The organism is Sporosarcina sp. YIM B06819, from assembly GCF_033485175.1.
GTDB lineage: Bacteria > Bacillota > Bacilli > Bacillales_A > Planococcaceae > Sporosarcina.
Map to the genome: position 1 here is coordinate 57,672 of NZ_JAWLIQ010000012.1, position 57,671 is coordinate 115,342.

General features: G+C 40.8%; 54 protein-coding genes and 1 riboswitch (2 of these 55 cut by a window edge). Of the genes, 16 read left to right on the top strand and 38 right to left on the bottom strand.

Going from position 1 to position 57,671, the window contains the following annotated elements:
• From R2B72_RS09740 to R2B72_RS09755, 4 genes are all read right to left on the bottom strand, one after another.
• Positions 1 to 1,332, bottom strand: partial view of a bifunctional diguanylate cyclase/phosphodiesterase gene (locus R2B72_RS09740; RefSeq protein WP_318616382.1) — the 5' portion only. Its footprint begins 417 nt before the window's first position; only the first 1,332 of its 1,749 coding nucleotides appear in the window; its start codon is at positions 1,330 to 1,332; the stop codon falls past the left edge of the window.
• Positions 1,333 to 1,538: 206 nt separating this feature from the next.
• Entirely contained in the window at positions 1,539 to 3,227 is a 1,689-nt protein-coding gene (locus R2B72_RS09745; protein WP_318616306.1) for a methyl-accepting chemotaxis protein, read from the bottom strand.
• A 199-nt stretch (positions 3,228 to 3,426) separates the two neighbouring features.
• The gene (locus tag R2B72_RS09750; RefSeq protein WP_318616307.1) at positions 3,427 to 4,122 is read right to left on the bottom strand and encodes a GNAT family N-acetyltransferase; all 696 of its coding nucleotides are present in this window, start codon (positions 4,120 to 4,122) and stop codon (positions 3,427 to 3,429) included.
• Positions 4,119 to 5,231 (bottom strand): dipeptide epimerase, encoded by a 1,113-nt coding sequence (locus R2B72_RS09755; RefSeq protein WP_318616308.1) that lies wholly within the window; start codon positions 5,229 to 5,231, stop codon positions 4,119 to 4,121. The genes R2B72_RS09750 and R2B72_RS09755 overlap by 4 nt, the downstream gene beginning before the upstream one ends.
• A gap of 84 nt (positions 5,232 to 5,315) precedes the next feature.
• Between R2B72_RS09755 and R2B72_RS09760 the strand changes: the two genes are divergently transcribed.
• Positions 5,316 to 6,566 carry an HTH domain-containing protein gene (locus R2B72_RS09760; RefSeq protein WP_318616309.1) on the top strand — a complete coding sequence of 417 codons (1,251 nt, stop codon included), beginning with the start codon at positions 5,316 to 5,318 and terminating at the stop codon, positions 6,564 to 6,566.
• Positions 6,567 to 6,881: 315 nt separating this feature from the next.
• Here R2B72_RS09760 and nhaC read toward each other — a convergent pair whose 3' ends face one another.
• From nhaC to R2B72_RS09795, 7 genes are all read right to left on the bottom strand, one after another.
• Complete coding sequence (gene nhaC, locus R2B72_RS09765; RefSeq protein ID WP_412177822.1) at positions 6,882 to 8,288, bottom strand: Na+/H+ antiporter NhaC; 1,407 nt, start codon at positions 8,286 to 8,288, stop codon at positions 6,882 to 6,884.
• Positions 8,289 to 8,553: 265 nt separating this feature from the next.
• A complete protein-coding gene (locus tag R2B72_RS09770) occupies positions 8,554 to 10,236 on the bottom strand; it encodes a HAMP domain-containing methyl-accepting chemotaxis protein (RefSeq protein WP_318616311.1) in 1,683 nt (560 codons plus the stop codon).
• Positions 10,237 to 10,475: 239 nt separating this feature from the next.
• Positions 10,476 to 11,033 carry a hypothetical protein gene (locus R2B72_RS09775; protein ID WP_318616312.1) on the bottom strand — a complete coding sequence of 186 codons (558 nt, stop codon included), beginning with the start codon at positions 11,031 to 11,033 and terminating at the stop codon, positions 10,476 to 10,478.
• Between the two features lie 35 nt (positions 11,034 to 11,068).
• Positions 11,069 to 12,556: a cbb3-type cytochrome c oxidase subunit I gene (locus tag R2B72_RS09780; protein ID WP_318616314.1), complete on the bottom strand. Its 1,488-nt coding sequence runs from the start codon at positions 12,554 to 12,556 to the stop codon at positions 11,069 to 11,071.
• Positions 12,557 to 12,574: 18 nt separating this feature from the next.
• Entirely contained in the window at positions 12,575 to 13,096 is a 522-nt protein-coding gene (locus R2B72_RS09785; RefSeq protein ID WP_318616316.1) for a cytochrome C oxidase subunit II, read from the bottom strand.
• 309 nt (positions 13,097 to 13,405) lie between these two features.
• A complete protein-coding gene (locus R2B72_RS09790; protein WP_318616318.1) occupies positions 13,406 to 15,283 on the bottom strand; it encodes an SLC13 family permease in 1,878 nt (625 codons plus the stop codon).
• A gap of 194 nt (positions 15,284 to 15,477) precedes the next feature.
• A complete protein-coding gene (locus R2B72_RS09795; protein WP_318616319.1) occupies positions 15,478 to 16,023 on the bottom strand; it encodes a DUF420 domain-containing protein in 546 nt (181 codons plus the stop codon).
• Between the two features lie 2 nt (positions 16,024 to 16,025).
• On the opposite strand from R2B72_RS09795, the gene R2B72_RS18640 reads away from it, so the two are divergent.
• Positions 16,026 to 16,328 (top strand): DUF488 family protein, encoded by a 303-nt coding sequence (locus R2B72_RS18640; RefSeq protein WP_412177820.1) that lies wholly within the window; start codon positions 16,026 to 16,028, stop codon positions 16,326 to 16,328.
• A gap of 118 nt (positions 16,329 to 16,446) precedes the next feature.
• Positions 16,447 to 17,178 (top strand): polysaccharide deacetylase family protein, encoded by a 732-nt coding sequence (locus tag R2B72_RS09800; protein ID WP_318616320.1) that lies wholly within the window; start codon positions 16,447 to 16,449, stop codon positions 17,176 to 17,178.
• A 48-nt stretch (positions 17,179 to 17,226) separates the two neighbouring features.
• Here R2B72_RS09800 and R2B72_RS09805 read toward each other — a convergent pair whose 3' ends face one another.
• A complete protein-coding gene (locus R2B72_RS09805; protein WP_318616321.1) occupies positions 17,227 to 18,183 on the bottom strand; it encodes a COX15/CtaA family protein in 957 nt (318 codons plus the stop codon).
• A gap of 217 nt (positions 18,184 to 18,400) precedes the next feature.
• Here R2B72_RS09805 and R2B72_RS09810 point away from each other — a divergent pair, with 217 nt between their 5' ends.
• Entirely contained in the window at positions 18,401 to 18,844 is a 444-nt protein-coding gene (locus tag R2B72_RS09810) for a YusW family protein (protein ID WP_318616322.1), read from the top strand.
• A gap of 337 nt (positions 18,845 to 19,181) precedes the next feature.
• The gene (locus R2B72_RS09815; protein ID WP_318616323.1) at positions 19,182 to 19,985 is read left to right on the top strand and encodes a formate/nitrite transporter family protein; all 804 of its coding nucleotides are present in this window, start codon (positions 19,182 to 19,184) and stop codon (positions 19,983 to 19,985) included.
• A 212-nt stretch (positions 19,986 to 20,197) separates the two neighbouring features.
• On the opposite strand, the gene R2B72_RS09820 is transcribed toward R2B72_RS09815, so the two are convergent.
• Positions 20,198 to 21,616, bottom strand: coding sequence for an NAD-dependent succinate-semialdehyde dehydrogenase (locus R2B72_RS09820; protein ID WP_318616324.1), 1,419 nt, complete (start codon positions 21,614 to 21,616; stop codon positions 20,198 to 20,200).
• A gap of 116 nt (positions 21,617 to 21,732) precedes the next feature.
• Between R2B72_RS09820 and R2B72_RS09825 the strand changes: the two genes are divergently transcribed.
• Both R2B72_RS09825 and R2B72_RS09830 read left to right on the top strand, forming a co-directional pair.
• On the top strand, positions 21,733 to 22,848 hold the full coding sequence (locus tag R2B72_RS09825) for an MBL fold metallo-hydrolase (RefSeq protein ID WP_318616325.1): 1,116 nt from the start codon (positions 21,733 to 21,735) through the stop codon (positions 22,846 to 22,848).
• A 3-nt stretch (positions 22,849 to 22,851) separates the two neighbouring features.
• Positions 22,852 to 23,115 carry a DUF3006 family protein gene (locus tag R2B72_RS09830; protein ID WP_318616327.1) on the top strand — a complete coding sequence of 88 codons (264 nt, stop codon included), beginning with the start codon at positions 22,852 to 22,854 and terminating at the stop codon, positions 23,113 to 23,115.
• A 378-nt stretch (positions 23,116 to 23,493) separates the two neighbouring features.
• On the opposite strand, the gene R2B72_RS09835 is transcribed toward R2B72_RS09830, so the two are convergent.
• Genes R2B72_RS09835 through R2B72_RS09850 form a run of 4 tightly spaced genes read right to left on the bottom strand, consistent with a single transcriptional unit; the run spans position 23,494 to position 28,692 of the window.
• Positions 23,494 to 24,642, bottom strand: a complete 1,149-nt coding sequence (locus R2B72_RS09835) for a mannitol-1-phosphate 5-dehydrogenase (protein ID WP_318616328.1) — start codon at positions 24,640 to 24,642, stop codon at positions 23,494 to 23,496.
• A gap of 2 nt (positions 24,643 to 24,644) precedes the next feature.
• On the bottom strand, positions 24,645 to 25,082 hold the full coding sequence (locus R2B72_RS09840) for a PTS sugar transporter subunit IIA (protein WP_318616330.1): 438 nt from the start codon (positions 25,080 to 25,082) through the stop codon (positions 24,645 to 24,647).
• Between the two features lie 16 nt (positions 25,083 to 25,098).
• Entirely contained in the window at positions 25,099 to 27,225 is a 2,127-nt protein-coding gene (locus tag R2B72_RS09845) for a BglG family transcription antiterminator (protein WP_318616331.1), read from the bottom strand.
• Positions 27,226 to 27,273: 48 nt separating this feature from the next.
• A complete protein-coding gene (locus R2B72_RS09850) occupies positions 27,274 to 28,692 on the bottom strand; it encodes a PTS mannitol transporter subunit IICBA (RefSeq protein ID WP_318616332.1) in 1,419 nt (472 codons plus the stop codon).
• A gap of 471 nt (positions 28,693 to 29,163) precedes the next feature.
• A riboswitch (cobalamin riboswitch) is annotated at positions 29,164 to 29,304 on the top strand.
• 179 nt (positions 29,305 to 29,483) lie between these two features.
• On the opposite strand from R2B72_RS09850, the gene metE reads away from it, so the two are divergent.
• Positions 29,484 to 31,778, top strand: a complete 2,295-nt coding sequence (metE, locus tag R2B72_RS09855) for a 5-methyltetrahydropteroyltriglutamate--homocysteine S-methyltransferase (protein WP_318616333.1) — start codon at positions 29,484 to 29,486, stop codon at positions 31,776 to 31,778.
• Between the two features lie 198 nt (positions 31,779 to 31,976).
• Here the strand turns inward: metE and R2B72_RS09860 are convergent, their stop codons facing one another.
• Together R2B72_RS09860 and R2B72_RS09865 are read right to left on the bottom strand one after the other, a co-directional pair.
• Positions 31,977 to 33,422: a DEAD/DEAH box helicase gene (locus R2B72_RS09860; RefSeq protein WP_318616334.1), complete on the bottom strand. Its 1,446-nt coding sequence runs from the start codon at positions 33,420 to 33,422 to the stop codon at positions 31,977 to 31,979.
• Positions 33,423 to 33,539: 117 nt separating this feature from the next.
• Positions 33,540 to 33,710, bottom strand: a complete 171-nt coding sequence (locus tag R2B72_RS09865; protein ID WP_318616335.1) for a hypothetical protein — start codon at positions 33,708 to 33,710, stop codon at positions 33,540 to 33,542.
• Positions 33,711 to 33,950: 240 nt separating this feature from the next.
• Here R2B72_RS09865 and pssA point away from each other — a divergent pair, with 240 nt between their 5' ends.
• From pssA to R2B72_RS09880, 3 genes are all read left to right on the top strand, one after another.
• Entirely contained in the window at positions 33,951 to 34,490 is a 540-nt protein-coding gene (gene pssA, locus R2B72_RS09870) for a CDP-diacylglycerol--serine O-phosphatidyltransferase (protein WP_318616336.1), read from the top strand.
• Positions 34,491 to 34,503: 13 nt separating this feature from the next.
• Complete coding sequence (locus R2B72_RS09875; protein WP_318616337.1) at positions 34,504 to 35,283, top strand: phosphatidylserine decarboxylase; 780 nt, start codon at positions 34,504 to 34,506, stop codon at positions 35,281 to 35,283.
• 461 nt (positions 35,284 to 35,744) lie between these two features.
• Positions 35,745 to 36,770 (top strand): multicopper oxidase domain-containing protein, encoded by a 1,026-nt coding sequence (locus tag R2B72_RS09880; RefSeq protein WP_318616338.1) that lies wholly within the window; start codon positions 35,745 to 35,747, stop codon positions 36,768 to 36,770.
• A 313-nt stretch (positions 36,771 to 37,083) separates the two neighbouring features.
• Here R2B72_RS09880 and R2B72_RS09885 read toward each other — a convergent pair whose 3' ends face one another.
• On the bottom strand, positions 37,084 to 37,401 hold the full coding sequence (locus R2B72_RS09885) for a spore coat protein (RefSeq protein WP_318616339.1): 318 nt from the start codon (positions 37,399 to 37,401) through the stop codon (positions 37,084 to 37,086).
• Entirely contained in the window at positions 37,398 to 37,997 is a 600-nt protein-coding gene (locus R2B72_RS09890; protein ID WP_318616340.1) for a hypothetical protein, read from the bottom strand. The genes R2B72_RS09885 and R2B72_RS09890 overlap by 4 nt, the downstream gene beginning before the upstream one ends.
• Before the next feature lie 198 nt (positions 37,998 to 38,195).
• Between R2B72_RS09890 and R2B72_RS09895 the strand changes: the two genes are divergently transcribed.
• Positions 38,196 to 38,705, top strand: a complete 510-nt coding sequence (locus R2B72_RS09895) for a ferritin (protein WP_318616341.1) — start codon at positions 38,196 to 38,198, stop codon at positions 38,703 to 38,705.
• Positions 38,706 to 38,744: 39 nt separating this feature from the next.
• Here the strand turns inward: R2B72_RS09895 and R2B72_RS09900 are convergent, their stop codons facing one another.
• From R2B72_RS09900 to argC, 12 genes are all read right to left on the bottom strand, one after another.
• Positions 38,745 to 39,272 (bottom strand): 5' nucleotidase, NT5C type, encoded by a 528-nt coding sequence (locus R2B72_RS09900; RefSeq protein WP_318616342.1) that lies wholly within the window; start codon positions 39,270 to 39,272, stop codon positions 38,745 to 38,747.
• 64 nt (positions 39,273 to 39,336) lie between these two features.
• Positions 39,337 to 39,834 (bottom strand): GNAT family N-acetyltransferase, encoded by a 498-nt coding sequence (locus R2B72_RS09905; RefSeq protein WP_318616343.1) that lies wholly within the window; start codon positions 39,832 to 39,834, stop codon positions 39,337 to 39,339.
• A gap of 76 nt (positions 39,835 to 39,910) precedes the next feature.
• Positions 39,911 to 40,537 (bottom strand): class I SAM-dependent methyltransferase, encoded by a 627-nt coding sequence (locus R2B72_RS09910; RefSeq protein WP_318616344.1) that lies wholly within the window; start codon positions 40,535 to 40,537, stop codon positions 39,911 to 39,913.
• Positions 40,538 to 40,695: 158 nt separating this feature from the next.
• Entirely contained in the window at positions 40,696 to 41,622 is a 927-nt protein-coding gene (locus R2B72_RS09915) for an aldo/keto reductase (protein ID WP_318616345.1), read from the bottom strand.
• Positions 41,623 to 41,891: 269 nt separating this feature from the next.
• Positions 41,892 to 42,020: a hypothetical protein gene (locus R2B72_RS09920; RefSeq protein ID WP_318616346.1), complete on the bottom strand. Its 129-nt coding sequence runs from the start codon at positions 42,018 to 42,020 to the stop codon at positions 41,892 to 41,894.
• On the bottom strand, positions 42,013 to 42,324 hold the full coding sequence (locus R2B72_RS09925) for a hypothetical protein (RefSeq protein WP_318616347.1): 312 nt from the start codon (positions 42,322 to 42,324) through the stop codon (positions 42,013 to 42,015). The genes R2B72_RS09920 and R2B72_RS09925 overlap by 8 nt, the downstream gene beginning before the upstream one ends.
• Positions 42,325 to 42,431: 107 nt before the next feature.
• Positions 42,432 to 43,472 (bottom strand): C40 family peptidase, encoded by a 1,041-nt coding sequence (locus R2B72_RS09930; protein ID WP_318616348.1) that lies wholly within the window; start codon positions 43,470 to 43,472, stop codon positions 42,432 to 42,434.
• A 215-nt stretch (positions 43,473 to 43,687) separates the two neighbouring features.
• Positions 43,688 to 44,623: a stalk domain-containing protein gene (locus tag R2B72_RS09935; RefSeq protein WP_318616349.1), complete on the bottom strand. Its 936-nt coding sequence runs from the start codon at positions 44,621 to 44,623 to the stop codon at positions 43,688 to 43,690.
• Positions 44,624 to 44,837: 214 nt separating this feature from the next.
• On the bottom strand, positions 44,838 to 45,989 hold the full coding sequence (locus R2B72_RS09940; RefSeq protein WP_318616350.1) for an acetylornithine transaminase: 1,152 nt from the start codon (positions 45,987 to 45,989) through the stop codon (positions 44,838 to 44,840).
• Complete coding sequence (gene argB / locus R2B72_RS09945) at positions 45,986 to 46,765, bottom strand: acetylglutamate kinase (protein WP_318616351.1); 780 nt, start codon at positions 46,763 to 46,765, stop codon at positions 45,986 to 45,988. Before argB ends, R2B72_RS09940 begins: the two co-directional genes overlap by 4 nt.
• Positions 46,728 to 47,954 carry a bifunctional ornithine acetyltransferase/N-acetylglutamate synthase gene (gene argJ, locus R2B72_RS09950; RefSeq protein ID WP_318616352.1) on the bottom strand — a complete coding sequence of 409 codons (1,227 nt, stop codon included), beginning with the start codon at positions 47,952 to 47,954 and terminating at the stop codon, positions 46,728 to 46,730. Before argJ ends, argB begins: the two co-directional genes overlap by 38 nt.
• A 22-nt stretch (positions 47,955 to 47,976) precedes the next feature.
• The gene (argC, locus tag R2B72_RS09955; protein ID WP_318616353.1) at positions 47,977 to 49,011 is read right to left on the bottom strand and encodes an N-acetyl-gamma-glutamyl-phosphate reductase; all 1,035 of its coding nucleotides are present in this window, start codon (positions 49,009 to 49,011) and stop codon (positions 47,977 to 47,979) included.
• Positions 49,012 to 49,229: 218 nt separating this feature from the next.
• Here argC and fabI point away from each other — a divergent pair, with 218 nt between their 5' ends.
• A complete protein-coding gene (fabI, locus tag R2B72_RS09960) occupies positions 49,230 to 50,006 on the top strand; it encodes an enoyl-ACP reductase FabI (protein ID WP_318616354.1) in 777 nt (258 codons plus the stop codon).
• A 124-nt stretch (positions 50,007 to 50,130) separates the two neighbouring features.
• On the opposite strand, the gene argH is transcribed toward fabI, so the two are convergent.
• A complete protein-coding gene (gene argH, locus R2B72_RS09965) occupies positions 50,131 to 51,459 on the bottom strand; it encodes an argininosuccinate lyase (protein WP_318616355.1) in 1,329 nt (442 codons plus the stop codon).
• Positions 51,460 to 52,974 carry a Na+/H+ antiporter NhaC family protein gene (locus R2B72_RS09970; RefSeq protein ID WP_318616356.1) on the bottom strand — a complete coding sequence of 505 codons (1,515 nt, stop codon included), beginning with the start codon at positions 52,972 to 52,974 and terminating at the stop codon, positions 51,460 to 51,462.
• A gap of 373 nt (positions 52,975 to 53,347) precedes the next feature.
• On the opposite strand from R2B72_RS09970, the gene R2B72_RS09975 reads away from it, so the two are divergent.
• The gene (locus R2B72_RS09975) at positions 53,348 to 54,244 is read left to right on the top strand and encodes a cation diffusion facilitator family transporter (RefSeq protein ID WP_318616357.1); all 897 of its coding nucleotides are present in this window, start codon (positions 53,348 to 53,350) and stop codon (positions 54,242 to 54,244) included.
• A gap of 42 nt (positions 54,245 to 54,286) precedes the next feature.
• On the opposite strand, the gene R2B72_RS09980 is transcribed toward R2B72_RS09975, so the two are convergent.
• From R2B72_RS09980 to ytaF, 3 genes are all read right to left on the bottom strand, one after another.
• A complete protein-coding gene (locus tag R2B72_RS09980) occupies positions 54,287 to 55,261 on the bottom strand; it encodes an LCP family protein (protein WP_318616358.1) in 975 nt (324 codons plus the stop codon).
• Positions 55,262 to 55,291: 30 nt separating this feature from the next.
• Positions 55,292 to 55,912, bottom strand: coding sequence for a DUF1232 domain-containing protein (locus tag R2B72_RS09985; RefSeq protein ID WP_318616359.1), 621 nt, complete (start codon positions 55,910 to 55,912; stop codon positions 55,292 to 55,294).
• A gap of 81 nt (positions 55,913 to 55,993) precedes the next feature.
• Entirely contained in the window at positions 55,994 to 56,611 is a 618-nt protein-coding gene (gene ytaF / locus R2B72_RS09990) for a sporulation membrane protein YtaF (RefSeq protein ID WP_318616360.1), read from the bottom strand.
• A 295-nt stretch (positions 56,612 to 56,906) separates the two neighbouring features.
• Here ytaF and R2B72_RS09995 point away from each other — a divergent pair, with 295 nt between their 5' ends.
• Positions 56,907 to 57,488, top strand: coding sequence for a branched-chain amino acid aminotransferase (locus R2B72_RS09995; RefSeq protein WP_318616361.1), 582 nt, complete (start codon positions 56,907 to 56,909; stop codon positions 57,486 to 57,488).
• 14 nt (positions 57,489 to 57,502) lie between these two features.
• Positions 57,503 to 57,671: the 5' portion of an RNA methyltransferase gene (locus tag R2B72_RS10000; RefSeq protein ID WP_318616362.1), read on the top strand. Its footprint extends 773 nt past the window's final position; only the first 169 of its 942 coding nucleotides appear in the window; its start codon is at positions 57,503 to 57,505; its stop codon lies off the right edge, out of view.

Sequence of the window (57,671 nt, forward strand, 5' to 3'; positions counted from 1 at the left end):
GTCCAAATCCAAGTAGAGGACACCATATCCCTCTTCCGTCTCCAAGCAATCTTGCAACTGCTGCTCTATCAATATATTTCCAGGTAATTCTGTCAGTGGATTCATATGCTTCGCAAAATTAACTTCAATTTCCATCGTCTTCTCCAATAATTCCTTCACCGTAACAATTCCAAAATACTCGCCATTTTCCGTCACTGTAATAAAATCATATAGTTGCTTCGGATCTCTCATCATCGCTAGTTTTGCCACCTTATGAATCGGTGTGTTACTATCAACTTGTAAAAAGTCCTCTTCCATAATTTCTGTTATTGAATTTTTACTATACAAGCTATAACCGAAGGGGCCGCTAATTTTCACATGCAATTGGTTACGAGTAATGACACCTACTACACGATTTTGCTCAATGATGCAAAATCCAGGTACCGATTGATCTTGATTCATCAATGCTTTTACTTCGTCAATTAACATATTGCCATCAAGTGTTTGTAAAGCAGAGGACATTTTCTTGACAAATTTTTCTGTGATTCGGTTGAACAATTGTCTTTGTTTACGCCTATTCTCATCAACTATCAATGCAATGACCCCTTCTCTTATCGGTAATAGGTTTGAATTCGGCTTTTGAATATAGTAGCCCTGTCCAAAACGAACACCTAATTCAATAAGCTTTGCTAATTCCTCTTTTGTTTCAATCCCTTCAGCAATAATATGGATTTGAGAATGCGCGGCAAATTCACATAAACTCTTTACTAACGACTGCTTTGTTCTATCAAAATCAATATTTCGAATTAACTGCATATCCAACTTCATAAAATGGGGATGAATATCCGTTAAAATATTCAAACCAGAATACCCCGACCCCACATCATCAATCGCGATCTGATACAACTGTTCTTTATAATGACTGACGGTTTGCTTAAAATGCGTTAAATTTGTAATTGCTTCTTTCTCTGTAATTTCAAAAACAATTTTTTCGGCATCCATATTAAACCGACTTAAATAGTCCTTTGTAAACCCTTGTCTAAATTTTGAGTCACTCATAATATTAGGATTAACGTTTAAAAAAAGCTTTTCTTTTATGCGAAGCCTATGGGCACATTCTAATGCCTTTGTGCGACAAAGAGACTCCAATTCCCATAGCTGATTATTTTCCATTGCGTATGTAAATAACTTTTCAGGATTTTGTAAAGGGGTTTTTTCTGGCCCTCGACTTAACGCCTCATATCCAAGCACTGTCCCATTCTCCAAGGAAAGAATCGGTTGAAAAACCGTCTGAATATCCTTATTTCTAAGAATGCTATAAAGCAATGTTTGCAAATGATTCTCTTTTAACATAATCAAAAAGGTTCTCTCCATTCGATAGTTCATTACACTCATTTTATAGGATAAATGCAAGGGCTATGTGAAGAATAGGTAATGTTTGTGTAAATAATTTGTAAATAGCCGTGTCTATTTTATCTAATTAACAAGATATGCATAATAAAAAGACATCCGCTTGTCCCTAATTTCAGGGCCTAAGGATGTCTTTTTTCACTTCAGTATTAAACTCTAAATCGTCCCATATCACTTTGTAGCTTCTCCGAAAGTTGTGCAAGCAATTGTGCACTAGACGAAATTTCCTGATTTGCAGCCAACTGTTGCTCTGTTGCTGCACTTGTTGATTGAGCGGCTTCTGATGATTCGACAGCTAGTTCCTGTACTTTTACAGATCCAGCAGACACTGCATCGGTCATTGTTCGAATCTGCTCAATTGCAGCAGAAACGGTCGTTACTTTGTCACTAACATCACCGGCCGCCTGTTCAATGCGATTGAAGACATCGCGTGTTCTCTCTGTGACAACAAGCCCTTCTTCTACACGTTGACTGCCATCTTCTGTACTCGTAACCGCCTGTGCAACGCTCCCAATCATCGTATCAATCATATTACCGATTTCTCCAGCCGAACGTTTTGACTGTTCCGCAAGATTTCGCACTTCCTCCGCTACGACCGCAAAGCCTTTTCCATGCTCACCAGCACGTGCTGCTTCGATTGCTGCATTAAGTGCCAACAAGTTTGTCTGTTCAGCAATATCCGTAATCAGAGACGTAACTTTCCGGATTTCCTCCGAATAATTCGCCATACCACTCATAATGCCTGCTGACTGCCCAATTGCAGAGCTAATCACCGCCATTTGACCATTAACATCCTCCATAAGTGAAGCGCCCTCTTTGACAAGTCGCGAGACATCCTCTGATGACAGAAGCATTGCTTCATTATCCTTCGTAATCTGATTAATGCCCGTAACTACTTCTCCAATAGCTAAATTCGTCTCACCGACAATTGCTGCTTGAGACTCACTTCCTAACAAGTTCCTCTCCGTTGTCTCTGCAACCATTTCAGATGCCGCAAGACTTTCCTCAGAGCTTGCCGACAATTGTTCAGCCTGGGCTGCCAGTTGGAGTGCAGAATCATTTGCATTCAAAATAATCCCGCGAAGGTCTTTCGCCATGCCATTAAAAGCAGTTGCCATAGCACCAATTTCATCTTTATTGCGAATCACAACCGGTTCAATCACAAAATTCCCCTCTGCAATCTCTGCAAGTGCTGTTGTTATTTTTCCAACCGGACGTGCAATACTACGACTGATGAACGTCGCAACAGCAATACTTAAAATAAGCGCTAGAGCCATCAACCCAAACGTAAACATTTTGGTTTTTGTTATCAATTCAGCAATCCCTGCACTTACTAAATTCGTTTGTTCGGTTTGATAGTCAATCAAGTTGGTTATACTTTTCTCAATTTGCGCTTGAAAAATTGATGCATCAGATGCAATATTTAACGCCTTTTCATCATTGGCACTATTAAATTCACTAATTGCCAAGTCTGTAATTTCCACAAAACTTTCCCGCGCTCCTTTTAACTCCTCAAGCATTTCACTTTCAGTAGTAGAGCTAGCCATTTGTTCTAGTATTCCAAATTGATTACTAAATCCATCGTTCAATTTTTCTAGATTTTTTTGATATGAAATTTCTTTAAATAATAATAGCCCTCGAACATCATTTGAAATTCTATACTGTGATGATGCCATTTTTTCTAGTAGTACCATCTTTGTAATTTGATTATCTATCATTAACCGATACTCTTGATTCGTTTTAGTTTGCGCCCAAAAACCCGACAAGCCCACAATTACCATTGTGAGAAGTACACATACAAATCCAATCCATATTTTTTTACCCACTGACAGCTTCATTATTTTACCTCCTAGATACTAAACCTATTTATCAGTATAGCTTATATTCATAGCCTATCATAGTTGTATTTTCTTAAAAAACAGCAACTCATAAATAGGTATTACTATCCACTATGTCAAAGCCACCACACTTCAACTGAATGTCTTGATAATTAAAGAATCCTATTCCACATATTTTTACGTGGAATAGGATTCTTATTCATTCTATAATATTTTTTTCAAAACGAACAACCCACTGGTCATCTACTTGTGCAATGGCTGTCCCTCGCCAACCACTTTGAAGATAGTGTTGTTGCCGTGCTGTGTCTGCCATTAAGACCTCACAACTTACAGTGTTTTCCCCTTGTAAGGTCTGTGTTAAATCTTTCAATAGAATATATCTCAGCAAGTTGCCATATTTCACCTTGAGTGCAACAATCTCCATGCCATGTGCAAATTTATCCTTCAAACTAGCGATATTAAACGGAGCAACAGTTGTGCACACATAGCGAAACTTCTCGGTATCGATCTCTCGCATGATTATGTTTCCTAACAAGACTTGCATATTATTTCCCCGGAAATCAGGATCGACATTTGATATCTCCGAATAAATGACGGTAGATAACTCATTCGTAGGTACGCATGCATCGATTCCTAAGTGGCCTTCCTCATCGATTTCTGGCTCTAGCATAGCTCGAAAAGCAATCAGCTGCTCTTCACAGTAAGCCCCAATCATCATGCCTTTACCATTCAAAATATAAAGAAATTCTTCCTCCGTCAATGGTTGTAAAAAGGCATCTGTCATCATCGTATTAAGAACTTTTTGTTGAAGTGCTATGATATCCCCAAGATTGTCCACCGCTAATCGTACTACCGAAACTTCTTTACCATTTTTCAATACATGTCGTTGATTCATCCGCTGACCTTCTCTGAAAACACCGTTAGCTCTTGTAACACCTGCTCATCAATGTCAATCCCTAATCCAGGTTTATCCGTTAAGCGAATAAATGGTACATCATAGTGCAAATTACCGACGTCTTTACTGAATTTCAATGGCCCCGTCAATTCAACACTTGTAATCACTTTTTTCGAAAATGACACATGGAATCCTGCTGCCGAACCGATAGACGACTCAACCATCGAACCCACTTGACATTCAATGCCAGCCATCTCTGCCATATGCGCAAGCTTCATAGCTGGGTAGATACCGCCGCACTTCATCAATTTAATATTCACTTTATCAGCTGCTCGTTTAGCAATGATTTCTCGCATATCACGCACACCGCGTAAGCCTTCATCAATCATCATTGGTGTCGATGATTTAGATTTCACTTCTACCATGCCATCGATATCATCCGCCATCACAGGCTGCTCTAACCAGTCCAGCGAGCAATGTTCGAGCTTTTGAAGCCCCTGTAAGGTGTTAGCACTATTTTTCCAACCTTGATTGACATCTACACGAATAGCAATGTCCTCACCAACACGCGCTCTAACTGCTTCAATCCGTTTGACGTCCTCTGCAACTTGCGTACCGACTTTCATTTTCAATGAACGATAGCCAGCAGCTACTCGTTCTTCCGCCTCATTCGCCATCTTTTCCGGAGAGCCAATGCTGAGCACATGTGTAATCGGGAATTCTTCGTGATATCTTCCACCAAGCAGATCATAAACCGGAACACCAAGTGCTTTACCCACTACATCATAACAGGCAATATCAATTGCTGCTTTGGCAGTCGGAACACCATAAATTTCTGAATCCATTAAGGCATGAATACGTTCCATATTCTTTGGATTTTCTCCAATAAGCTTAGGCGCTAATGTATTTTTCAACACCGCAAACGTCCCCGCCCAGCTCTCACCCGTCACATGATCATCCGCGACGCTTTCCCCGTAACCGACATGACCTGTATCCGTCGTTATTTTAACAATAATGGAAGGCATATAATCATAAGTTGCATAGCTGATAACGAACGGTTCGTATAGTGGTAGGTGGATTGCGTAAATCTCAATTTCAGTAATTTTCATTGTCTTCAATCCTTTCAATTGGCAAATGCTTTTATTCATTGTATCATTGTCGTTAAATAGTCGCTATTAAGGAGACTCTACATTATGAAAGTTAAAATTGCCATCATCGGCTCACATGATTTTTGTCATCGAACTGAACAATTGGTTACATATCAACAGGATATCGAACTTCATTGGTATCGTTATGATGAGCCTAAAGCGGCACCCGTTTTACTACAAACGCTTAAACCGTGCGATGCGATTCTGTTCTCTGGCTCACTTCCCTACTCTTATGCAAAGGAGTCACTTTTAGATTCTGCTATTCCAGTCCTTTATCTAAAACAAGATGAAACGGCTATTGCGATTACTTTACTTCATCTATCTGCAAAAGAACAAGTAGACTTGAATCGCATTTCTATCGATGTGCGTGAGAAATCACTCATTGACAACGTCTTAAAAGATTTGAACCAAGTCCTAGAGTTGCCATTCGTTCATGCACTCGATGACACTGACACGATTCAAGATATCGTCACCTATCATCAGCAACATGCAACTCAAGGAGAGACCGATATGGCGATTACAAGTGTCCATGCTGTATACGAGCAACTTCAGCAACTGCAAATTCCTGCCTATAAAATGATTGACCCTGAAAGCTCTATTTTGCGCTCAATAGAAACCGCAAAGCAGCAAGCCATTTTACAAAAAAGTAACGCCGCTCAAATCGCCGTTGGTCTCATCAAGGAGAAATCCCACAACAAAGATTTTAAAACAACCGTCGAAAAAATGGCAACCCTTATGAAAGCACAGTGGAATGAACAGCACGATGAATTTGCATTATACACAACGATGGGCAATATCGAGTTTTCATTAAGAAACAATGAGTTTTTGTCACTGTTCCAAACATTCGCCACTGAAGCTAAATTAGCATTTGGCTGCGGCGAAACAATTGTTGACGCCACTGAAAATGCACGCTTTGCACTTAATCTCATTCATGAAAGCGATGCCCAATCATTTTATATGCTAGACGCAAACAAAAAACTGCATGGCCCATTTCCACAATCGAACACCGTCATTGCGATGAAAATAAATGAACCGGTGCTGGTAGAAATGGCCGACAAAACAAAGCTAAGTCCCACAAACATTTCAAAATTACTACAATTTAGCCAATCTCGCCATTCCAAACAATTTACAGCAACTGACTTGGCACTGCATCTAAATGTCACAAGAAGAACTGCTGAACGTACACTCAAGAAATTAGTGGAATTCAATTACATGACAATCGTCGGTGAAGAAATGACCTATCGACAAGGTCGACCACGGGCTCTATACGAGTTTAACTTCCCTACTATTCATTAATAGAAAGGGGAACTGTCAACAATGTGGTGTATCTTAAAGTGAAGTAAAGTGCTACGCCAACTTGATGAGTCGAAGATCCCGAAATGACAATAACTTTGTCCAATTGATCGATAACTTTGCAAAACTGATCGATAACCTACGACAATTGATCGATAAAGACTTCGAATTGATCGATAACCTCCGGCAATTGATCGATAACTTTGCGGCGGTGCTTGTCGAGGGGTAGAAAATAGTCTTTGGATGATCTATAAAGCTGGGGCTGACCAAAAAGTTAGTGAAAACCGACTTTTTGGACAGCCCCAGCTTGTTTCAAGATTAGCCTGCGCTTAACTCTTCATTTCCCGACTCTTCTTTAGCCAGTTCCATTTTCTCCTGCTCCGATAATTTAACAATTGAAAATCCTGTAATCGCATACAAAATCGATATAATTGGAACTGCTAAATTCAAGATGGCATATGGTCCATATTCAACTACACTAACGCCCAGCGTCCCTAAGATGAACACACCGCAAGTATTCCACGGGATGAAAACAGACGTAAGAGTTCCCCCATCTTCTAAGGCACGTGATAAATTCTTCGAATGTAAGCCCATATCTTTATAAGCCTTACTAAACATCCGCGATGGTACAACAATTGAAATATACTGCTCTGAACAAGATGCATTTGTCATGAAACAAGCTGCAATCGTTGACGCAACCAATGACCCCGTCGACTTAACTACTTTTAGCAACTGATTCATAATGGCCTTCAGCATTCCCGAAAACTCCAAAATCCCGCCAAAAGTCATCGCAACAATTGTCATGGAGACTGTATACATCATAGAGTCCAATCCGCCACCATTAAACAGTGCATCTACCATCTCATTACCTGTTGCAATCGTAAATCCACTTTGCAACGCCTCGATTCCCCCGACTAACGAACCACCTTGAATAAAGATTTGCGATAGAAATCCAAGAATAATCCCCACAATTAGGGCAGGGATTGCTGGTACTTTTAAAGCAACCATCATGATAACAGCGATTGGTACAAGTAATAGCCACGGTGTAATGAGAAAGCTTTCCTGTAAGACTTTCGCTGTTTGCGCAATTTCCACAGCTTCAATTTGGTTTGTTGCAAATTTATTTCCTAAATAGCCATATGCCACAAGTGCAATCGTTAACCCTGGAATTGTCGTGTATAACATATGCTTTATATGATCAAATAAATCTGTCCCCGTCAATCCTGCTGCCAAGTTCGTTGTATCTGAAAGCGGTGACATTTTATCTCCGAAGTAAGCGCCAGAAATAATCGCTCCCGCAATCATCCCTGCTGGAATACCCATACTCAAACCAATACCCATTCCTGCAACACCAATCGTTCCCATTGTCGACCATGAACTACCAATCGCTAACGAAACGATTGCACAAATGATACAAATCGTTACGAGGAACCAAGCTGGCGTTATGATTTGCAACCCATAGTAAATCATCGTTGCAACAATTCCGCCGCCCATCCAGGCACCAATCGTCAAGCCGACTAAAATAATAATGACAACAGCTGGAAGTGCTAATCGAATTCCTTTGTACATCATTTCCTCAATATCTTTCCACGTATAACCGACTCTCCAAGCGACTAAAGCAGCAGTCGATGTCCCGATAATCAATGGAATGTGTGGACCTTGCTCTAATTTTACAACTGTGAAAATCATGACGAAAATCATGACAGCTAACGGCAACAAAGCCATTAAAAAACTAATTTTTTTCTCTTGTTGTTGCTCCATCTATATCCCCCCGAATCTGAATGTTTTAAAGATTAGTAAATGTCGTTATATAGTCGTTATTAGCATAATATACGTTAGCACATTCAAAGTCAATATCATTTCAGGTTTTTCTGTAAGCGTTTTCAGCTTTTCTGTTCACTACAGACATTCTCAACATAAAAAACGTCTACATATTCTAGCTCCATTACAAAGCTTAGATTTGTAGACGTTTTTTAGTCGTTTGAGTTAGTTACAGCTTAAATTGCTGAATAGATCTCTGCAAGTCTTCCGCAAGATACGCAAGTGATTCACTAGCTGCTGAAATCTCCTCCATCGTTGCTAATTGCTCCTCTGAGGCAGCACTGTTTTCCTGCGATGCCAATACACTTGACTCAGCAACTTCTTGTACATTGTCGACGGAACTAGAAATAGCCTGGCTAATGCCCGAAACTATCTCAACTGAACGATTCACTTCAGTTGCGTTTCCCGTCACTTGTCCAACCATCATCTCAATTTCACCAAAAATTTGGCTGACTTCCTCTGTCTTGACGAGTCCATCCTGTACACGCTCTGTCCCTTGTTGCATAGAAGCTGTGACATGTTGGATTTCAAGTTGAATATCATTGACCATGCTAAAAATCTTCTCTGCTGAAATACGTGACTCTTCTGCTAGTTTCCGAACTTCATCCGCTACAACTGCAAAGCCTTTACCAGATTCTCCTGCACGTGCTGCCTCAATAGCAGCGTTCAATGCTAGTAAGTTCGTTTGGTCCGCAATATTTGTAATCATATGCACAATATTGCTAATTTCTTTTGATTTCCCATCTAAGTTTTGCACTGAATCTGCCGTTAATTTCACTGCATCGGCAATGGAAAGCATTTGGCTATTGACTGACATAACCGCCGTTGCCCCTACTTGTGTTTTGTCAAATGCTCCTTGTGATTGAACATTCATCTGCTCACTACTTTTAGCAATATGCTGCATGTTTGTCATCATTTTTTCAATAGCGACAGATATTTCATTGACACTGCGAAGCTGATCATCTGCTCCGTCCGCCGATTGCTGTGAAAGGTTCGCTACTGATTCAGCGGCATCCATACTTTGTTGAGCACTGGCGGATAATTCCTCCGAGCTAGCTGACACTTGTTCACCTGAATTCTGCACACTGTCCACAACCTCTCGAAGCGTCTTATGCATATTATTTAAGCCTACTGTAAGCGTTGTAATTTCATCACGCCCAGCGTTGACCAAGGATTCACTACGTAAATCACCATCTTCAAATTCCCTCATACGATCAACCACAATTGTTAATCGACGAATAATCCATTTGCTGAAAAGATAAGCAATGAGTACTGCGATAATAATGCTCACTACAATCAAAACACCACTCCAAAAAAGAGTTCTGGCATACACTTGCTGATTTTCTATTTTGATAGCCTCTGTCAATTGTTCGTTCAAATTGACTAATTCTTCAAAATGACGCATTGACTCTTCAAACATGCCTCTTCCTTCTTTAATGCCTTGACCTGCATCTTTCCATTGTCCGTTTTTCATCAGTTGGATATTTTTGTTCACTCGTGCGTCAAATAATAACCAATTATCCTTAAATCCATTAAAAGCATCTTTTTCTTTTCTATCCATTTCAGTTGCTTCAAATTTCTGAATCAACATTTTCATTTCTTCTAGATTATTTGCTACGCCCTCTAAGGTCTTTGTATCCTCAAATGCAAGACTTGTTACCATCTGAACTCGCGTATTTTCAGCATACTTAGCCATTTTAATCAAATATGTAGAGGGAATGATTCCATTAACGTACATCGTTTCACTGTTTTCATTTAATTGATTGGCTTGAAATAAATTGAACATGCTTAGTGCAACAAATACGAAAATTACAATACCAAATGCCAGTAACATTTTCCCGAACAACTTCATTTGAAATCCACTCCATCTCATTGTTATCCTAACCTAACCCTGTCCTACTCAATAGGTCTAATTACCATTAATTATATCCGCATATCTCATAATAAAAAAGACCCACCTGTGACCATTCATTGAACTCTAAATAATTCTACCGCTGATTAGCTATCTATTATTTCTACCCTATTAGATTTACTAGTAAACAAAAATATTCCTCCCCTACGCTTGAACTGCGCATGGAAGGAATACATTTGTTAACCTATTTCTTCTGAATGATCCATAAAGGTAAGTTGTACGATGTGAATAATCATACCCACAGTGATGAATAAAAAACCCCATCCTAGTATTTTTTGCTCTAACTCCAAGTAGTTATTACACAGTTGAATCGGTGAATCTACGTACAACCAGCCCATTAAGCCAAACATGGATATATAATTTAAGAAGACAAAACTTTTCCCTAGCATTTGTAGTTTCTCCCAGCTATGTCGTAAAGCTAGCCCCGCCAAAGGGAGGCCAACGAATTTAAACAGCTCAATATACCAAATGGTTAGTGCTTCATCCATCGCCCTTGGAAGCATCCAATACATGGTCATAAAGACGACAATTAAAATACCGGGTATGCCGTTACCATTCCATTTTTCAAAAAAAGAAGGATATCTTTCTAGTAGACACTTCCCCATTAGCCAACCCGCCACCATCAGTAAAGGGATTTGAACAAGCATATGCAAAATCATAATCGATTCCACTAGGGCAATAATGGGGGGAACCCATAACAGTATATACAAAACAATGCCTACGATTGTTTGTTTCATAACTATACGGCCCCCTCATCTCTTTACTCTTGCACTTAGATCACTTTTACTTGCTTTGTCTCACTGCTAATCGATTTTTTATTTCTCCCGAAAATATAGCGGACGAAATGAAGGACAAATATAGTAATGCCGATGACTACAAATATGCCCGAAATTGCTCCGACTTGAGCTGGCCCCATCCATTCGGGTATATGTGTGGCAAAACGGCGCGGCGTACTAATGGCACCCGAAACAAGGAACGATACACAAACGCCAAACATCGACAACGCATAGAGGACGAATGCAAACTTATCCAAGCCATTAGTTTTCAATTGACTATCATTTTTCGCTAGGAAATACATAAAGCCAAACATCATCGCAATGACACCGAGTCCCATATACATATGAAAGTGCCCAGGCACCCATTTTGTATTATGCATGACGTGATTGACGACAATCGCTGAGTCAACAAGTGCCGGAACGACACCAGCCGTCCAACCAAACATCGATAAAAAGATTAACGATGAGCCCATATCCCATTTGATACCTGATTTATACACAATCATCAATGCTCCATAAGCCGTAATAATTAATACAGGCAAACCATTTGCGTATGACAAAATTTGTCCGAGAATTAATATCCATTTTGGCATGGCACTATCCATAAGAAGATGGTGAGGATAGACAATCATTGTAAATAACGTTGACATTGTCCAGGCAATTAAAAATGGTTTATTGGCCTTCCAAGGTCGACCCGTATAGCGTGCCAAAATTTCATAGACAGCAATAACAGCCATATAAATCGTAGCGTTTGCGAAAATATGTCCAAATGCGTACGTTAAGTTTTTAGCCAGTAGCGGGTTAAATGTAAATGCAGGATTGATAACACTAATCATATTGACGATCAGCACAGTCGCGCCGGCAGTCAGCGCTGAAATATTAACGATTGTTACCATTGTACTCGCCACAACCGTTGCAGGCGGTGCATCTTTTTCAGCCTTTTTCCCGGCAATGACATCCCAACCAAGCCCTTTGCCAAGGCTTCCGTACTTTTTAATAATTGCTCGACCTGTATCAATATAAAGTAACAGGAAGCCAACGCCTAAAATAAGCATACCCCCTAGGTAAAGCAAAGCACCTGTCGTACCCCAAGCGCCCGCCGACAGTGCTGGAAGCGGATACAAAAATGTCCATGCGCTCGCATATTCAAATGAGAATATCCCGATAATCGTCATGACAACACCTGTTAAAAATAAAATAAGATTTAGATTGAAAACCTTCTTCGATAACTCTACATAATGACTAAGGAAATACCACATTATTGCTGACGCCGCAAGCGCTGCTGAACCAATCATCGCCGTACCATGTATTGTTAAAAATTGATAAAAGCCTGCTGCTGATAATTCTATAAGTCCACCTTGTGCAGCCAACATCAAGACTCCAAAAATCATTCCCACAATGACGACAGCACCTGAAATAATCATTTGCGTCACAACTTTATCGTCCCTTGATTTTAACGGCATATATTTATGAGTTGTAGCCATTCCCCATACACTCCCTTTCTACTTCACTATAATTTGATCCATCATGATATGGTGCGCCAATCCACAATACTCTAGGCAAAGAACTTTATAAGTGCCAGGCTTATCAAATGTAATATAGACGACATTGGTATATTCCGGCATCGCTTGCGTTTGAGCTATTAAATTCATCTCTTCATCATAAATGCCAAAGCCATGCGTCACATCTGCGGTCGTCACATGAAATTCAATAGACTGACCTACATCAAACTCTCTTTCACTAATCGTCCAACCAAATTGGAAAGCCTCAACATCGACAATAACCGGCTCATTGCCTTCACTGTACACAGGCTGATTGAAAGGCAACTCCCTTAACGTATAAATCATAGCGGCTATCATTAAAATTACAACAAACGTCCCGTACACTTTACGGATTTTATACCACTTTTTCACGATTGGCTCATAGTCATGTTTTTGTGTTGATTTGACTGCGACAAAACTGAAAACAAATGCAATTACCAAGATAAACAGCAAACTCACTACCCATGCCACTGTTTGGACCATTGTAAAATCCTCCTTCACGTTTTCACATAAAAAAACACATTCTATTATCAACGGCTACTTCAGCCCGGATACTTCTAGTTAACGATTTTTCACATAGTCACACTGTGATATAAATCACTTATATACCCGTAATTACCTTGCAATTGTGGATAATCGGTGAACGAATTTTCGTTTAAATTGAAAATAACGAACAAAATCAAGAGATATTTATTGACAATAAACCGATTATACTTTCAAAGAAAAACAACAAAAAAACCTATGATACGACGCCACTCTTAGCGAATGAGTAGCATCATACATAGGCAACTTTTATAACGGAAATATAATCGGAATCGCAATCATCATAACGATAAACATGACAATTTGCAATGGAACTCCAACTTTAACGAAGTCAAAAAACTTATAGCCGCCCGCCGTCATGACAAGCGCATTGGTCGGAGATGCAACAGGCGTGGCAAATGCCATACTGGACGCAACCGCCACGGCGATTAAGAACGTATAAGGACTAGCATCCAAGCTAATCGCCGCATTCATGGCAATCGGCGCAAACAACACAGCCGTTGCTGTATTACTAATGAATTGCCCGAACACCATCGTGATAAAATAAATTCCTGCTAGTACGCCAATTGCCCCAAATCCACCAAGCATGGTAATAATACCTTCTGACAGCATGACCATACCACCCGTTTTTTCCAATGCTGACGCCATGGGTAGCATTGCCGCAATGAGCACAATACTTTCCCAGTTAATTTTACTGTACGCATCATCCATATTGCGCACACAGCCCGTAACAATCATCAATATAGCCCCGATTAATACCGAAATAACAGCTGGGAATACTTCAAAAATCATCAATAACACCATTAACAGCATAATGCCCCCAGCAATTGGCGCTTTACCATTTGCCGCTGCCATACTCGCATGTTCTTTCGGCTGTCCAACAACGACAACATCTCTCGTTTCTCTTGCCAGCAATTCAATTTCATCCCACGAACCTTGCACTAACAACGCATCACCAAAACGCAAACGTTCCTTCGACATTTCTTTTAACACATATTCTCCACGACGATTAATGCCTAAAATATTCAAGTTGTATTTCTCCCGGAAACTAATACCCCGAACGGTTTCACCCATTAAACTAGAATGAGGCGTCAATAGTACTTCTGCGATGCCTAGCTGTTTAGATACGAGTTCATCAGCTTCTGATGCCTCTTGCTCAATCGCTAGTGAAAAATCTGCCACGAATTTCTCAATATTGTTTAATGAACCTTGAATTTGCAAAATATCCTTTGCTTGAATAATGCTCGTCGGACCCGCCATTTCCTGATACGTCATCGGCAACAAATTAATGCCTTCGGTCGATTTCCGTTCAATGGTCAAAATACATAATTGGTAAGCTCCTGGAATTTTTAATTGCGACAGCCGCTCGCCTATCATCACCGAATCCTCTGGCACGCTCACGCGGAATAAATGACCGCCTAATTGGTAGTCAGAAGCCAGCTGTTTTGGTGACAGCTGATGCTCGTCTTTCGAATTATTTCTGCGTTTTTCATTGGGCAATAAAATATTGCGAACGGCATACAAGTAAATGATACCGACAACAACACCGATAATCCCAATCGGCGTAATCTCAAAAAAGCCTAACTTTTCATAGCCAGAGTCCACCAATTTCTGACTAATAATTAAGTTCGGTGGGGACGCAATTAACGTTAGCAAGCCTGAAAAACTCGCCATATACGACAGTGGGATTAAAAACTTCGATGGACTGCTTTTCATACTAATCGCTACGCTGACGACAATCGGCAGCATCAACGCAACTGTGCCCGTATTGCTCATGAAAGCTCCGACAGCCGCTACAATAACGAGTAACAAAATGAATAATTTCTTCTCGCTATCCCCCGACGACCGTAGCAAGACATTACCCGCCATCTGGGCTAATCCCGTCCGTAAAATACCAGCTCCCACGATAAATAAACCCGCAATCATAATGACCACAGAGTTGGAGAAGCCGACAAGTGCTTCTGTCGCATCTAAAATGCCTGTTAGTACGAATGCCAATAATGCCAGCACCGCCACAAGATCAGCGCGAACCCGATTGCTCATGAATAAAATAATGCTAATTCCTAAAATGATAAATGTAATAATAAGATGCAATGAACTCGAATCCTTTCTATTTGTGACCGGCATGGCCCTTATTATGTTCGACTTATATAGTAATTGTATACCAGCACGAATAAAAGTAGCGCTGGTAACAGCAATTTTCTGTGAACTTATGCAGGATGTATTGTCTACTAAGAGAACATGATTTAATCTCACACAGCTTTTATAAAACCTGTTTCAATGAAAAAAAACCTTCCAAATGGAAGGCTTTTGTCTTTCAATCAATAATAAGGTGAAATCAAAATATACACCAACACACCCGTAAAACTAACATACAGCCAAATCGGCATCGTCCAGCGCGCGATTTTCTTATGACGCGCATTTTCCCGATTCCAAGCACGCGCTACACTTGTCAGCGCAAGTGGCACGATTGCTGCCGCCAAAACGATATGCGTGATGAGGATAAAGTAATAAAATCCTGCCATCAAGCCTTCTCCCCCATAAGGTGTAGAAGGAGCTAAATAATGATACGTGACATACGTGAGCAAGAACAAAAATGTCGTTGAAAATGCTGCGTAAATGAAGCGCTGATGCACGGTGACATTACGCTTCAAAATCGCAACGAGCGCACACACTAAAAATATGAATGTGAAACTGTTCAAAATCGCGTTCGTCAACGGTAAAATTGTTAGATCAAATGCGTCAAAATTCTTTTCTCCCCGCATTCCTGATAACGCACCAATTGCACCGATTAAAATAACGGATAGAGCAATAATAAATGGCTTATAGTTGCGTTTTTTAAACGGCTTGCTAAAACTAGTATTCATACATGATTCACTCCAATAGGATTTTAAATGGTTGCTTAGAAAAGTCTACCACACCATCACCTATAAAAACGTTTCCAGCGTGGAAGTTCATTAATCTGTCAAGAAAAGATAACTTATGTATTGTACATGAAAAACAAGTCGATTATCTACATGAACTTCGTACAGATACTATCAAAACTAACAAAATAGCAAAATTACGCCGATTATCTAACACAATGACCGTAACACTCGTATTCGCCGCCAAAGATCCCGTTTATAATCATGCGGTTATTTTGAAAGAAGAGTTAGGATTTAGATTTAAATAAACAACCGTCATGGGCCATAATTTCAAAAAAAAATTCGGTATAATCCTTTGGTGTTGACTAATACTATCGTGGAGAACACAGTCTTCTGTCAGCACAGCAAGGTTTGGAGGAGTCGTATGTGAAGTATTTGGGCTTGAAAATCGGTGTCATCCTTATTTTGTTTTTCTCAATCGCTTATGTTACTTTGGCAACAGAAAAAGGAAGGCCTTATTATGAGAAAAAAGGATATGTCCTCTGGGAAATCAAAACTGAAGAGAAAGTAATAGCTCTTACATTTGATGACGGACCAGACCAAACCTACACAACTCAGATTTTGGACTTACTTGCCAAATACGATGCGAAAGCAACCTTTTTTGTTATTGGTGAACGAGCAGAAAAATACCCAGATCTTATCTACAAACTAGACAGTGAAGGCCATGAAATTGCTAACCATACGTATACACATCCTCATTCAATCACGCCCGAAAAACTTGAGAAAGAATTAAAAAAGACCAATGAAGTCATCCATGATATAACAGGTACTTATCCGTTGCTGTATCGGCCTGTTGGGGGAAATTATAATGATAATATCATTAATACCGCTGTTAAAAATGGCTACAAGGTAATCATGTGGTCATGGCATCAAGATACCGAAGATTGGAAAAGGCCGGGTGTAAATAGGATTGTAACCAAAGTGATGTCAGGTGCTGCCCCCGGGAATATTGTATTGTTTCATGATGCAGGTGGCGATCGTTCTCAAACCGTACAAGCACTTGAGAAGATTCTGCCGGAACTACAAAAGCAAGGCTATTCATTTGTAACGGTATCAGAGTTGTTAGATAGGACTAGTGTCGAAGTAATTAAAAAATAATATACTGGGTTCCACCATGATTCAACATCATAGTAGAACCCAGCCCCCTCATCGCTGCCCCGAATAGCTACCAGACTTGCCATTTTTCATCGGCAGCTGCTTTATTACAAAAGGAACAATTCGCCCCTTCTCTTTGGCCAATGTAGCCATAAAGATATTAGCCTCTGCTACAATCGCAAACAATAGCGTCCCCACAACGACATGCAGCATCGCCCAAACGATATCAATCGCTGTCACAATCGTTAAAATACCCAAGACAATTTGAACCGCAATTGTCACTGAAATAAAGCTAAATCGTTTCTGAAATGAAGCGCCCCATCCTTTTGCAAAAGACCAATACGTCAGCAATAAGCTGTATACGGCCAAAATAACACCCAACATTCGATGTATCGTTTGAATCTGTTCAGGACCCGTGCTCGGCATGACCGAATCACCACATGTCGCCCAGCCACAACTCGTGCCGATAAAATCATGCTTCACATAAGCACCTACAAAAAGAATAAGGAGGACTAAACCTAGTAACACCTTGATGTGCCGAGTTATTTTCTTCTGTTGCTGATTGCTAAGCGCAATACGATGGCGTCCAGGCTTCGTCGATCGTCGACAAATCACTAATACACAAGCAAGGAACAGCATCGCTATAATTAAATGCCCCGCGATAATAAATGTCGGGAGATGATACCAAACAATAATCGCCCCAAGCACCACTTGAAGAGCAAGCAAAGCTACCATCCAATAGGCTGCCCTACGAACGGTATGTTCCATCTTCGCGCGCACAACCTTAACAAATAGAATAATAGTTAGAATTCCAAGAACAGCCCCGATGACCCGATGTGCAAACTCAATCAACGTATCCCCTTGCAAATTTGGAATCACTTTCCCATTACATAAAGGCCATTCCGGTCCGCAGCCCATCCCTGATTGTGACGACGCCACATATCCCCCGAACACGATTAAACCAAAAGTGATAACTGCTGTTAACAACGCCAAGCGCTTAATCGACAAATTCAGTCCCCCTTTTTACTATATTTTTTTAAATGACATCCCGCTTTCAATATTGCCAATAATCCCTCAAATTATAAGCAATAAATATGAAGTTTTTAAGTAGTTTGCCAATTAATTTCCTGAATAAAAAGGCCACCTGTATCTGTTCTTCTTATGTGTATAACTTTCCTCGCCATCGGTTAGGTTACTAGCAAGTTCCGGTGAAAGGATGAGCGACTTGAAAACAAAATGGAGCGTACTAATCATCGTCCTACTAGCTTGCCAATTCATCATCATTGCTTGTAGTGATAAAAATATCGTCAAGGACAAACCCGATGATGATGAAAAACAATCCCTTGGCGAACAGTATGGCTTTACTTCATTTGATGTAGCGATTGACACGAAGGATAAGAAACAAGCCGTCATTGCGAACTATGAGGAAAAACCCGATAAGACAGAGGCCATGTACGAGAATAAAATGGAGGATGCTTACTTGCACGGTAATCAAGCGATGGATAAACTCGATAAAATTTTCCAAGAGATGGATTTGGATCCTGAAGCAGATGACGAGGATTTGATCAAGCAAACGGCGGAAGCATTCGGGATAATGGATTATAAAACGTTGAAACTAACAGTGACATTTAAAGGCCATGATGCGAAAAAGTTGATGATGTCAAAGTAAAGGAGTTTGAACGAGAGGAAGCATCGAAGGAGGATGCTTCTTTTTTTGATGAATAAACTTCACATCGTTTTATCTGTTCAATAATTTGTAATATTTAGGGATAGCGTAATTAAAAAATTGCGCTATAATTTAATTTCGTGGAATCCAACTTGAATCACCTCTTTTTTTCATCATTCATGTGAAATTCTTCACAAACATTTCATATTTTCTTCACACTTCACAAAAAACACCATGATTTTACTTAGATTAGGAGAGATGTGGCGCCCATTTGTACCTGTTCACCAAAGTCAGTCCCTAAAAACATGTAGAAAGATAAAAAGAGCCGGAGGAAATTGACATGAAAGAAACAATCGCGACGATTAGTAATATGGCCGTTTCTAAAATTAATTTATTGAACTCTAGTAAAGCTAGATACTTCACTGTGACAATGATGGCGGGATTTTTCGTAGGATTAGGTGTTGTGCTGATTTATACGATTGGTGGGATGCTAGGGCCATCGGGTTTTGCAGGTACAAAGCTTGTCATGGGGATGGCATTCGGCGTTGCGCTTAGCCTCGTCCTTATGGCTGGAGCCGACCTTTTCACGAGTAATAATATGATTATGACCATCGGGACCTTAATGAAAAAAACAACTGGATACGATACTTTCAAAGTGTGGACCTATAGTTATTTCGGAAACTTTGTCGGCTCCATTGTCGTTGCAGCGTTATTTTTCTATTCCGGCCTGGCCTCCGGCGCGACAGCCGATTTCATCACAACAGCAGCTAGTGGCAAGATGAATACGCCATTCATGGAGTTGTTTGTCCGCGGGATTCTGTGTAATATTCTTGTCTGTTTAGCTGCCTGGTGTTCCATCAAATTAAAAGATGAAACAGCTAAACTAATTATGATTTTCTGGTGCTTATTTGCCTTCATCACTTCTGGTTTTGAGCACAGCATCGCCAACATGACATTGCTATCTATTTCACTCATGGTTCCCCACCCTGAAACTGTTTCGATGGTAGGATTGGCAGCAAACTTAGTACCCGTCACTATCGGCAATATCATTGGGGGTGCATTATTCATCGGGGCAGCTTATTGGTATGGCGATTCGAGCAAAAGCCCCGTGGAACAAAAACATAGGGCTTCGGCAAAAGTGTGACAGGTCAGAATTTCATTAAATTTATAAGCCAAAAGCCCCGAAATGACGATAACTCTGTCCAATTGGTCGATAACTCTTAACAAATGATCGATAACCTTTGGCAATTGATTGATAACTTCCTGCAATTGATCGATAAGTTTCCAATGATGCTAAATAAAATAAGAGCAGTCCAAAAAGTTAGTGAACGCTAACTTCTCGGACTGCCCTTTGATTCATAACCCTAGTGAAATATATTTCACTTCTATATATTCATCTATCCCATGATGACCGCCCTCGCGACCAAGACCACTTTGTTTAAAGCCGCCAAACGGAGCTTGTGGTGTCGATGGCAGTCCGTCATTCAAACCAATAATGCCGTATTCAAGCTTCTCAGTTATTCGGATGCCCCGCGTAATATTTTCTGTGAAAACATAAGCTGCCAGTCCATAAATCGAATCATTAGCCCGTTGAATGACCTCCACTTCCGTCGAAAATGTACTAATGGGCAATACAGGACCGAATGTCTCCTCTCGCATACAAACCATATCATCTGTGACGTTTGTCAAAATCGTTGGTTCAAAGAACAAGCCACCTCTCCCAGTGCCGCCAAGTTCAAGGGTTGCGCCTTTTTCTTGTGCATCATCGACATGTTGTTGTACTTTTTCAACCGCGGAGGCATCAATGAGCGGACCAATATCCACGCCTTCATCTAATCCATTACCGACCTTCAACTGCTTCGCTGCTTCAACAAGCTTGTTAGTAAACAGTTCCGCAATTGATTCCTGCACATAAACACGGTTGATACAGACACAAGTTTGACCTGCATTGCGGAATTTCGCCGCCAGTACACCCGCTACCGCCTTATCCATATCGCAATCTGCCATAATAATGGCCGGCGCATGTCCACCTAGTTCCAGTGATACTTTTTTCACTGTTTCCGCCGCACCTTGCATTAAAGTCTTACCGACTTCCGTCGATCCTGTAAATGTTAGTTTGCGGACACGCTTATCTCGTAACCAAGCCTCCCCAATTGTTTTGGAATCCCCCGTCACAATATTAACGACGCCATCTGGAATACCCGCCTGTTTCGCTAATTGGACTAATTTAATGGCTGTGAGTGGTGTTTGCCCCGCCGGCTTAATGACAACCGTACAACCTGCTGCCAAGGCTGGCCCAACTTTCCGTGTAATCATCGCCGCCGGAAAATTCCACGGCGTAATGACTGCAGCTACTCCTACGGGCTGTTTATGCACAAAAAGGCGCTTATTACGCTGTGTAGCAGGTATAATCTCACCGTAAATCCGCTTGCCTTCTTCCGCATACCAAGACATAAACCCATTCGCATAATTGATTTCACCACGCGCTTCTAAAAGCGGCTTCCCTTGCTCTTGCGTCATCGTCGTCGCCAAATCTTCCGTCTGCTGCTTAATCAAATCATACCAATCGCGAATCAATTCACTACGCTCATAAGCCGATAAACCTGACCACTCTCCAAACGCCGCATAAGCAGCATCAACAGCTAATATTGCTTCCTCACTACTTCCATTAGGGACAGTTGCAAATATTTCTCCTGTTGCAGGATTACTCACTTCTATGACGGGTAGGTCATGGCCAACTTCTTTGCCGTTAATGATCATGTGATAGGCTTTCATATTTATTCACTCCCATTATCCGATTATCTGTTAATTCTATCATAATTATTGATGGAACATACTATCCCCTCTTCTGTTACAATAAAAGAAATACAACATGACTTAGGAGGACTATTATGGGTAAAAACATAGTCGCCTATCTTACGCTAGTAATTGGTTTGCTTATTTTTTCTGGTTGTTCAAATGACATCATTGAACCCGTATTCAATTTAGACAACGGCGATTCAAATGAAGTCTCACAACCAAATGGTACGATGAAAGTCCATTACATAGACGTTGGACAGGCGGACGCAACTTTACTTCAGCTCATTGATCAAAATGAAACCATCAATCTACTCATTGATACAGGAGATTGGAACGCATCCGATGTGGTCACTTACCTTCATTCACAACAGATCAAAGACATTGACATCATTGCCGTAACACATCCTCATGCCGACCATATTGGTCAGTTAGATAAAATTATTGAGGAATTTCCCGTTACAGAGGTGTGGATGAATGGCGAAACTGCGACTTCTCAAGCGTTTGCGAAGTCACTAGAAGCGATTGAAAAGCACGATGTGGATTATTATGAACCTGAAGTTGGCGAAGTCTTTGACATCGGACCGCTTGAAATAACAATTCTTCATCCCGATTCTTTATCAGCCAATACAAATAATAATTCACTCGCGATGCGGTTACAATATGGGGAAGTCTCGTTCCTCTTCACGGGGGATGCTGAACAGCAAGCCGAAAACGCGATCCTCAGTAGCGGTGCAAACATCAAAGCAAAAATTTTGCATCTCGGACACCACGGCTCTAATACGTCAAACACACCTGAATTCGTCCAAGCCGTCAACCCAGAAATTGCGATTTACTCCGCTGGTGTCGATAACTCGTATGGACATCCTGATGTTGAAATCATCAATCAAATGACTTCAAATAATATCCCGCTTTACGGCACAGACACACACGGCACGATTATTGTTGAAACCGATGGCAAAACCTATACCGTTATGACTAATAAACAAGGAACACTTCCCCGCCCACCAGCGGGACAAGCTTGTCTGGATATCAACACGGTCAGTGAAACAGAACTCCAAGAAATCACACATATTGGGCCTGCTCTTGCAAATGCATTAATCAAACTACGACCTTATCGTTCCGTCGACGAGCTTACCAACATTAAAGGCATTGGACCCGCACGTTTGCATGATATTAAATCGCAGGGGCTTGCCTGCGTAGGAGGTTAACAGATGTATTCAGGTTATCTCGATCGCTTTACAGATACGAATAATGCACTTATTGTCGTTGATGCATTGCAACAGCAATTCCACGTTGCGGCTGCTTTACTGCCAGTAGACAGCACAGTGGGCACTTGGTTTACGATGGATATTCAAGAGGAAAATATTATTGCCTTGCAAATAGATGTGGACAAAACGCAGGCGATTGCGCGAGAAGTAGAAGAACGGATGCAGCGATTGAAATCGAGAAAATCTAGTCGGTTTAAACGTCAATGAAAGACGTCTGCACAAACTAAACAACGATTTCCAAGAAGTTCACAACGTTTCCTGCGCACTAGGCAACATTAACGCGAAACTTAGCAACGTTTCACTAAAACTAAACAACGTCTGCACAACTAAACAACGATTCCCATGAAGTTCACAACGTTTCCTGCGAACTAGACAACATTAACGCGAAACCTAACAACGTTTCACCAAAACTTAACAACGTTTGCACAACTAAACAACGATTCCCATGAAGTTCACAACGTTTCCTGCCAACTAGGCAACATTAACGCGAAACCTAACAACGTTTCACTAAAACTAAACAACGTCCGCACCGCCATACCCAAAAGCCGGAAGAGAAAATCTTCCGGCTTCAACTTTAAACTCTATTCACTTCAACTGCTCATACTGCTCAACAATCGCCTCAAACAACATGGTCCCAGGCTGCAATCCTGTAAATGTTTCAATCGCCTGTTGAAGCCCTTGCCGCTGAATCGTCTCTTGAATGATTTTTGCATCTGGATCTTCCATATAATCGTAACGCAATGCAGCTGCAATACCGATGACCAAATGCTTTGGAGTCTCCTTAAACAAATCGACATATTGCTGGGCAGGTCCAACAAAACGATCATTTGCTTGTAGTTTACGGACAGGCGAACGCCCCACTCGTGCTGTATCATCTACGATAAATGGATTAGCAAAACGACCGATGATTTTTCGAATATAATCATCATGCGCTTGCTCATTAAAACCATATTTTGCAATGAGTAACTTGCCCGTTTCTTGTAAAGCTTTCTCTGTGAAACTTCTAATTTCTTCATCCGCCAGCGTCTCATGAATGGTCTGAATTCCGGCTAAATAGCCTAAATAAGCAGCCGTAGCGTGGCCAGTATTTACGGTATATAGCTTTCTTTCAATATACGGCTGCAATTCCTGTACAAAGAGGATCCCTTTAATAGGAGGATTTTCTCCCATAATTTGCGATTCATCCACAACCCACTCGTAAAACGGTTCGACCTTGACCAATAGCTTGTCTTCATTCGTCTGATTTGGAACAATGCGATCTACTGCCGCATTTGGAAAACTAAAGCGCTTATCAAATTGAACTTTTTCCGTCTCACCTAGCTGCTCATAGACTTTCTTCTTGAGCAAAGCACTGCCACCAATCATATTTTCACAAGCAATAATCGTTAATGGCTCGTCTGATTGGATAAGGCGTTCCTTCAACCCTTTAGCCAATAAAACAGCGATATGAGGCAACACATTTGGTCCAACTGCCGCCGACACAAAATCCGCTTTGACAATCGCTTCGATGACTCGCTCTGGGTCCGTCGCACTATTAATAGCCCACACATCTTTGACTAGCAATTCTTCCTGTGAAGCATTCGCAAGTTGGACGAGATACTGTTGTTTTTCATTGATTAAATCGACCAGCTCGCTATTGACATCGATAAAGCAAGTTTCATAGCCAGATTGATACAATAAGCTACCGATAAATCCTCTTCCTATATTCCCCGCGCCAAAGTGAACTGCTTGCATACTCAGTTCACTCCTTCAAAAAACGCTAATATATCTTCTTTTGAAGATGCCTTGACAATCGCTTCAACATTTTCCTCTTCAGAAACAACGATAGCAATGTTCGAAAGAATATCTAAATGCTCATCGCCTTTACCAGCTATACCAAAGATCAATTTCACGATATTGCCATCTCCAAAATCAATACCTTCTGGTACTTGAATAATTGCGATACCCGACTCCTTCACTTGCTCCTTGGCGTCATCTGTTCCGTGTGGAATCGCTACAAAATTGCCCATAAACGTCGTCGTCATTGCTTCGCGTTCCAACATTTTCTCTACATAGCTTGGCTCAACATACCCTCGCTCAACAAGGAGTTGTCCCGTAAAACGAATCGCTTCTTCTTTTGTTGCAAACCCTTTATTTAATACAATATTATCCACTGATAGAATCTCTAAAGTCATTGTCAACACTCCTCAATTAGTTTGTTTTTTCATGTATAAACTGCTCAAATTTATTCGCCAAATACGTATGAATCACTGTTTCATCGCCAGTTTCAAACAGCTCAATACTTTTTTCATTTTCGATAATTAGTGCACTAATTAAACTAAGCACTTCTAAACCGGGTTCATGGTACGGATGAGGTGATAATAGAAGTAATAACTGGCTCACTTCAACATCTGTTCCGTCCATTGCTTTCAGTACAACTGGATCTTGAAGTGTGTACATCGTAAACGAAGGCTTAAGCACCTGTTCATGACGTGTATGGAACAAAGCAAGCTTTGTTTCTGGAATGCCAATTCCTCCAATGGCTTCCCTGGCAAATAGAGCATCCGCAATCATTTCAGCATCTGTTATGATTGCTTTCTTTTCCAATGCAAGACAAGCTTCACGTATGCACTGTTTTGCAGATATTGGTCCTCGGTATGACGTAAGATTGAAATTCAACAATATCTCAGACACAGCCCCCGTATATAAATAAAGCTTGTTCATTCTGTTCTTAACCTCTTCAATCGTTGAGTCACTTTCAATCAATGCAGGCGCCGATTTTTCAATCAACATCTGCCTTCTTGCATACAGCTGTACTTGCTTAATTTCTTCTGCGGTCATAAATGGACTGACAATTAAATATTCCCGCGGGAAGTCATGTAAGTAAATGGTTGAAATAACCAGATCTCTATCCTCAATTTGAAGTTCTTTTAATTCGAATAAAGAAACGTTCTTAGTTTGTGCAATTTCAGGAATTTCACGTTGAAGCCGGGATATCAGCATTTTTGATGTCCCAATACCACTGGAACAAACAACATATGCGGTTAAATCCCTCTCCCCCTTCAAGCCAAGCAGTGCAGAACCAAAGTGCATGACTAGGAAGCCAATTTCTTCATCAGGAATTTGTAAGTCTGGAAACACTTTTTCCACTGCTTCTTTGACCAGCAGAAACAAATCCTCATAATCTTTACGAATGCTTGGCAATAATGGGTTCGTAATGCCCATATTTTGTCGAATTCGATAAATGGCCGGCTTCAAATGTGTAACAAGCCCTTCCAAAAGGGACTCGTCATTCATCAATTCATAACCTGTTTCCTCTTCGATGAAGTGCATCAATTGCTTCGCTTGCATAACGGTTTGCAAATTGGCCGCTTCAAGCAATTCCCCTTTATGCTGGCGAAGTTTTGCGCCTTGAAGATGCATCGTAATATAGCCGATTTCAGCCTCAGGTATAGCAATTTCAAAGCGAGCCGCCATCTTATCAATAATTTCCTGTGCGATAGCGAATTCCGCTTCCATTTTTAATTGCCCCAAATACTGTTGGTCCATTTCAATATTTTCACCTAGTAAGATACGTTCAATCGCCAACGCAAGATGCACAAGCAAGCCAACATACGCACTATCTGTAATCGGAAATGGCAGAACCCGTTGTAAGTCCTGCATCACATGCTCGATAATCAATAATTTTTCCCGATCAACAAGATGCAATAATCGCTCCGAAATTGAATGCTCCTGGCTGACAGAACTTTTCTCAATACGCTCTTTAATGAGCGACAAAAACTCATCTTCCTTTAACGTTTTGGCAATGGTATAGCTCATGGCCCTTCGTTTCGCTTTTTCTGATCCGCTTATTTCAATCCCATAGCCTCTTCGTTTCACAATCGACAGTTCAAACGGTTTCATTTGCTGCTCCAGCTTTAGTAAATCCGTACTAATCGTCGCAATGGTGACACGTAATTCATTGGCAAGCGCAAAAAGCTTCACAGGCTCAGATGATTCGAACAATATGCACAGGATCATCGTCTGCCTTTCTTCTAACGTATATTCACGAAAAGTAAATACATTCAGCTCTCTTTTCAAGTCCTCTTTATGTTGGTTAGCACCTATAATCTGAATGCCAACCCCGGCTTTTCGCAACAGCTCCAAATGATAGCCCCGTAAAAGCTCTTCAATTCTATCCAAATCACGATGAATTGTCCGAGAACTGACATTGATTTCTTTCGATAACTCTTTGATAGTCAGTTCTTCTTGCCGGTCAATCAACACCTCGATAATTGCTTTTTCACGAGCCGAAATATACATCGTAAACACCCCATTAACGCTGCATTTTCTTGCCATTAGCAAAACTCAGCCCATAAATAGGCCGAGTTCTGCTATTCCTTATGATTACTTCAACTTTTCAAGTAGCTCATCGTATTTCGGGCTATTCAAGAAGTTTTCGACTGATATATGATAGGCATTTGGTGCTTTGGCCTGTGCCCGATCTGTTAAATCTTTATGAGTAATCACAACTTCCGCATCTACTGGCAAGTTATTAATTGCCATATTTGAAACTTCAACATCTAAGCCGGCTTTCTTCACTTTATTCCTCAAAATCGAAGCACCCATCGCACTAGATCCCATCCCTGCATCACATGCAAAAATAATATGTTTAACAGCTGAAAGTGATACTTCTTTAGCTACTGCTTGTTGCATAAAGTCTGCCGCTCGACTTTCTTTACCTTTTAATGCAGACGTTTTTTCCGTCGCTTTCAACAAATCATCTTCTTCAGTTTGTTTACCCGTTTTTAGAATAATCGATGCCACGATGAATGACACAAGCGTTGCAAAGAACACACCGGCAATAACAGCTAAATAACTGCCTTTTGGTGTCATCGCTAGGATGGCAAAAATACTACCAGGTGATGCCGCCGCAACCAAGCCACCTCCAAATAATTGAAGTGTAAATACGCCCGTTGCGCCTCCCGCAATTGCTGCAACCAATAGCAATGGCCTCATTAAAATGTACGGGAAGTAAATTTCATGAATTCCTCCAAGGAAATGAATGATTCCTGCGCCTGATGCTGTTTGCTTCGCCATACCTTTACCAAAAATCATATAAGCGAGCAATATCCCAAAACCAGGTCCTGGATTAGCCTCCAACAGGAAGAGAATCGATTTACCTGTTTGAGTAGCTTGCTCAATTCCGATTGGACCTAACACACCATGGTTAATGGCATTATTTAAAAATAATACTTTTGCCGGCTCTACTAATATACTTGCAATCGGCAATAGATTGGCATCGACAATCGCTTGCACACCTGATCCAAGTGCTTTATTCAACGCCTCTACTACTGGTCCAATTCCTTTAAAAGCAACCAGCGCTAAAAAGAATCCAATAATACCTGATGAAAAGTTATTGACAAGCATTTCAAAGCCGGCCTTAATTTTTCCTTCAATTAATTTATCAACCCACTTAATCACCCATCCACCTAAAGGTCCTACAATCATTGCACCTAGGAACATTGGAATTTCTGCCCCTACAATGACCCCCATTGTAACCGTTGCACCAACGACTCCCCCACGAATTCCATGGACAAGACGTCCACCTGTAAATCCAATTAAAATTGGTAGTAAGTAATTGATCATAGGTCCTACAAGTTGTGCAAAATCTTCGTTTGGAATCCAACCCGTTGGAATAAATAATGCTGTAATAATCCCCCAAGCAATAAATGCACCTATATTTGGCATAATCATGCCACTTAAAAAACTTCCAAAACGCTGAACTTTTACTTTAATACCAGAACCTTGTTGTTCGTTCGTCATAATTGTTAGCTCCCTTCTCCCCAGTGATGTGGTACACATCTGTTATTAACATTAACAATAAAGCGTTTACATTCGGTAAGCAATCTAATGTAAACCCTAATCTGTCACCTTCATTGTTGCCACTACTAAAGTTCGTATGGGAGGGTTTTTACTATCAATTACGCCACAGCGTAATTGAGTCCAAATTTTAAATTGTGCTTGCACAATTTATTCCTTTCAAAATTTGTGACATCCTCCGGAGGATAACTTGATTCAGCAGGGTTTGAACCCATACTGAATTAAATCAGCTACTTTACATTCAAAACGCTACTTATAGAAACGCGGGATTTCTGCTGAAGCAAGTTAGAAAAATAATTATTGTGTAAGTCTTTCTTAAGTAGATTTTTTTAATCCTAGTTATCGAGACTTCGAAATGTTCTGTTTGACAGAATAATAAATACATGATAGTTTTGAACACATCGATAATTAAATAGTAAAGCAATAGAAATAGGTGGTCTGAGAGTTTGTCAGATCTTAAAAGTGAAGCCGGTGAAACGATAATCCGGCGCGGTCCCGCCACTGTAACAGCAATATTGCTGAAGCCAGATAACTGCCTATTTTTGTACCGCTCTACCCTACGGTCGATAGGGAGTGTTAGGATGACAACGCAAATGATTTGTATGCTTTCGCATGCAAGTACGATCCGTTTCAACGGAATCAGCTACGTAAACATTTCTAACCCTCGTTAGAAGTGTTTTTTTTATTACCTAAAAAACACTTCTTCACTTCATAAAAAGAGGAGACGAATCATTATGTCAATTGTCAGCAGTACGATCGGCTACCCGTATATCGGGGGCAACAGAGAATGGAAAAAAGCGCTTGAAGCCTTTTGGGCTGGAACATTAGAGGAAAGTCTATTCCTCGAGGAAATTGAAAAACTTCGTCTCGAGCGCCTCCAAAAACAGAAAGTTGCGGGAATTGACCTGATTCCTGTCGGTGATTTCACTTTATACGACAGGATGCTCGATACAGCTGTGATGTTTGGCATGATTCCTGAACGCTTTAACTGGTCTGGTGGCGATGTATCACTCGAAACATATTTCTCGATTGCACGCGGTAATGACCAAGCAGTTGCGTCAGAAATGACCAAATGGTTCAATACGAACTACCATTACATCGTTCCTGAATATAGCCAGAAAAAACTAGTATTAACAGAGAACAAGCCCCTCAATGCCTATCTGGAAGCGAAAGAAAAGTTAGGCATTGATGGCAAGCCTGTTTTAATCGGACCATATACGTTTTTAAAACGTTCAAAAGGCTATGACAAAAAAGATATTCCTGCGTTCATTTTGCAATTAATTCCTTTATACAGTCAGATTTTGAATGAATTAGCAGATGCCGGAGCACAGTGGATTCAACTTGAAGAACCTATTCTATCAACGTCATTGACAAAAGAAGACATCCAAACTGTTACTGAAATTTACAAACAATTAAGCGTGGAAGCGTCCAATGCCAATATTTTATTACAAACGTATTTTGACTCAGTTGAGCACTATGAAGAAGTTGTTAACCTGCCTGTTGCCGGGATTGGTCTTGATTTTGCACAAGGTGCAGAGAAGAATCTTGAACAATTGCAATCACATGGGTTCCCAGCGGATAAAGTGCTTGCTGCTGGTTTAATTGATGGACGCAACATCTGGCGTGCAGACTTGCAAGAAAAAGCTACTTTGCTCGATACATTGACACAGATTGTGCCAGTGGATCGCATTTGGGTACAACCTTCCAGCAGTCTGTTGCATGTTCCGGTTACCGTGCAATCAGAGGTGCAACTGGACGCAACGATTAAAGCCGCACTTGCTTTTGCAGATGAAAAGCTTGTGGAAGTCACAACGCTAGTAAAAGGCGTACGAGAAGGGAATCATACTATCGATGACGCAGTAGTAGCAAGTGTAACAGCACGTCAAAATCTAGCGGACTTACCAGCAAGAAATCACCCTGATTTGCTAGAAGCCGTGCAAAACATTGGAGAACAAGACAGCAAGCGAAAATCGCCATTCAAAGAACGTCGTGATAAGCAGCAAGAAACATTTAATTTGCCACTATTGCCAACTACGACAATCGGTAGTTTCCCACAAACTCCCGAAGTTCGTCGTGCACGGACTAAATGGCGTAAAGGCGAGTCAACGGATGCACAATACCAAGACTTCGTTCGCGATGAAATTAAACAATGGATTGCTATTCAAGAGGAAATTGGACTAGATGTCTTCGTTCATGGTGAATTCGAACGAACAGATATGGTGGAATATTTCGGAGAGAAATTAGGCGGTTTTGTTTTCACTGAAAAAGCTTGGGTTGTTTCCTACGGCTCACGCTGTGTCAAACCACCAGTCATTTTCGGAGATGTGACATTCATCAATCCAATGACAGTTGAAGAATCAGTCTATGCCCAATCCTTAACGGACAAACCGATGAAAGGCATGCTGACAGGCCCAGTCACCATTTTGAACTGGTCATTTGTGCGCGACGATATTTCACGCAAAGAAGTTACCTATCAAATTGCACTCGCGTTGCGTAAAGAAGTTGAAGCACTGGAGGCTGCTGGCATCCACATCATCCAAGTCGACGAACCTGCCCTTCGCGAAGGCTTGCCACTCAAAAAGTCGGACTGGAACTACTACCTTGAATGGGCCATCAATGCATTCAGACTCGCGACAGCTTCCGTACAGGATACAACGCAAATTCATACGCATATGTGCTACTGTGAATTCAACGACTTCATCGACTCCATCAGCGGACTCGATGCAGACGTCATCTCTATCGAAACATCACGAAGTCACGGCGATCTCGTCTCTGCCTTCAATGACTTCTCATACGACAAAGGCATTGGCCTCGGCGTCTATGATATCCATAGCCCACGAGTACCTGAAGTCCAAGAAATGGTCGACGTCATCGAGCAAGGCTTAGGAGTACTCGAACCAAGTCAATTTTGGATTAACCCAGACTGCGGCTTGAAAACAAGAAAGCATGAAGAAACAATAGCGGCATTGAAAAACATGGTCCTTGCTACGAATAAAATGCGAGAGCGCTATGCTGTTTTGCAGAAATAATTGGTGAAAATGCGGGAGATTTTGTGGACTCGCCCGTAAATCATGCAAACTCACTTCTATTTTCATAAACTCACACTAGAAAAGCCAGCCTCCCCCCATTTCAAAACCTGAAATGGAAGGAAGGCTGGCTTTTCCCTTTATCTTCATTCAGCAGAAGCCCCCCGCTGAATGAAGATAAAGCCTCGGCGTAATTGATTATCATTTATTCGCTTTATGCACCTTCAATAACTTACCCTTTACAGTCGTCGTCCGCATTGCATCCAAAACGAGCTTGCCCTTACCATTTAAAATATCAATATACGTCTCCGTATCCTGGATTTTAATAATACCGATATCCTCGCCCGTCACACCTGGAATATTAGTAATGGTACCGACAAAGTCAAATGCCCGTAACTTCTTCTTCTTACCACCATTGAAATACAGCTTCATAATATCTTTACTTACAAGTTCACTTTTATCCTTTTTCAACTTAGGCAGTTGCTCCATTTTTTCAATGAATGCATCCTTTGCGGCTTCAACAGCTTGCTTAGATGGCGCATTTCGTTGTGGAATCTCAAAACCGATATAAGCTTCGATGTCTGCTAAGAATTTATCTTCATGAGGTGTAACAAAGGAAATTGCCTTCCCTCTTTTACCCGCACGCCCCGTTCGCCCAACTCGGTGAACGTAACTTTCATTTTCCAAAGGAATATCATAGTTAATAACATGCGTAATACTGTCAATATCAATTCCGCGTGCAGCAACATCCGTCGCTACTAAATAACGGAACTCTCCTCGCTTGAAGGCATCCATCACCGCAAAGCGATCCTCCTGCATCATACCGCCATGCAATTTATCACATGTGTAAAAGAATTTCTCAAGCTGTTCTGTAACTCCATCTACTTGATCTTTCGTTCGGCAAAAAATAATACAGCTATCTGGATTTTCAACAACTGTCACATCGCGCAACATATCAAACTTCTGCTGCTCTCTGACAATAATTAGCGAATGGTCAATTTGGTCCGTTAACGTAACCGTTGACGCAATCTCAATATTTTCGGGATTGTCCATATATTTACTACTCAATGTTGCTATCTTTTCCGGAAGCGTCGCAGAAAATAGCATCGTCGTTCTTTTTTTCGGCAATTGGTTAATAATCGCTTCAACTTGGTCGATAAAGCCCATATTCAGCATTTCATCTGCTTCATCTAACACAAGATAATCGATTTTCTCCAGCACCAGCGTCCCACGCTCAATATGATCCAATACACGCCCTGGCGTTCCCACAACAACGTGGCATTTCTGCTTCAACTCTTCCTTCTGATAAGCAAAAGGCTGCTTACCATAGACAGCAGCCGCTTTGACCCGCTTGAAACGACCAATATTCGTAATATCTTCCTTAACCTGATCCGCCAATTCACGTGTTGGCGTTAAAATAAGCGCCTGTGGCTTATTTTCATCCCAATTGACCATCTCACAAATTGGAATACCAAACGCCGCCGTCTTCCCACTCCCCGTCTGCGATTTCACGACCAAATCAGTACGGTCTAACGCAGCAGGAAGCACTTTCTCCTGTACCTCTGTTGGAGATGAATACCCGAGCCCGTCTAGCGCTCGTATAATTTCACTACTTAATCGATAATTTTGAAATGACATCCTCATCAACCTCACATTCTTCGTACATTATCCCATGAACAGGTTATATACGAAAGTATAGAGATTATTATGGTTTTTCACAAAGATAAGCTGCTGTCCGAAGACTGCAGCTTATCTTTAAAAATCTTATTTATACGTCCGTTCCGATTCACTTTTTTGTCGGTCATTCGGAGTCATCGGTTCATATTTCGGATTCAAATTCCCAATTTCTTCTAACTCAAGGGATATTTCTTCTTTCATCTTGCCTGTTTTTTTCCGTAAAGCTGCCGTGCTAATTTTATCATTTTTTTTATTCATCACAAAACCTCCCTTACTAACATTGTAGTTCTCCGTTAGTATGGTTCAGTCATTTCACTTTCATCCCAAAAGTTAGGGTTCAATTTTTAACTTACTCAAGAATACAATAAAATGAAACAAAAATTAGTGCGATTCACCTTACAGGGCAATCTTTTCTAGCCAAGTCGTGGTATTATTAAATCCTCGGGTAGTTCGGGTAAAAGCTATGAAAAATAAAATTATACAGTTAGGAGGGAGTTCATGTTTTCATTGGGACACTTTGATAATACAAAAATGAAGATTAAAGCACAGTTAGCGAATGCCATTACTTTAGTTAATCTCAGTTTTGGGGTTCTCGCCATTATTCTTGTTATAAAAGACTTAGCCCATATGAGTTTAGTATTTATTTTCCTTGCAGCTTTATTTGATCGTTTTGATGGAATGGTCGCAAGACGTTTCGATGCAGAATCTCTTTTTGGCAAAGAGCTCGATTCTTTGTGTGACCTCGTGTCATTTGGCGTTGCGCCTGCGTTATTAATCTACGAAATGGCGTTAGGTACGGAGATTTGGGCTGGCATCATTGTAACGGTTATCTATATATTGGCTGGTGCAGTTCGTCTTGCCCGCTACAATTCTACTGAATTTGATGGAGCCTTTTGCGGTCTGCCAATTACAGCAGCAGGCGTTTTGATGACACTCAGCTTTTTCCTTATTCCTTATATGCAGCCTCTATTCTTTATCATACTAATGGTTGTTCTATCGGCATTAATGGTCAGCAATATTCGTATTACAAAAGTCTAAGGCAGGGATCATTTTGAAAAAAACACTCTTTAAATACTTTGTCGAACTAACAGGCAATCCAGTAGCATCTAGCCTATTAAAATCAGTGACGACTTCCCGATGGAGTCGCCCACTGATCCAGCCTTTTGCTAACACCTATCGCATCAATGAAGCAGAAATGGAACACCCGATTCGTCATTATGACAGTTTACAAGCCCTGTTTACGCGCCAATTAAAAGAAGGCAGTCGGCAAATTGACACTTCACCCAATGCGATGATTTCGCCCGTCGATGGTGTGCTAAGTGGCGTAGGTAAAATAAATACAGATCAAACTTTTCTCATTAAAAATCATCAGTTTGGACTAAATGAAATCATGGGCACTGAAAAAAAAGCAGCTACTTATAAAGATGGCTACTACTATATTTTTTACTTGTCTCCAAGCCATTATCACCATTTCCATTATCCAATCGATGGAGAAATCGTGTCACGCTATGCACTTGGAGGTGTGTCATATCCCGTGAATAATTTGGGATTGCGCCTTGGACAGAGCCCATTCTCGACAAATCATCGGTTAATTTCAGAAGTGTCAACAGCTTTTGGCAACGTGGCCATTGTTAAAGTTGGTGCGTTAAATGTTAACAGCATTCAGCTTTATAACGCATCGAAGGAATGTGTCAAAGGACAAGATTTTGGCTATTTCAGCTTCGGCTCTACTGTTATTCTTTTCATTGAGAATCATCCAAACTTCACACCAACAGTAGGCTTAAATACGGAAGTGAAGATGGGGCAAACGGTTGGGGAATGGGTGCAATAATAAAAATGAGCGCATGAAACAGTCAATGTTTCATGCGCTCATTTATTATGTACTCGTCTATACCTTTCATTCACCGAATTCTAAGATATGCTCTCCGCTCTGCATACTCAGAACATGGCATACAAAGTTTTACCTTTTTCTCCTCTGGATTTCTGAATAAACGATATGGGCCTGCTTTCCGTTTAGACATCGAGCATTTTGAACTAAAAACACTAAACAGAGATATCCCCTCTATAAAAATGACTTATCTAGAGATACTGTCATTTCCTTCTTACTTTTCGAATAATTTGTGACAATCAGCTTAATTCACGAATCGTTCATCATTTCCCCTAGTAACGAGCTTTAAGTATGAACAATTTTTGACAAGCAAAATAGTGTGATTAAAATCACACTTCAGGTTGTAGCCCCCACCTATGATATAGGTATCAGATAGAATCTGGTAAAAATATCAAGGAGGGTTTATGATGAGAAAAGGCACGGCGCTAGGCGCAACAATGTTATCTGTATCACTGATATTGGGGGCTTGCGGATCGACTGCAGCAGTCACAGATGTGGGAAAAGTGAAAGTGGAATCGGTAAGTTCTACGGCAGATGTTAAGGTATATGCTCCTCACGAAGGGTTAAATCAACCACCCGTTCCTGTTGAATTTGAACGTGTTGGAGAGCATGAAGTCAATATTAAAATGACTTCGCAAATTACAGATATTGAAATCGCAAAAGGAAAAATGTATAAGGCGTGGACATTTAACGGAGAAGCACCAGGACCACTCCTTGTTGTCAACGAAGGTGATCTCGTCAACTTTACACTGGACAACATTGACCCTGCTGTTCCGCATAGTATGGATTTCCATTCAATGCATGTAGCACCAAATGTAGGTTTTGCAGATGTTATGCCAAATGAAGAAGGTACATTTACTTATCCTGCCAACAGACCTGGCGTTTTCATGTACCATTGTGCGACTGCCCCCGTTTTGGAACATATCGCGAACGGAATGCACGGAGTAATCATCGTCAAACCAAAAAATGGCTATCCGACTGACAATGAAGTCGACCGGGAATTTGTGATTGTACAAAATGAATGGTACAAAGAAAATGATTTGGATGATATGACAAACGGCGTACCAAGCCAAGTCGTCTTCTCAACAAAAGCATTAAACGAAGGTGACCTCAATACAAATGGCGATACATTCACTTTGAAAGACCAGCCACTTGTTGCAAAAGTTGGAGAAAAAGTTCGAATTTATATAAATAACGTGGGACCTAACGAAGTAAGCTCCTTCCACGTGATCGGGACAATTCTAGACGATGTATATATTGATGGGAATCCAGCCAACCATATGAAAGGACTACAAACAGTTATGCTTCCCGCAAGTGGTGGAGCTGTCGTTGAATTCATAGTCACAGAAGCTGGGGATTATCCATTCGTTACACACCAGTTTAATCACGCTACAAAAGGCGCAGTTGGAGTTATTAAAGTAATCCCTTAATGATACCTGCAAGTATCATTCGCGAATAGTTTAACCTGTAAACACCTACTCGTGAAGGAGTGGGTGTTTTTGTGTAACGAATAGGTAAATGGAAGCCCCCTATCAATTGGATAAAGAAACCCAATTGAATATTTATAATTATAACATAAGACTATTCCATTTACGATTAATCAAAACGCTATATTCATAAAGAATTAGCACTTGATTCAGTAGATATCCCCTATAACAATTGAATAAGAAATTCAATCGAACATTCCTAGTTGTAGCACAAGGCAATTTCATATAAGATTAATCAAATTGCTATATCTGTATACTATTTCAATTGTTTCTCAGCATCTCGAAACTCCTTTTCAAGCGCTTTAACTTCCTCACTTGGAGCTGGTGTTAGCGAAAGCCAGCCGTGCTGGAATTGTAAGTCTACTAATTTTCGGTGCTGTTGAGCTGCATCTTTTAGCATCTCGAAAATGAGCTTATATAATTTTTCATGGCTTGCCCCAAGCATAGCGGTTGTATAGCTATTGCAAAAATTCCTTTCTGTTGCAATAGCAGCGCGTAAAATTTCATTATCGTTAAATGTTTGTTTTTCGGGTGGTGGTGTCTGTGGGTTTTCAATTTTATTGGAAAAAGTCATTTGCCGGCTCCTCCATTTTCATTCAAGAAACTCAACAGGTCATTATAATGCTGTAAATGTATTTTGCCCGCTTCTTTAAATTGCACTTTTAAATCGGGTAGTTGGCAATCTTTAGTGGCTTGCCGATACTGTTTCACAGCCAGTAAATTTGCACTGAGCAGTTCTTGCAGATAGCCAATATCCAGCGTAGACACCATCTCTGGTGCTGTGAAGTAAGTAGGCAACTGCTTTTGCTGCCCTTGTGGTTGTTCTTGAGATTGTTCTTGCTGCCCTTGTGGTTGTTCTTGAGATTGTTCTTGCCGCCCTTGTGGTTGTTCTTGAGTTTGTTCTTGCCGCCCTTGTGGTTGTTCTTGCGATTGTTCTTGCCGCCCTTGTGGTTGTTCTTGTTGTAATTCGGGTTGTGCAGATTCCTGTTGTTGCAGTTGTTGTTTTGACTGTTGCGCCTCAGGCTGTGTTGATTCCTGTTGTTTTGGTTGTTGCGGCTGCCATGCTTCCTGTAACTGTTGTTGATGCAGTTGTATTTGCAGTTCTAATTGTCGAAGTTGTAGTTGCAGTTGTTGTAATTGTTGGCCTTGAATCGATTGTGCTGGATCCACCCTTCTCAGCTCCTTTCATAGGATTCATATTTAGTATGAATCCTATGGAAGGAAATATACAGAGCTCGTACTGATTATTTATTTTTCGAATTGGCTACTGTCAAACCAACTTGGACTTAATCAAATTAAGTGATTATTCCCGACAAATCATTTATAATAAAAGTAGGTTTTACAACATGAAATGGAGGAATTAGGCTTATGATCAGTCAACGATTAGCAGATGCACTCAACCGACAGCTGAACAACGAATTCGATGCCGCTCATTCCTATATGGCAATGGCTGCTTATTGTGAACATAATAATTACAGTGGCTTTGCCAATTATTATCTCCAACAGGCAGAAGAAGAGCGTTTTCACGCTATGAAAATTTACAATTATTTAAATGACCGTGGGATTCAAGCTAAATTCGCCGCTACATCCCAACCTAAAATCCATTTCAGTTCCATTTTAGATACATTTGAATCTGGCTTGCTGCAAGAAAAATCAGTAACAAAAAATTTCTACGATCTAACTGATCTTGCCTGGGAAGAAAAAGAACATGCAACGATTTCGTTTTTGAGATGGTTCTTGGACGAACAAGTTGAAGAAGAATCGTCCTTTGACACACATATCGAGTATTTAAAACGCATTGGTGAAGATAAAAATGCGCTATACATCTACGAAAAAGAATTAGGTCAACGCCAATTTTCTCCTGAAGCTAGCGAATAAGATATGCAAAAAACCACCCAAATCGACGGGTGGTTTTCTTTATACTTTCAGAAAATATCGTGCAACCTCTTGCCAATTATTGAGACGAGTGTAGCCACTTATATCGCGATTATGCGGTGCTGTAAACAGTATACCTTGTCCTGTAAATGTGTCTAAACAACTCGGCGTATCATCTATTAAATAATCTGCATGAATAATACTTTTATCTCCGCAAAAAACAAAATTCTTGTCATTCAAAAAGCTAAAGTGCTGCTTTAACCATTGATATTTTGGAGCTAAAGATGCTGGAAATTCCATTGCCGCCGTGACAATATAAATATCATAGTGAGCACTTAACTTTTGGATAACTTCTTGACTGTCTCTAATCACTTGTAAATCCAGAAAAAATGATTCATTTGCCAAATACTGATCTACCTTGTCTGCAAATCTAGCGTCTAGCTCTACTAATAATTTTCCTTGTAGATCTTCTGTTGTATAATCTGTGTTAAATTCTTCATTAAATAACTCCAAACAGTTCGCGCTGAAATGCGTGATGACTTCATCCATATCAATTGCAATTCTTTCCATTCTAACTTTCACCTTTTTCTTTTCTTCAAAAAAATAATTACACCCCTTAATGCTACAATACCGATTATCCAATGAGCTTTGCCATATAGTATTCGTTTTCATATTGTCCATTTACGAATAAGGAGTCTTTTTTAATACCTTCAATTTCAAAACCATTTTTCTGATATAGAGCAATCCCTGCTGAATTGCTTTCCATCACAGTCAGTTCCAAACGGTGAAGTTGATGGTCTTTTGCCCAAGCATTGAGTTGTTTAAATAATTGGCTCCCTATTCCCTGACCTCGATGTTCGGCAGAAATACCTATCACAAGATAAGCGGAATGTTTTGCCCTATTTGCATTTCCTGCTACAACGATTAAATATCCAACTAATTCTCCCTGCTGCTCTGCTACCAAAATGGTTGATGCATCTTGACCAAATGATTCAATCCTTTTGCGGAATTGTTCCCCAGATATTTTTCTTTCACCCGCTTCAAACAACATGAAATCTGAAGTCTTTTCTACTTTCACAATGAGTTGCGCCAAGTTATCCGAATCGCTTGGTGTTATTTCTCTTATTTTCATCAAACCATCCTCCAGTAGCATTGTATTTTAATTGACATAAAAAAAATGAGTTGCCAAAACAACTCATTTTTCCTATTTATCGCGTGATGACGAACACGCCACCACAATGGGATAGCGGATAAAATTCACATCTACACTCATCTTTTATTGCTGCAGTCATTTCATCAGCAACAAAATAGAATTCATCGTCATCCCAATAAGCTCGACTTGCATCTCTACATATGTGAAGCGCTTCACGTGTTTGAAAAGCGATGTCACCGATGAATATTTTTCCACCCTCTGAAAGTAGTGGTAGTAAGTTTTTTATAAAAGTTAGTTTACCTTCATCTGTTAAATGATGTAAAGTATATGTGCTAATAATGGCATCATATTGATTGGACACGATGTTTTCCGGTAAACCGTTTGAAATATCCCACTCTAGTAAATTCGCCATCGGCATTTTAGTCTGCGCAATCGCAATCATTTTCGCCGAAAAATCTAAACCATCCACTTGGTGACCATTATCATATAATTTACTTGCTAAAACAGCTGTCCCAAACCCTATATCCAAAACCGTTGATTGCTTCTTTTGCATAACCTCATTGAAAATGGTATTTATTATTTTCTTGTAGCCAGCAAACGGATATAAATCATTATTTTCGCTAACCTGCACCGTTTGATCATAATCATTAGCCCATAAATCGAATCCTTGCTTACTTAACATAAAAATGCTCCCCCTATTATTCGGACGAGCTAACGAACATTTCGATTAGTCGCCGATTGTTTCTCCAAAGACATTGCGACGAATAGTAAAAGTAATTTTTTTCATAACAAACTCCACCTTTCATAGTTGTTTAAATATTACCATAATTAAGTCGGAAATCAAGGGACGATATTCCCCGCTGCTTTATAAATGTCATACCATTCTTTTCGTGTTAGTTTAATTTCTGCGCCTGCACAAGCATCTTTTAGGCGCTGTGGATTTGTTGTTCCTAATACCACTTGAATGTTAGCCGGATGACGAGTAATCCAAGCCGTAGCAATTGCCGTATTTGTTACATGATAAAGAGCAGCAAGGTCATCAATCACTTTATTCAACTCTGCAAACTTTTCTAAATCACCAAGAAACGGACCTTCAAAGAAACCGTTTTGGAATGGCGACCAAGCTTGAAGCTGAATATCATGCAAACGGCAATATTCGAGCACACTGCTATCGCGATTGATGGCTTGGTCAATATTCATGTTCAATGAAATACCCGCGTCAATGATCGGCGTGTGTGCAATGCTAAGCTGGACCTGGTTGACGACTAATTTATGCGGTGTATATTTTTGCAACAACTCAATCTGTGCAGGATTATGATTGGATACCCCAAAATACTTTACTTTCCCGCTACTGTGCAAGACCTCAAATGCTTCCGCAACCTCTTCAGGCTCCATTAATGGATCAGGACGATGTAGTAATAGCAAGTCCAAATAATCTGTTTGTAAACGCTTTAAGATACCATCCACCGAATCGAGGATATGCTCTTTGGAAAAATCGAAGTAGTTTTCTTTACCTTTAATACCACATTTACTTTGTATAATCATTTTATCACGGATGCTCGAATTCATTTGGATAGCTTCAGCAAATAACTCTTCACTTCGGCCTTGACCATAAATATCTGCATGATCAAAGAAGTTAATCCCCTCATCAAGCGCTGTGCGAATTAGCTGTTCAATTTCTACTAAGGATAGTTGTGGCAAGCGCATATTGCCCATAATGATATTCGAAACATTTAAATCCGTATGTTTAATTTGGTTATATTTCATGAAAAAGTCCCCCTTAAATTGTCTTAGACACTATTAGAATACCTTATATTGGGGATAAAAGGTCAATCAAACTATTCGAATGGCAAAAATATTAATAATAACCTTATTTGGAGTGATTCACATGACCTCCTTTGCGTTACTTAGGGCATTCATCTGAGGAAATTTACGGTGGCTGATTTACTCCGTATCAAGCACGGCAAGTCCCAGCGAAATATAGCTGCCTTCCAAACTTAATGCAGCAGAGAGTTTGGACTCCCTGCTGCATTACGTTAGTTAATATCTTCTACCTCCTCCAAATTTCCAAGTTTTGTTGAACCGAAAACGAGTAGTAATAGGAACACGATTAAGATAACTGTATTAAGAAATTTTACGCCATCAAAATTAGTCATGTCACTCACGTCCATTCCCCCTGTCTTTATTCATTCGCTTTGCAAAGCCCTCAATAATTTCATCTATCGTCATATCGCCATTCTTCGCAAGAAAGTCAGTCATTTCATCTACTTTTTGACCGTTCATTTTCTTAAATTCGCCTAACAAGGACACGGCAATCACAGGCCTATCCCTATATAATTGGACAGAATCTACTTTTAATTTACCAAGCAGAAGAAGGGATGCGGCAACAATTTCAATATCCTTTCCCTTCAAGAGATCATTTAGCGTGTATGTTGATTTCTTATTGCGATTAGAGTTATTGGAATACACGCATAAACACATCCTTTTTGGGCTGATGAATTGCCATTGCCTTATTATATGTATCAAAAAGGGGCTAGGTGCATTCCATCTGGAGTTTGCGCCTGCCCCTGTTTTGTTCATTGTAAATAGCGTCTTGCCCCAGCGTAGTTTGTTTTGTAAATACCGATATCAACCGGAATAACTTCTACCTTTCTACTGGAATTGGGAGCGTGGAGCATTTTACCATCCCCGATATACATACCCACGTGATAGACTTTTCCTTTACCTTTATTGTGCGCGAAAAATAGTAAATCGCCCGGCTGCCTATTTTTCTTCGTAACAGGCGTTCCCTTCGTCGCCTGGACAGAGGAATCACGCGGGATTAGAATACCATGGTTTTTATAAACCGAGTGCATGATGCCGGAGCAATCGAAGCCAAATCCAGATGTACCTGCCCATAAATATGGAAGGCCGATAAACTTCATTGCATTATCGACAATATCATGTTGCGCGGGTTTTGGTATCGCTTCGTAATTTTCAAATATTTTAGCATCCCGTTGCCGTAAATATTTCACGCCATTGGATGGCGTTTGGACTTGCAGCCAATCTTTGTCTTGTTGAATGACAGGCAAAATCGTTGTATAGCTAATGTCCATAAAGTGATATTTATCCGATAACTTTGGCGCATTATAAAGCTTGGCAATCGGTGCATCAACAACGGCAATCCGGCAATCTTTAGAAGTTGAATAGACTTCCTTTATATGTAATTTCGGAACCCACCCCTGATAACCAGATGGATTGTTTGGAACGTATTGGTCTTTGACAGCCACCTGATGCCAATCACCGCTACTTTTTAAAACGGAAACTTCCTGACCGTACAATGCTTGCGTATCTATTTTGCCAATCAGCCATTCCTTTTGGTTGATACTCATGCTTGTCGCCCACTTTTTAAGATCCGTCGGGCTCGTAAGCGATGGTTTGTCGGCTGGGCGACTCACATTCGGCTGCTTCCACAATGTCGTCACTTGGACGTTGACGATATGCATTGCAGACTTGTTCGGCTTGTAGCAGGTTTTCGCTTGAGAATTATCTGGGATTAATGGTGTGGCTGATGCACTACCGATTGTCGTTAATACGACGATTATCGCTAAGAAACTTGCTAACAAACTTTTAGTCATGCCGACTCTCCTTTGCTATTCAATTATTCTATTTACTTTATCGAAAAATGTAGGTTATGTATAGCTGTATTTTGTCTTGCTGATGGATGTTTCTATTATTTGTGGGCGGCTCTCTTTGCGCGCGGGGAATTTATATCCATAATAAAAAGCTTGAAACGTCTACCCTATTTCAAGGCAGTCCCATCGTTTCAAGCTTTAATCACGCTTTTCGGTTGTTAGTTTTGGATCAATAGCTCAAAGAAATCTTCTGAAACGTACGTTTTCATGCCCTTGAGCTCAGGTGCTACTTCAAATTGACGAAGACTTTTGTTATAGCCATACATTTTTTCACCTCGTGTAATCGTGAATGAACTGTTCTGTAGGCTAACGAGTGCACCATTGACTTTTGGTTGAGATAGAACATTGTAACCAAGATGCTCAGCTACTTTACGAAGTGGAATCATTTTGACACCATTTTTCATGTAGTGATCGTTAGCAATAATTTGTTCCACACCAGTACCTTCAGGTGCTACTTCTTCTGTTGCATTATCCAAAGCAATTACTTTAGTCGGTGGTGTTTGTGGTGGTAGACTCATTGTTGTAATTGAGTAAAAGACCAGCAATTCTTTGCCTTGTAAATCTTTCATTTCAATCGCTTTACCTTGCTGATTGAATAATGGTGTTTCTTCACCAATGTTTAATTTTAATTCCCCATCAAGGCTAAGGAAATCTTTATCGAATTGACTGATTTTCACTGTACCAAAATCTTTTTCATCTTTTACAATGACAATTTCAGGCGTCACTGTTGTTGGATAAATCAAGATCATTGGTTTGTTTTTATCATAGTAAGCTTCGACACTTGCACCCTTTTTTAAGTCTGCTAGTTTCAACTGATTCGTTGTTGTACTGTTAAATAGCAGGGAATCATCATTGATGCGTAAAATCGTAATCATTTTATCTTCGTTTTCAATCGTTACACGAATACCGTCAGTTTCTTTTTCAATTTCTTGAATAACACCCGTTGCTTTCATATAATTCGTTGTGTTTTGTAGTTGTTCTTGCTCCTTGTCATTGGAAATTGACGTAATCCCTTCCTGTGCAAGTGCTGAATAACCACCCAACGTGCTACCTGCTAATAGTGCTGCTAATGCGATTGTGCTGATTTTCTTCATGTATTTTCTCTCCTCGCTTTTCGTTACTAATGGATTTGACGGGACATGGAGGAAGAAGTTACACTTTTTTTGAGTTTTATTTTATTTTGTCGGATTGAACGGATTTTTGACACAAACAAACAGACCTACCACAAGTGGCAGATCCGTTTGTTGTAACCTTCAGACAGAGGTCAATTGAATAACGTTTCACTGAACGCCTTAATTCAAATACTAGTTAAGAGACCGCCGATTTTTCTGGTAGCAGGATTGAAGCCAAAATGTCTACGGCTTTGTCGATTTCTTCGGTTGTTACGGTTAATGGTGGAAGCAAGCGAATGACGTGTGTGCCTGCTTGAACGAGCAACAAGCCGGCAGCTTCCGCCTGTTGAATGAACGGCACAACCTCATCTTGGCACGCAATCCCAAGCAATAAACCTTCTCCGCGAATGACAAACTGTTCTTGTGGCAACGTAGCTTGTAATTTATCCAGTAAATAGTCCGATTTATGCTTCACTTGTTGCAGGAATTCCTCTTCAAAAACGATATCGATAACCGCTTGCGCTACTGCTACTGCTAGTGGATTGCCACCGAACGTTGTACCATGGGTACCAGGTCCAAATGACTCAGCAAGCACTTTCGTTCCAAGCATGGCGCCAATTGGGAAACCGCCGCCAAGCCCTTTCGCAAGAGTAATGATGTCTGGTTGAAGATTTGTCTGCTCATAAGCATAACGCGTCCCCGTTCGGCTAATGCCCGTCTGCACTTCATCGATAATCAATAAAATACCTTTTTCCTGACAAATATCCGTTATCGCTTGTGCGACATCTGGATTGAGTTGGTTCACGCCGCCCTCCCCTTGAATAACCTCTAGCATAATTGCTGCTACATCATCATCAATAGCGGCTTCGAGTTGCTGTTTATCATTGTATGGAATGGTGCGGAACGTTTCCAATAATGGACCGAACCCTTGACGAACTTTATCTTGCCCTGTTGCGGACATGGCACCAAATGTCCGTCCATGAAATGAATTATCAAATGTAATAATGACATTTTTCTGTGTGTGTTTTCGAGCTAATTTAATAGCTGCTTCATTCGCTTCAGCACCACTGTTACAAAAGAAAGCATGACCAAACGGTGTATCTTTTATAAGTGCCATTGCTAATTGCTCTTGCCCGGGGCTGGCAAATAAATTTGACATATGCCATAGCTTTTCACTTTGTTGGTTGAGGGCTCCGACGATAGCAGGGTGTGCATGACCAAGACTAACTACCGCGATGCCACTTGTGAAATCGAGATACTCTTTGCCTTGATCATCTGTGACAATCGTTCCCTGCCCTTTGACAATATGAACGGGACGTCGTGCATAGTTTTGAAATAATGAGCTCAAACGAAAACCCCCTCTGATTTAATAGCTGTTCCTTCTAATTGCTGACCAACGATTTGTACGGTAGGAATACCTGCACCTAAACTATCCAATGCAGCCTTCACTTTCGGCAACATGCCACCGTAAATTTCCCCCGTCTCAATCCATTGTGCAATCGCAAAAGGTGTCACAATTCGTTGGACTTGTTCTTGTATTTTAATACCCGGCGTGTCTGTCACTAGAAGAAGACTATCTGCTTGAATTGCAAGTGCAATCTTACTAGCGACGGTATCTGCATTAATATTTAAAGGGGCGCCCTCATCCGTTACTCCAATGCAGGAGATTACTGGGATAATTCCTGCTGCAAGAAACGTTTCAAGTAGTTCCGCACGGACATGCTCGATATGGCCAACCGAACCGTACAACTCTTCATCTAATAACGTACACGTTAGCAACTTGCCATCATAGCCACTGAGACCAATCGCCTCAATGCCGCCCTTATTTAATTGATGAACAAGGGCTGGGTTCACTTGACCTACCAATGTGGACTGCACGATATGTACAGCTTCCTCCGATGTCACACGAATGCCATTCACAACAGTCGAAGTCACACCGCGGTTAGCCAGTTGCTCATTGATGGCAAGCCCCCCACCATGGACAATGACCAAATCATTGCCCTGTTCTTGCAGCTGTTTACACTTGTTGAAAAAATGATCATCTAATCCTTCTAGCATACTTCCACCTAGTTTGATCACCATTCGTTTACGAACGATAGGTTGCATTGATTTGAACATAGTCATATGTTAAGTCACACCCCCATGCGATTGCTCGGCCATTGCCTTGATGTAATTCCACTGTAAATTTCACTTCCGGTTGTTTTAAATAAACGAGCAATTGCGTCTCTGAAAATGGAACAGGTTCGCTATTTTCAACGACCAGCGTTGTGCCGATTTTAATCGTGATTGTATTCGGGTCCAGCGTAACTCCGCTATAGCCGACCGCCGCGATAATACGCCCCCAGTTAGCATCACAGCCAAAGACTGCCGTTTTAACAAGTGGTGAACCGACTACTGATTTAGCAATCTTACGCGCTTCTTCATCGGTAATCGCACCCTTCACTTCCACTTCAATCAGCTTCGTTGCGCCTTCCCCGTCTTTAGCAATCATTTTCGCCAAGTCTTGAGAAACGGCCTGCAATGTTTTCACGAATAACGACCAATCCGGATGGGCAGGTGTCAATGAGTCATTTCCTGCCATACCATTCGCCATAACGACGACCATATCATTGGTAGATGTATCGCCATCGACTGTAATGGAATTAAATGTTTTGTCCGTCACTAGCGCCAAGGCTTCTTGCAAATGAAGAGATTCAATATTCGCATCCGTTGTGATAAACCCTAGCATTGTAGCCATATTCGGAGCAATCATTCCTGACCCTTTTGCAGTCCCAGCCATAATGATTTCTTTGCCATCAATCATCACACTATACGCTGTATTTTTTGTCACCGTATCCGTCGTCAATATCGCTTGCGAGAAAAGAATTGAGCCTTCCAACTCACTGATCGGTTGGATTTTGTGAATGCCTTTGACAATCGGTTCCATCTGCATAATTTGACCAATAACGCCCGTTGATGCGACACCAACCAATTCCGGTGCAATGCCTAGTTTTTCTGCCGTCGTTTGTTGCATGAGCAATGCATCCTTCATGCCTTGCTGTCCTGTACACGCATTGGCATTTCCAGAATTGACGATAATCGCTTGCATCTTCCCAACTTGATGGACAACTTCTTTTGTGACCAACAGTGGAGCCGCCTTTATCGCATTTGTCGTAAAAACTCCTGCGACACTCGCTGGCACTTCACTCACAAGCAATGCTAAATCATTCTTTTTACGTTTAATACCGCAATGCATACCAGCCGCTTTAAATCCGATAGGTGACACAATATTTTTACGCGAAATACGCTTCATCGTTGGATATGTCGTTGCCATTGTATTTCCCCCTTTTTTTTAATCAAATAAACGCCGGGACGAATGCTAAACCAGTTATTTCTTCAAAACCAAGCTGGACATTCATATTTTGAATGGCTTGCCCTGCCGCGCCTTTTACTAAATTGTCGATGACCGAAACGATAGTCGCACGGTTCGTCCGTGGATCTACTTTGACATGCAGATCACAATAATTGGAGCCGTATACTTGATTGGTGCCAAACTTAATTGTTTCTTGCAATACACGTACAAACGGATGGTTCTCATAAGTTTGTTGTAAACAATCAACAAGTTGTGCTTCTGTAACCCCTTCTTGGACGGGCGCATAACTTGTGGCTAAAATCCCCCGCGTCATTGGTACAAGATGCGTTGTAAAGGTAATTGGCGGTGCTTCATGTGCAAACAATCCAAATGCCTGTTCAATTTCAGGGATATGTTGATGTTGATGTATTTTATAAATCGCTGTATTTTCATTTGTTTCACTGAAATGTGTCATTTGACTTGGTTGATTGCCCGCTCCAGACACACCGCTTTTCGCGTCGATAATCAAACCGCTAACATCTATTAAATTGTTTTTGAGTAATGGCAGCAATGACAACAAGACAGCCGTTGGATAGCAGCCAGGATTGGCAATTAATTGCGCCTGCTGAATTGCATCGCGGTTCCATTCCGTTAACCCATAAACACTTTGCGCAACTGCCTCCTGTGGAGCAGCTTGCTTGTTATACCATTGTTCATATTGAGATACGTCTTTTAATCTAAAATCACCGGACAAGTCTATTAGTTTTGGCCCTTTACCGATTAACGGCGGCAGCAAGTGGCTCGCTACGCCTGCAGGTGCACTTGAAAAAACAACATCGAATTGTACTAGTTTTTCCTGCTCTATTTTCTGGAGCGGCCGATCTACTATATTCATAAGATGTGAATACTTATGCGAAAACACGGTACCTTCTTCCGAAGACGTGAATAATTCAATTTGTTCGATTTCGGGATGGTTATGCAATAGCCGGATGAGTTCAAGTCCGCCATACCCTGACGCGCCAATGATTCCTACTTTCATTACAATCACCTCTACTAACAAGTTAAGCTTATTATATGTATGCATATTTATAAAGTCAACTGCATTTTTATTTATTACAAAGATTTCAGTATTGTATGCGTTTTCACATTGAGACGCAATTGATAAATAGACATTCACAATTTCTTCACAAGTATGTTATAATTTGATTAGCATCTGGTACTATTAATAGGTATCAGCTATTTATGTAGGAGGTCGTTATGGACGATTTATTGAAATTAAAAGGTAAAAACATAGTTGTCATGGGTGTTGCGAATGAAAGAAGCATTGCGTGGGGAGTTGCAAAATCTCTATTTTCTGTCGGTGCAAATGTGATTTTCACATACCGCAAAGAACGTTCCCTAGTAAAGTTGGAAAAATTATTAAATGCAGATGGTTATGAAGCGATGATTGTGCAATGTGATGTCAATGAAGACGACAGTATCCATGAAGCATTTGCGAAAATCGGTGCAGGAGTTGGAACGATTCATGGCGTTGTGCATTCATTAGCATTTGCACACGCGGAAGATTTGAGAAATGACTTTGTTGAAACGACGAGAAGTGGTTATGCATTCGCACAAGATACAAGTGCATATTCATTAATTGCGACTGCAAAAGAGGCCCGTCCTTTCATGACAGACGGTGGATCTATCGTTACAATGAGTTACTTGGGCGCTGAGCGTGTACTAGACGGCTATAATGTGATGGGTGTTGCGAAGGCAGCATTGGAAGCTTCTGTGAAATACTTAGCCAACGACTTAGGGAAAGAAAATATTCGTGTCAATGCAATCTCAGCGGGTGCCATTCGGACATTGTCTGCGAAAGGTGTTCCTTCATTTAACACGATTTTGTCTCAAATCGAGGAAAAAGCACCTCTTAAACGCAATGTAACACAAGAAGAAGTGGCGGATATGACGCTTGCTGTGTTAAGCAATCTATCTCGTGGTGTCACTGGCGAAGTTATTTACGTCGACGCAGGCTATCATATTATGGGATAACTCAAACACCACAACTCAATCAGTTGTGGTGTTTGTCTGTTTACCGGCGACTCACCCATATCCCCAATCAAAAAAGCCGTTCCACCCGCCTAATTTATCGGCGTATGGGACGGCTTTCCTTCTATTATTGCGATACTCGCTTCATCAATTCCTTATTGCCTTTAGTAATAATATTTTCATAATCAATATACGCATAAATATCATCCGCAATTTGAGGGCTAAACTTCGCTAACTCTTCAATCGTTAAATCCTCGATGGCCTTCTTCTGCTCTTCGCAATAAATAATCAGTTTCCCAACAATTTCGTGCGCATCACGGAATGCTGTTCCTTTGCTGACCAAATAATCCGCGACTTCTGTTGCATTCAAAAAGCCTGCTTTAATAGCTGCCTTCATATTGTCAGCGTTAACCTGCAACGTATCAATCATTCTCGACATAATTTCAATACAATCCAACACCGTATCCAGCGCATCGAAAAACTGCTCTTTGTCTTCCTGCATATCTTTATTATACGTAAGCGGTAGACCTTTCAACGTTGTCAATAAAGAAAACAGTGAGCCATAGACGCGCCCCGTTTTTCCGCGAATCAATTCTGCCGCATCAGGATTTTTCTTTTGTGGCATAATGCTGCTTCCTGTTGAATAAGCATCTGCCATATTGATAAATTTGAATTCCTGGCTGCTCCACAAAATCAATTCTTCACTCAATCGACTCAAATGCATCATGACAATTGAGAAATCCGACATGAGTTCCAGTAAATAATCGCGGTCACTCACACCATCTAAGAAGTTGTCCACTGGTTTCGCAAAGCCCAATAATGCAGTCGTCACTTCACGGTCAATATGATGTGTCGTTCCCGCGAGTGCGCCACAGCCAAGCGGATTTTCATCTAAAATCTCAATGGCATTGCCCACACGCTTTTTATCTCGCTTGAACATTTGCGCATATGCACCCAAATGATGGCTAAACGTCACAACTTGTGCACGCTGTAAATGTGTATAGCCCGGCATAATGACATTATTCGCCGCGGCTTTAGCCTGCAAAGAATCAATTAGCATTTGCAAACTATCCATCACTTCTGCCGCTTTATTTTTCGAATACAAACGCATATCGACTGCGACTTGGTCATTTCGGCTACGTGCTGTATGTAGCTTTTTACCCGTTTCACCAATGCGCTCTGTCAAATGCATTTCCACGAATGAATGAATATCCTCGTAATTACCTTCAATTTTCAACGCCCCTGCCTCAATATCCTGCAGGATCGATTGGAGCCCACCTACGAGCAACTCGCCTTCCTCCGGCGTCAATAAATCGCAATGCACCAACATCGTGACATGCGCCAAGCTGCCCGCAATATCTTCCTGATACAATCGATGATCGACTGGTAAAGATGTATTAAATTGCTCCATAATTTCGTCTGCACGACTTGTAAAACGCCCGCCCCAAAGTTTCATTTAAACGGCAACTCCCTTTTTATTAGTTAGTTTCGATAATAGTAGCACGGCGACAACTAAAAGAACAATTGTCAAAACGAGCGTCCACGCACTGCCTGTAATGCCCGCCACGATAAAACCAATAAAGGCAATTGATGCATTAAGGAGCGCATAAGGAAATTGTGTTTTCACGTGATCAATATGGTCGGCACCCGCCCCAGTTGACGATAAAATTGTCGTATCCGAAATAGGTGAAGAATGATCCCCGAAGATTCCTCCTGAAAGAACTGCTCCTATACAAACCAATAAATGGGCATCAAGTGCAACAGCCATCGGTATTGCAATGGGTAGCATAATTGCGAATGTTCCCCAAGAAGTCCCTGACGCGATCGACATTCCTGCCCCGACAAGGAATAGAATGGCCGGAATGATAAATGCAGGTACATTCCCTTGCATCGCTTCGACAATAAAGCTTGCAGTTCCCATCTCGTTAATTACTTTACCTAATGACCAAGCTAAAACAAGCGTTACCGCGACATAGACCATCTTTTGCATACCCAATGTATAAATTGCAAAAATCTCATTAAACTTTTTCACTTTGTACACAAGCATTAAAATTACAATGGTCACTGCAGCAAATAAGTAGGCAGTCGATAAAGCAACCCTGAAATCATTACCCGGTACCGGCTTGAACGGGAAACCAAACGAAATCAACAGCCCAAATAATGTAATGAACAATACTAATAACGGCAGTAAAATTAAACTGGCATTGCTTCTAGTTGTCAAATCAGCATCTTCATCCGCTTTACGAAGCGGCGTTGAGGAAGGCCAATAAAGAGCACCTGTCTCCTGTATCCTTCTTTCCGCCTTTGCCATAGGGCCAAAATCCAATTTTGTTATGGCCACAAGCGGCACCATCGTCACTGCTAAAATCGCATAAAACTGAAACGGAATAACTTGTACTAACGTACTAAATTCCGATGTCGTAATACTCAACAAATCAAATTCATTTTTAATTAGCCCCATAATATAAACGCCCCATCCAATGAACGGAATTAATACCGCTACCGGGGATGAAGTGGAGTCGATAATCCAAGCAAGCTTTTCCCTTGAGATTTTCGCCTTATCGAAAATCTTTTCAAAGACAGGACCTACAATTAAAGGAGTACCTAGATCAGAGAAAAAGATAAGGATGCCTCCGAACCAAGCCGACAGTTGCGCCTTTGCACGCGTGTTGATGAATTTTGTTGCATTAGCCGCGAGAGCCGCCCCACCTCCGGATTTCTCCATCAGCGCAACAAATCCTCCTATGAAAAATAGTAAAACCAAGACAGCTGCATTATAGCTATCCGCTACTTGTGGAAACAAATAATTTCCGATTGTTTCCATCGTCGCCTCAAGAGGACGACCGCCAACCAATATTAATACCCCAATATATGTACCCGAAAACAGTGAAATAATGACGTTCTTCGTTACAACCGCTAAGATAACTGCAAGTATCGGCGGTAATAAGGAAACAATACCCATATGTTCCATTTAGATCCTCTCCCATTCACTAATTTGATAATTATAAATTATATTTTATTATTATGCGCTTTGCAAGCACTAAAAATGCGTAAAGTATGGTTAAATTTAGTAGAAAGTAGCTTGCACTAATCTTTCCGAAATGTTTATTTATTCATAAATATGTATGAAAGTCGCTCGTTTTTCTTCCGAAAACACCTTGAATCCTTTAGAAGTTGCTACCTGCAAATGCCAGTGGTATACTTACAAAACGTCTTAATTGAGCGAGTGATGAATATGATTGCAATGAACCTAACATATATTTTTGAACAGCCAAAACTCTTGACAGGATTCTGTCAAGGGTTTTTGTTTCCCCTAGGCAACATATTAAAGGAGGGTGTTTTAGTTGAAAAAAGACGATTATTCTAACGCTTCCATCATTGCAGTCTGGATCAGTTTAATCAGCAACATCCTGTTAACCATTATTAAACTGGTCGTTGGGGCTCTCTTTAACAGCCCGGTTCTACTAGCAGATGGTTTTCACAATGCCGGCGACGTCATTGCGAGCGGGGCAGCTTTGACCTCGATGCGCATTTCGAAGCGTCCTGCTGATGAAGATCATCCGTATGGACATGGGAAAGCAGAAGTCATTAGCTCTGCCATTGTGGCGCTTATTTTAGGGTTAGCTGCCGTTTATATTGCCTACGAAGCAGTTTCAGCATTGTTTGAAGAACCAGCAAAAGCAAGCTTATTGGCCTTACTCACTGCTTTCATTTCCCTTGTATGGAAACAAGCCTTATATATCTATACGATTCGACTCGGGAAATTGACGAATAGTAAAGGGCTCATCGCGACGGCATACGATCATCTTGCGGATGTCTATGCCTCACTCGCAGCTGTTTTAGGGATTGGACTTGCGCTCGTCGGGGATGTATACGACCTTCACTACCTCTCATATGGTGATCCTGTTGCAGGGATTATCGTATCCGTTTTAGTTATCAAATTAGCTTATGAGATGGGCAAAGAAGCCATGGATGTACTGATGGAGAAAAATATTAGCCAACAAAGATTAGATGAGTTTGCTGCATTAATCCATACCATTCCCGAAGTCAAACGTATTGACCGACTACGTGCCCGTGAACACGGACACTATATCCTCGTCGATTTGCGTATTGGCGTTCCCGCTGAATTAACCATCCAACAAGGACATGATGTGTCACGGACGATTCGAGATACCATTATGAAACATCATAAAGATGTGGATGAGGTATTGATTCACTTAAATCCTTGGTACAATGAATAAAAAAAGCGTAAGTGCGATTTAATTAGCACTTACGCTTTTTACTCATTCAGGATTTACTTCACTATCACTTACCTCAGCCTGTGCTGATAAAAAATCTTGCAAGGCTTGCTTATTTTTCTCGAAATCAATGCTAAGCACTTCCCCTACGCGATTTACACGTTTCTCTTCAAATGAATTTTCGACGGGAATCCGCATTGTATCCATGCCTTGTGCTTTTCCAGTAAGTAGCCCTTTACCGATTGTTAGTATCGTTCGATTATCAACATTCGTATCAATATAAGGGTTAACAACGCCTAATATTTTCGGCAAATTTAACAAGCTATGCACACTGACGGCTTGTTCTTTCACTTTAGACAACACTTCTTGTTGACGTTCGACTCGTCCATAATCACTTTTTATATCATTGCGATAACGCACATAGCCTAGCAACTGATCTCCATGCAACACTTGCTTGCCTGGTTTTAATGTCATCCCAATTCCATGTGACATCGTAGATTTAATGTCAACCTCAATTCCGTCAGGCGCCACTACATCGATTATTTTAGGAAATCCAGTAAAGTCGACCATTGCGTAGTAATGAACATCGACGTCAAAATTATGCTTAATTGTCTTCCGTACAAGCTCTGGACCGCCTAAAGCAAAGGCCGTATTGATTTTTTGATAGCCGTACTCTGGGATTTCTACATAGGTATCTCTCATAATCGAAACCAATTTCACTTCATTTGTCGTCTGATTATAATGAGCAATCATTAAGGAATCTGAACGCGCATCCGCGTCGTTCGCCCGAGCGTCACTTCCCAGTAGCAAAACATTAATCTCACCAAATTGTGGATCCTCCGCCTCAAATGGATCGAATTCTGTGCCATCTTCCTTATTCAGCCCCTCGCCTGCAAGAGACTGCCCACTATTGAATTGATAAACCCAGTAAATGATTCCAAGGACTATAATTGTTGTAAGACCTAAGAAAAAGTTTCTAAGTCCTTTACGTTTCAATTTTTTTCTTTCACTTCTTTTCATCTCTGCATCCACCTATCATTTAACTATCTATTATTTCTTGTCTAATGCAGTCGTCGTCAGTTGTACAGCAATCGCATCATCTAAATAGCCAACCGCAAATAGATAATCTGGAATGGCATCTGCGGGAACAATAAAATACAATAATGCACCACCAATGAGTGCAAGTTCGTTAGGTGTGCCTTTACGAAGACGAAACTTGTCGAATAAATGTTTCATCTGTTCAATAAGTGGTCCGACGCTACCCACACTTTTAAGCTTCCCTTCAAACTCCTGTAGAATACTGCTGCTCCCCTCTGTCGTTTGCGAATATAGTTCGAAATTTGCTAATTGCTGCTCAACGACTTGCACAGATGCATTTGTATTCACTAAATCTTGAATCATATTTACATATGTATGGCTAGTTGAATCTGACCGTTTCTGTTCCATGGGATAACCAGCAGCCTCGAAAAAAACCATCAATGGAACCCCTAAGCAGTCGGCAAACCGCTCCAGGTGTTGAAGGTTTGCCTTCCGTTTACCGTTAATAATTCGTGAGATGGTCGCAGTATCGATGTCAGTGAGTTCACTAAGTTTTCTCATTGACATGGAGCGCTCTTTTAATAATACCCTTAGTAATAAACCAAGAGTAGTGTTTTCTGTTCCTTCAGCCATCCTCAATACTCCTTTCCAATGTCCTACGGAAAACTATATGCTATAAAGGAGTGTATAACTGCATTGACATTTCGTCAACGCTCAAAGTTTACAAAATGCTGTAATTGCAATGATTAAAATAATAACTCCACTTAAGACAGTCCCAAATTGCCCCACTGTGAATGATCCGATTCGAATAGCCGCCAATCTGCTTCCCAACCTCACACCTGCCCACATACTGATGAAACTACAGATTGCAGCTGTTATGGCAATCGTGAAAGCTGAAAGGCCAAGTAGCCCCGCACCTAGTCCATTTGTCAACGCATTCGCAGATAAAGCAATACCTAGAAATACAGCTTCGAGCAAGCCAATATCTCCAGACTTATCGATATCAGCAGCTTCGGGATTTTTAAAAATATCTGTCATACTGTTATTTTCTTTTGCGGACTCCTGATGCCGCGGTTTCGCCAAAAGAATAATCCGAATCCCAATCACAATTAACAGCACTGCGCCAAAAATGACTGGCATCATGCCTGGTAGAATGGACGAAAGCCAAACACCAAAAGTAATTCCCGCAATACTCATGATAAAACAAGTGAATGCCATTAACAGATTGGCACCAAACCGGATATCAATCTTACGAATCCCGTAAGACATCCCAACACCCAGATTATCAATACTTGAGGATACAGCAAATGCCGAAATGAGTAACCAAACCATAATGCAACACCTCTTATTTTTCCACATTATATTGTTGGATTTGGCAAAGGGTGTGGGTTTAGAGAATGTTGTTGACAAAAAGTCAACAACCAGTGACTTTAGTATTGGATTCGGAAAGTTGTGTGACGAATCCGCTGAACTCGACTACCTAGCGAGCAAACTCGTATATACCAAACAAACCTTGCAATCATTCCATTTTTTAATGTAGTCAAATAAAAGCCTAATGGCACAATGTACGTTATACTATAAGCTGGGGAAAATACAATTCCTCTCTAACCGAAGGAGCTGACTTGAATTGTTGAAAAAACAGATGGAACAATATATTTCTGAAAACGTACGTGCGAACAAAATTGAGTTATTCGACTTTGAAAAAGACTATGTGGAGAAGCATCAATTGCTTCCTAAAGGTGTAACTGCCGCAGAGAAAACTTTTTACGCCAACGTGCTTGAACGCTGTGATAAAGAGACGGAAGAATTAATGGGCACAGAAGCACGGGGATTTTTAACTGAAGCTGTTTCCTATTTAAAGAAACACCATAACCAATTCGTCTACACAGAATCAAATATTTTTGAAGTTATTCGCGTCGATGCTGTTGCGTTGGAATTCGATGAAGTTTTTGAAACATATACCGCATTATTTGGCTTAAAGCTGCAAAAGAAATTTGGGGCTGATATTAAAGCCTATCTGGATAACCACTTACAAGGAGACGGCGCAAAATACAGCGTCATGTTTTCGGGTGAAGATGGCTTATGGGATGTCAATTTCGCATTAGATTATATGGAAGGTTTTAGCGAAGCACAGTCATTTGAAGAAATTTATATGACGATTTACCGCTTCGTCTTCAACATGCTTGAAGCAATTGAGACAGCGCAGTGAAGGATGGGAATTGATTGAGGGACAAAGAATTTATTTACACCTATATACGACATAAGGATGAACATGATTTGTGTCGTATGGAAATGCGAGCGTTTTTCGGAATCGATACCCCTTCAAACGTCCTGAAAAGTACAATAGAGATTGACCCAAGTCGCAGTCCATTTATGAATGAGCGGCTTGAAG

What these genes read in the sequence shown, in the direction of transcription:
- R2B72_RS09745 (WP_318616306.1), bottom strand. Translation starts at nt 3,227, where the DNA reads ATGAAGCTGTCAGTGGGTAAAAAAATATGGATTGGATTTGTATGTGTA.
- R2B72_RS09750 (WP_318616307.1), bottom strand. Translation starts at nt 4,122, where the DNA reads ATGAATCAACGACATGTATTGAAAAATGGTAAAGAAGTTTCGGTAGTA.
- R2B72_RS09755 (WP_318616308.1), bottom strand. Translation starts at nt 5,231, where the DNA reads ATGAAAATTACTGAAATTGAGATTTACGCAATCCACCTACCACTATAC.
- R2B72_RS09760 (WP_318616309.1), top strand. Translation starts at nt 5,316, where the DNA reads ATGAAAGTTAAAATTGCCATCATCGGCTCACATGATTTTTGTCATCGA.
- nhaC (WP_412177822.1), bottom strand. Translation starts at nt 8,288, where the DNA reads ATGGCTTTGTTGCCGTTAGCTGTCATGATTTTCGTCATGATTTTCACA.
- R2B72_RS09770 (WP_318616311.1), bottom strand. Translation starts at nt 10,236, where the DNA reads ATGAAGTTGTTCGGGAAAATGTTACTGGCATTTGGTATTGTAATTTTC.
- R2B72_RS09775 (WP_318616312.1), bottom strand. Translation starts at nt 11,033, where the DNA reads ATGAAACAAACAATCGTAGGCATTGTTTTGTATATACTGTTATGGGTT.
- R2B72_RS09780 (WP_318616314.1), bottom strand. Translation starts at nt 12,556, where the DNA reads ATGGCTACAACTCATAAATATATGCCGTTAAAATCAAGGGACGATAAA.
- R2B72_RS09785 (WP_318616316.1), bottom strand. Translation starts at nt 13,096, where the DNA reads ATGGTCCAAACAGTGGCATGGGTAGTGAGTTTGCTGTTTATCTTGGTA.
- R2B72_RS09790 (WP_318616318.1), bottom strand. Translation starts at nt 15,283, where the DNA reads ATGCCGGTCACAAATAGAAAGGATTCGAGTTCATTGCATCTTATTATT.
- R2B72_RS09795 (WP_318616319.1), bottom strand. Translation starts at nt 16,023, where the DNA reads ATGAATACTAGTTTTAGCAAGCCGTTTAAAAAACGCAACTATAAGCCA.
- R2B72_RS18640 (WP_412177820.1), top strand. Translation starts at nt 16,026, where the DNA reads ATGATTCACTCCAATAGGATTTTAAATGGTTGCTTAGAAAAGTCTACC.
- R2B72_RS09815 (WP_318616323.1), top strand. Translation starts at nt 19,182, where the DNA reads ATGAAAGAAACAATCGCGACGATTAGTAATATGGCCGTTTCTAAAATT.
- R2B72_RS09820 (WP_318616324.1), bottom strand. Translation starts at nt 21,616, where the DNA reads ATGAAAGCCTATCACATGATCATTAACGGCAAAGAAGTTGGCCATGAC.
- R2B72_RS09825 (WP_318616325.1), top strand. Translation starts at nt 21,733, where the DNA reads ATGGGTAAAAACATAGTCGCCTATCTTACGCTAGTAATTGGTTTGCTT.
- R2B72_RS09830 (WP_318616327.1), top strand. Translation starts at nt 22,852, where the DNA reads ATGTATTCAGGTTATCTCGATCGCTTTACAGATACGAATAATGCACTT.
- R2B72_RS09835 (WP_318616328.1), bottom strand. Translation starts at nt 24,642, where the DNA reads ATGCAAGCAGTTCACTTTGGCGCGGGGAATATAGGAAGAGGATTTATC.
- R2B72_RS09840 (WP_318616330.1), bottom strand. Translation starts at nt 25,082, where the DNA reads ATGACTTTAGAGATTCTATCAGTGGATAATATTGTATTAAATAAAGGG.
- R2B72_RS09845 (WP_318616331.1), bottom strand. Translation starts at nt 27,225, where the DNA reads ATGGCAAGAAAATGCAGCGTTAATGGGGTGTTTACGATGTATATTTCG.
- R2B72_RS09850 (WP_318616332.1), bottom strand. Translation starts at nt 28,692, where the DNA reads ATGACGAACGAACAACAAGGTTCTGGTATTAAAGTAAAAGTTCAGCGT.
- metE (WP_318616333.1), top strand. Translation starts at nt 29,484, where the DNA reads ATGTCAATTGTCAGCAGTACGATCGGCTACCCGTATATCGGGGGCAAC.
- R2B72_RS09865 (WP_318616335.1), bottom strand. Translation starts at nt 33,710, where the DNA reads ATGAATAAAAAAAATGATAAAATTAGCACGGCAGCTTTACGGAAAAAA.
- pssA (WP_318616336.1), top strand. Translation starts at nt 33,951, where the DNA reads ATGTTTTCATTGGGACACTTTGATAATACAAAAATGAAGATTAAAGCA.
- R2B72_RS09880 (WP_318616338.1), top strand. Translation starts at nt 35,745, where the DNA reads ATGATGAGAAAAGGCACGGCGCTAGGCGCAACAATGTTATCTGTATCA.
- R2B72_RS09885 (WP_318616339.1), bottom strand. Translation starts at nt 37,401, where the DNA reads ATGACTTTTTCCAATAAAATTGAAAACCCACAGACACCACCACCCGAA.
- R2B72_RS09895 (WP_318616341.1), top strand. Translation starts at nt 38,196, where the DNA reads ATGATCAGTCAACGATTAGCAGATGCACTCAACCGACAGCTGAACAAC.
- R2B72_RS09900 (WP_318616342.1), bottom strand. Translation starts at nt 39,272, where the DNA reads ATGGAAAGAATTGCAATTGATATGGATGAAGTCATCACGCATTTCAGC.
- R2B72_RS09905 (WP_318616343.1), bottom strand. Translation starts at nt 39,834, where the DNA reads ATGAAAATAAGAGAAATAACACCAAGCGATTCGGATAACTTGGCGCAA.
- R2B72_RS09910 (WP_318616344.1), bottom strand. Translation starts at nt 40,537, where the DNA reads ATGTTAAGTAAGCAAGGATTCGATTTATGGGCTAATGATTATGATCAA.
- R2B72_RS09915 (WP_318616345.1), bottom strand. Translation starts at nt 41,622, where the DNA reads ATGAAATATAACCAAATTAAACATACGGATTTAAATGTTTCGAATATC.
- R2B72_RS09930 (WP_318616348.1), bottom strand. Translation starts at nt 43,472, where the DNA reads ATGACTAAAAGTTTGTTAGCAAGTTTCTTAGCGATAATCGTCGTATTA.
- R2B72_RS09935 (WP_318616349.1), bottom strand. Translation starts at nt 44,623, where the DNA reads ATGAAGAAAATCAGCACAATCGCATTAGCAGCACTATTAGCAGGTAGC.
- argB (WP_318616351.1), bottom strand. Translation starts at nt 46,765, where the DNA reads ATGACTATGTTCAAATCAATGCAACCTATCGTTCGTAAACGAATGGTG.
- argJ (WP_318616352.1), bottom strand. Translation starts at nt 47,954, where the DNA reads ATGGCAACGACATATCCAACGATGAAGCGTATTTCGCGTAAAAATATT.
- argC (WP_318616353.1), bottom strand. Translation starts at nt 49,011, where the DNA reads ATGAAAGTAGGAATCATTGGCGCGTCAGGGTATGGCGGACTTGAACTC.
- fabI (WP_318616354.1), top strand. Translation starts at nt 49,230, where the DNA reads ATGGACGATTTATTGAAATTAAAAGGTAAAAACATAGTTGTCATGGGT.
- argH (WP_318616355.1), bottom strand. Translation starts at nt 51,459, where the DNA reads ATGAAACTTTGGGGCGGGCGTTTTACAAGTCGTGCAGACGAAATTATG.
- R2B72_RS09970 (WP_318616356.1), bottom strand. Translation starts at nt 52,974, where the DNA reads ATGGAACATATGGGTATTGTTTCCTTATTACCGCCGATACTTGCAGTT.
- R2B72_RS09980 (WP_318616358.1), bottom strand. Translation starts at nt 55,261, where the DNA reads ATGAAAAGAAGTGAAAGAAAAAAATTGAAACGTAAAGGACTTAGAAAC.
- R2B72_RS09985 (WP_318616359.1), bottom strand. Translation starts at nt 55,912, where the DNA reads ATGGCTGAAGGAACAGAAAACACTACTCTTGGTTTATTACTAAGGGTA.
- ytaF (WP_318616360.1), bottom strand. Translation starts at nt 56,611, where the DNA reads ATGGTTTGGTTACTCATTTCGGCATTTGCTGTATCCTCAAGTATTGAT.